Below are 57671 nucleotides of genomic sequence, written 5' to 3' on the forward strand. Positions count from 1 at the left end.
TGGGGCTAGGCTTCAATTCCGCCCTCGGCCAAAAGCGCTGGAACTTTGCTCTCTGCGAACAACGTTCGCAACAACCGTCCGAAACGGTTCTCTTTCTCGGTTCTGACGATGCGCCGGCATGCTTCCAAGAAATTCATCCCAGCCTGGCCGAAGTGTTTCTCGTACATTTCGTGCTGCTCGAGGATGTCCAAACTTTTGAGTACGAAAAGCTTGAAATCACGACCTTTCAACGTGCGCATCGCAGTCTCGAAATCGTCGATCGTAGCCGCCCTCATCGCCGCTTCTTCCCGATGGCCCCATCCGTCGTTCTCAAGAAGGTGCTTGATGGCATCGACGACGGTCGCACTGTGAATTCGAGCATCGCGCGCATCGTCGATTGCGGCCTTAAGTTTTGGGTGTAGCGGCTGACGGAACGGTGATTCCCCGAATTCGGCCTTGTCGGCGATGGTCGCGAAGCGAGCCAACCAACCATCAATCAAAGCTTCTTCAAGTTTGGCACCGCCCGGTAGATCGGCCATTTGTTTTCCGAGCGCCGTGACAGTGTAGGCGTCAAGGTCGCCGACTCTGGCGATGAGCTTGACCGCATCAGCTACGAGATCGTCGTCGCAGTCTGTGACGTCCCAATTGAAACGTTCAAAGAATGCGTGCGCGAGATTTCTAGATTCGGTGCGATTCTCATTGCGTTGGTAGCCTTGGACGATGGCCTCAATCGCCTTTGCGTCGTGCTTTCCGTCGCAAACGAAGGCAACAACCAGTTCTTCAAACTCGTCCGAAGAATTGATCCCTAGCTTTGACAGCAGAAGTTTCCATGCGGCCGGCGTTGAGTCCTCGGCTTTCTCCTTTGACGCATCGCCTTCCTGCCCGAGGTAGCGCCTCACAAAGTCGCTAGAACCTCGGTTGTAGCCTGCGACATACTCCAGAGTCGGCCCGTCCTTGATGGCTTTGTTTGCAAGAGCAGAAATGAGCACAATCGAGGGAACAGTTCGTGCCTGTATCGCGAGAGGCATGTCCCCAGTCGCACCGAGGAGCCGAACCACAAGACGGTAAGCCTGACGGATGACCCGGATATTGGTTATCCCGCACGCGTCCACCGCAGTCCTGGCCGTCGCGCGGTAAGGGCTATCCAAGTTCGGAACCGCGATGTCAAACGCCTCCCCAGGTGTCGGCGTGAAACGAAGTTCTTCTTCGACCACCTTCTCTCGGAACGCCGCCCAGAGCGCGCTGTCGGTAGGTGAGGAGAACTGGTCCGAGTTGAGAATCAAGAGGAATCGCGTACCAAAATTCTGAGAGTATTCGTCGACGAAGCCTAGGACCTCGTCAACTGACAACGAGGCGTGCTTGCGCTCGATGTCATCGACGACTACGAATCGGTTGCGCAAGGCGACAGGAACTGCTACCAGCGCAAGCTCGTCGAGCGCCGAAAATCCCTCGTGGACCTTCTTCAAGGCGTCGACGCTGACCTTCCAAGTCTTCATCAGACCTTCGGTCAACGAGCTGCTGTCACCGCCTACTGGAAGCGCGCTTTGGACCACCTTGAGCTTGAGCTGATTGATATCTTTCAAGCCAAAGAGGGACACGTAGCGCGCGCCTTCGACAATCGGGTCCTGCGACTCTTTGCGAATCTCGTTCCAGAGGTGGGTTTTGCCGGTGCCCCATGCGCCTGTCAGCGCGATGACTTTTAGGTCGGCGTTGTCGATGAGCGAGATCAACTGCGTTTTAGATTGTTCGATCGTCATTTGCTTTATTCGGTGCTGAATCCAGCAGGCGGTCCCGCTAGTACGACGTTTGGGTTGCATCACTGGCGCACTCGACCAGCCAGCTCCTGTGAAGATTGTTCGAGATTCGAGGAGAACGCGTCGAGCCGCTCCGAAGCTGCCGTTCTCGACTGGCAGCAAATGGCCGGCTACTGCCGGATGCGATCGGCCGGATTCCGATAGCATCGGTGGCCGAGACACGCTGGTACCGCCGACGCGGCGTGCGACGTTGCACCGCGCATCGCCGATACATTGCCCCAGCGGCGCTGGATGAAAACTAGCGCGCCTGTGGGCAGGGGCCACGCCCCTCGCCGATCGATCACCGCTTATTGCCTAGTTCCGACGCTCGTCGCGTGCTTGCAGATACCCCTGCAAAAGTCCCGAGATATTCCGTGCGCCGACCGGATTGGAGCTGTGAACGACGAAGTCGAAGTCGGGAGGAATGTATCGTCCGCCGGCATCGAGGTCGAACTCGACCAAAGCCTTCACGACGGTCATGGCTGTATCGTGTCCACCGAGGTCATGGTCGAAGGATATCTCGCGAGGACAACCCCTCTCGGCAATGATGCCCAACGCTTTGTCCGAGCTTCTGGCGACGACCCACGAGTCGTCCGGAGCTTGCCTGAGATCGTCGATGAAAAGTCGATAAGTCACGTCACGGACATTTCGTCATGGTGTTAGACCGGCGCAGCAAGCGAGGCGTGCGTCGGCGGAACGAGGAAATCGTTCAGCGCTGAAACCAGTGCATCGGCTTCGGACCGGGACAAGTACGGCACCTTGATCGTGCGCGCCCAGTAGAAGCTCTTGCCCGTGTATTCTGACACTTTCCTGAACGGCATCCCGCGCGGCGACCCACTTCGCTGCGGAACAGGCGTCAGAAATTCGACGTCACGGTAGAGGCCATCCTTGTCGTCGAGCAGCTTGACAGACGTGTTCCTGACTTTGCCGGCAGCGACGACGCCCGTCCACTTGTGCGACAAAAAAACGATATCGCCGGGATTCAGATAATGAACGAATCGCTTCGCGTCGCCGTAGGCAGCCACACGATTCATCTCGAGCATATCCCAGATCGCGTCTTCGTCGTAACTCCGGTTCGTATCGAACAGCACGCCCTTCAGATCGTGCGGATTCTTGTGCACGTCATAGGGCGGCGCGAAGAACTCAAAGTATCGTTCGTTCGCGATTTCGTAAATTCGATACGGAAGAAAGTCGATCGCGATGCCCTGACGCTTCCAGTAATCCACGGCACTAATCAGACGTTCATCGGCGGCGCTGCCGATGATCGAAACGCGTTGCTTGCGGTTAAACTCCTTCGGCTCAAGCACGTGTTCCAAATCGAACGCTTCCTTGTGGGCCGCCTGAAGATCGGCACCGGAACCCTTGTATTGCTGATACTTGCGCCGCAGATCAGCGAACGACCAGCCCGCCGCGTCTTGCACGTATCTTAGCGCCTGATGAACGGCGTCATTTCCCGCCGAGCCGCGCTTTAGTTCGAAGATTGTGAGATCGCCGCACTCATTGAGCGCGTAAATGTCGGCTTCGGCCTGATACTGCCGCTCCTGAAAGACCGGCATGAGCCGCGCGTCCTCGAACAGAACGCCGAAGAGACTGGCAGCGATCAATTCCTCCAATTCCTTCTCCCGCTGTCCGAATGAAGCGAAATCCTTATAGGCGACGGGTTCGAGCTCGTCGATTTTTGCGTTATTTGATTTCAGCTTGAAGAGCATGGTGAAACCCCGATGGTCTCCGCGGCATTTCATGGGTCACCCATGACCCGCGTCCGCGAAAAAGCTGAAGCTTAACAAATGACCCGCGCAATTGCGCGCGCTTTCCAGGCAGACCGCATAGCGAAATCGTGCCTCGTCGGCCCGCAGGAGGAAGAAAAGGACGAAGCATGGCGCGCGGAAGCCGTCGAAGGAGCTCGGCGAACTGAAAGTACTATGGCAGCCGCCAATTCGACGCGGAAGCCGCGCACGAAGCCGGCAACTGACTGATGACCGAAGACGACGCGCCCGCGCCATCGACGATCGAATGGCCGATTGATGAGGCGCCGCCTGAACGTCCGAGCGACGCGCCGGACGAACGTCCCTTCATGGCCGAGAGCGCCAGTTCAAGGAATGTGGTGTGGAACAGCAGTTGAAATCTTCGATGGCTGCTTTCGGGCGCCTTCTAAGAATGAGTGCAGTCGGCCAGCTGCGGTCACTGGCCTATCCGACAAAGCGGCCACTGAAAGGGCCGGTTCGCTCAAAAAGCAGCCCGTCGACCGGCGCCTGTGCGGGACGTTGCTAGCGTCGAAGAGTTCGAACTTGTTGCCGGCCAGTGCGCGGCAAGTGTTGCACGCCACTTCATAGTGCTTCGTGGTGACCTGGAAGCAGAGACAGGCCGCCGGAGTTGTAGCTGGGCATTGCTTTTATTTGCCGGTCACGTTTGGCATCGGACACCCCGATGCGGGCTTTTTTTGTTTAGGAGAACGAGTGCAGGTGGAAGGCATGATTCGAATCCCGCCATTCGAACAGTCGCATTGTGAACCCTCAACAACGATCTTCTCGGGTGAAGATGCGGAGGGAGTGAGATTGGGAATCCAATAGAACGGATACCGGATAACTGTCTCTTTAGATTGATCATCCTTGGACGCCGGCAAAGCAAAAACACCCACCAACATCATAAGAAAAACCCCAACGACAAATGCAATTGCTGAGAGAGCGCTAGGCCACTTTATCTCCGGCTCATATATATCCTCCTTTTTGGGATCATCCGGATGTCGCCCTAGACGACCTGCCATACTAAAAAGGCTCCCGACACCCATCAGAATCGCGAAGAAAAGAATGAACCATGATAACTTTACAACGGTGGCCCATCCGGCGCTTAGTTTGACCAGAAGGCTTGTTCCGAAGGTTACCTCGAAGCCCAGTATCGCAGTCGCGAGGGTAAGAATCGCCTTAATGCTCTCCAGGGCAGTTGTGTAGGCGGCCTTGGTTCTATCGTTGGCGTCCATTTTCGTTAGAAAAAAGGCCAAACATGAATGCGACGGCCTTTTATAATCAGTAATACGTTAACGTCTATTTCTCGTCGGTTCTGAAATATCGACTCTCGATGGGCATCTTCTAGAAACGATTGAAAATCTCGAAGGGCGCCTTGATACACACCGCCGCCAGGAACGACATTCCTCGCGTATAACTCCTGCAGTCCAGCATCTGCCAGTTGGTACACCTCGACCGAAGCGTCATGGCTAAAATGGAAACCACCGATAACGTGTTCATAGTCGGGAGTGGGCATGATTTTTTAGGTGCGCTTCATTTAAGTTCATCTTCCGCCGAGAACTGCGTCGGGGCTCAGACCGCTGTATCTGTGCTAACTAGGGTCGCCCCGACACAAATGAATATAGGCAATCTTCAGCAATACGCAATGACCATTCTGTGTCGCAGCTGCTCTGTCTCAGAGGCAAGATAACCTACCAACCCCGTGACTCGACGCATGACCGCTGCGCGTTTGAAAGCAGTCTTAGATCGTAAGCGCCACCGAGCGGCAGCTCCGGGGCGTCAAGACTCGTTCGCCGCTCCCGGAAGCCGACGTTCGACTGCGCCGCGTTGCGAACGACAGCGAAGCGGCGAGCTGCAGCCGCACGGAGGATGAGCGGCGAGCGTCTGCAATGGCCGAATTGCCGACCATCGTCATGCCCTCCTCCGAATGTTGGCGCGCGGCCTGCGTTTTGCCGCGATAAGGCGCGGGTTATCACCGCTACACCCCGGGCAACTCCGCGGCGTCTCCCCACGTGCTGACTCGTATGGTTCGGATGGGACGCAGGTTTAGAAAACATCCGCATCAATGCTAAGTATTCCTACATAAAACCGGTGGCAATTTCTTTTATGTCAAATTAAGTGTCTTGAGAAAAGTGCCTTGAACCACGTTCGTTGGTTTGCAAACTTTTGTTCCCGACTTTTGCATGAATTTGTTCCCAGCCCTCTGTACGAGTGAATAACGATTCATTGCTGACGACCACGCCACGCTCGAATAGCAACTCCCGGATACCGTGGCGGCGCAGCGACACGCCGCCCATTCTCTTCCCAATCAGAACCGGTGGATGATGCCTACGCCTGCCGCGAACTGGCTGCGCGACGAGGACGGCGCGCCGTTCTGGCCATCGCCAACATTAGCCGTCGCGTTGATGATGCTTGTGGACGTACCGGCCTTGTTCGGGGCCAAAGTCTGTCCGCCCGCACGTTGGTAGGCTTCCAGCGCATACAGTCCGGTACGTTTGGAGAGGCTATAGTACTGCGAGAGATTGAACTGCTGATAGTGCGCCGCGCTTGTGATGCCATTCGACTGCGTCGCGCGCGTATAGCTATAGCCGGCAGCCAGATCCAGCGCCGCCAGCGGCTTGAAGTGCAGCACTGCGCCAGCCGTGTTGAAGATCGCTTCGTTGCGGAACGCTGAATTGACGCCCGGAATGTATTGCACGTTCGAATACGAGAACGATACGTCCCATTGCGAGTTGAACGCGTAACCGCCCGTGACCGCAACGCGCTGCTGCGCCTGTGCCGTCTGGTAGCCGTTGTTGATGCCCGACACAGCGGTTTGGGCGCCCCCATTTGACATCGTTGAATCCGCGCCCCACGCACCGCCGCCAGGGGTCGAGTTATTGATGCGCTGAAAGCCCGCGGCAATGCCGAACGGACCGTTCAGGTACTGCAATGCCGCGCTCCAGGTGGAACCCGCATTGAAACTCCCCGGCACGCCACCCAGCGAATACGAACCGCTTGCCGTCAGACCGTGGAAATTCGGCGATGTATACACCAGCGAGTTGTTCACGCGGTACAGCGTATCGAGCGAATCGATGTCGCCAGGGTGCGCGCCATAGGCGCCCGTCAGCCACGTGGTCGGGCTATAGGGCGAGAGCAGCGTGTAGTACGCCGTGTACTGCCGGCCTGCCGTCAGCGTGCCGTAGGTAGGATTCGTCACGCCGACATACGCCTGACGGTTGAACGCGAGACCAGTGACGGACTGCGCGCCTGTTGCACCGTTAAAGCCCTCTTCCAACTGGAAGATCGCCTTCGTGCCGCCGCCCAGGTCCTCGCTGCCCTTCAACCCGAAGCGGCTGCCGCCCCAGATACCGTTCACCATCTTGACCGCCGAGCGCCCACCCGTGGTCGAACCAAGCGACGTCTGGCTGCTCTGATAGCCGATCCCCGCATCCACGATGCCGTATAGCGTCACGCTGCTCTGGGCGTGCGCGCTGACGGCAGCCAACCCAAGGGCCGAAGTTATTAGTGCCTTTTTCACTTGTACTCTTCTGTAGAAACTCTCTTTTCTTTACCTGCCTATTACGGGACCTCCGGGCCGAATCCCCGGCTCAATCCAGACTCATCAATCCGTTCACTCTGCGATTCAGAGCAAGCGGGTTCGACTCTTTGAGTGCATCCGGCCGCAGATCGTCAGGCATGTCCTGATAACTCACCGGACGGAGAAACCGGTCGATCGCCAGGCTGCCTACTGACGTGGAGCGGCCATCGGATGTCGAGGGGTAGGGGCCGCCATGGACCATCGCGTGGCCGACCTCCACGCCAGTCCCAAAACCATTCACCAGAATGCGGCCGCTGCGTCGTTCCAGCGCCGGCAGGAACATGCGCACGTTGGAATGATCGGCAGCGTCGATATGCACGGCGGCGGTCAATTGCCCTTGGAGCGATTCGACCAGCGCCAGCATTGCCGCCAGGTCCGGGCAGCGTACGACGAGCGCCGCCGCCCCGAATATCTCCTCATGCAGTTCAGCGTGGCGATTGAAAGCGTCGGCGGTCGTGACGAAGAGCGCTGCCCGCGCCTCTTGTGCTGTTTTCGGCTCATTGCCGCGCGCTGCCGTCTTTACTGCATCGTGCGCTGCAGTTCTGGCGACGGCCGTTTCGTACGCCTTCCGGATATCGGGCGTCAGCATCGCGGCCGCGGGCGCATCGGCCAGTCCGGCAGCAGCGCCTTCGATGAACCGATCCAGATCGGGCGAGTCCACCGCGAGAATCAGACCTGGATTCGTACAGAACTGACCGGCACCGAGCGTGACGGACGCGGCAAATGCCCGCCCTATTGCCTCGGCGCGATTCGCCAGCGCGGCGGGGAACAGCAGAACGGGATTGACACTGCTCATCTCGGCATAGACCGGAATCGGCTCAGGGCGCTGCGCTGCGAGCTTCATGAGCGCTGTTCCGCCACCCCGCGAACCCGTGAAGCCGACTGCCTTGATCCGGCGGTCGCCGACAAGACGTTGTGCAATGTCCCTCCCGCTGTCGAAGAGAAGTGAGAAGGTACCCTCAGGCATGCCGCAATCCCGAACCGCCTTCTGTACCGACAACGCGGCAAGTTCGGACGTTCCCGGATGCGCGGGATGTGCCTTGACGATGACCGGACAACCTGCCGCCAGCGCAGACGCCGTATCTCCGCCGGCCACTGAAAACGCCAGTGGAAAATTGCTCGCACCGAATACCGCCACAGGTCCGAGTGGAACATAGCGCAGGCGCAGATCCACGCGAGGAAGTGGCTTCCTTTCGCTATCGGCAGGGTCGATGCGAACCCCAAGAAAGTCTCCCTGACGCACGACAGCGGCAAACATCCGTAGCTGACCAACCGTGCGACCGCGCTCGCTCTCGACCCGCGCACGCGGCAGACCAGTTTCCGCGACACAGCGCTCGATCAGGTCATCCTCCAAATCAAGGATGTTCTGCGCAATCGCCTCAAGAAAATCAGCTCTAGCGGGGAGCGAACCTTCCCGGTAGATGTCGAATGCCGACCAGGCCAGCGCGCAGGCGCGTTCTAGGTCGGCATAGGTAGCGCCGCCGAATGCCGGTTCGATCGTCTCCCCGGTTGCCGCGTGGACCGCACGGATCGACCCGTTCGTGCCCAGAACAGCCTTGTGACCGATCAACATCTTTCCTTCTATTCGCATAACTAAATTCTCAAGTGAGACTGCGTGTTAACCTGAGCCATGTCCGCTGATATTCAATGAAAGATCAGCGGACCCACGGCCATGAAGTGGCTACGATTCCGCTTTCCCGACATGCCCACGAAGAATGCTCGCGAGCAGTGCGCCGACCCCGAACTCCCACGGCGCAATGCGATGAGAATAGTTGACGGTGTTGACGAGCGCACCGAAGCGCGGGCTCGATATTGTCACCGTATCGCCGATCTGATGCGTGAACCCTTGCCCTGGCACGTTACGATCCGCGGTCGGTGCAAACAGCGTCCCGAGATACAGCATCATGCCGTCCGGGTACTGATGGTGAGCGCCCATCGCCTGCGCGACGAGTTCCGAGGGGTCCCGGCTGATGCGTTTCATAGAACTCGCCCCTGTCAGAACGTATCCATCTGTTCCTTCCACGCGCAGCGAAAGCTCCGCAGCCCGAACATCATCGAGACCGAACGTACTGTCGAAGAGGCGAATGAACGGGCCAATCGAGGCCGACGCGTTGTTGTCCTTCGCCTTGCCGAGCAGCAGTGCACTCCGGCCTTCGAAATCCCGAAGGTTGACGTCGTTCCCGAGCGCGGCGCCGACGATTTCCGCCCGGCTGGTCACCGCCAGCACGATTTCAGGCTCCGGGTTATTCCACTGCGAATTTTCATAAATTCCGATTTCGCTGCAGGTGCCCACAGCGGACATGGGTTGCGCTTTCGTGAAGATCTCCGCATCTGGACCGATGCCGACTTCCAGATACTGCGACCACATTCCTTCCTGAATTAGCACCTGGCGCACCGCGTCGGCTTGCTCAGACCCCGGGCGAACACTTGCGAGCCGATCGCCCAGCGCCGACATGACGCGCGCGCGCACTTCATCGGCCCGGCTCGCGTCGCCTCCCGAGCGCTCCTCGATCACCCGCTCCAGAAGGCTTTCGACGAAGGTCACACCGCTCGCTTTGACCGCCTGCAGGTCACATGGCGCGATGAGCCAGGGAGTGGAAGGATCGCGTCGATCGAAGGCGGAATTGGCAAGAACCGAGTCTAATCCCGCAAGCCTCGGCAGGTTCGCGGCGGCCTTCTTCAGCCGAAGGCCGATTTCCGGTTGCTCAAGCAGCGTGCTGGTCGTCAGCGCGACCGACGACACATCCAGCAGTTCGCCACCGATAACGGCAACAGGACGCGGCGCGCCGAGATCGGGGCACCACGCGCGCCCGACGAGCACAGCCTGCTCCAGATCGTCAGGCAGCGCGGATCGATTGATTGATGGCATCTCTTTCTCCAACCTCGTAGGAATTATTGCCGGGCATCAGCTCCGTACATGCGGCACTGATGCTGCAAATCGGCGTCTCACATAATTGCGCTGATCTGCCAGGGGACGAATTCGTTTTGTCCGTAACCGTGCTGCTCGCTACGGGAACGTGTCCCGGAGGCCACGTCGAGCAGCAGTTTGAACAGCACCGCGCCAAGTTGCTCGATCGTTGTGCTCCTTTCCAGCACTTCTCCGCAGTTCAGGTCCATATCGTCGGACTGACGTTGCCAGAGCGCCGTGTTTGTCGCGAGCTTCACCGACGGCGAGGGCGCGCAGCCGTAAGCCGAACCGCGTCCCGTCGTGAAGCAGATCAGGTTCGCACCGCCGGCAACCTGGCCGGTCGCCGACACCGGGTCGTAGCCAGGGGTGTCCATGAACACCAGACCGCGCGCCCTAACCGGCTGGGCGTACTCGTACACCTCGACAAGGTTCGTCGACCCTGCCTTTGCGATGCCGCCCAATGATTTCTCGAGGACGGTCGTCAAGCCACCGGCCTTATTGCCCGCCGACGGATTGTTGTTGATCTGCGCCCCTTGCCGTTGCGCGTACGCTTCCCACCACCTGATGCGATCGACCAGCTTCTGTCCCACTTCGGGCGTTACCGCGCGGCGGGTCAACAGGTGCTCGGCGCCATATACCTCCGGCGTCTCCGAGAGAATCGCAGTACCGCCGTGCCGCACGAGCAAATCCACGGCTGCACCCAGCACGGGATTGGCCGTGACGCCCGAATATCCGTCCGACCCACCGCATTGAAGGCCGATGGTGAGATGGCTTGCGGAAACCGTTTCGCGCTTGACGTCGTTCGCGTAAGGCAACATCTGCCGGATCAGTTCGATACCCTTTGCAATTGTCAGCGTCGTGCCGCCAGTGTCCTGAATCGTGAAGATACGCAAGCGATCATGTTCTTTGAGTCCCTGGGTTTCGAGCAGTCGCGAAATCTGATTCGTTTCACAGCCCAGGCCGATAACCAGCACGCTCGCGAAGTTGGGATGGCACGCATAGCCGCCAAGCGTGCGCTGGAGCATCGCGAGACCGTCGCCCTCGGAGTCGATGGCGCAACCCGAACCATGGGTGAGCGCGACGACGCCGTCCACATTCGGAAACGCGGCCAGCGCTTCGGGACGAATGTCACGGCGAAAATAGTCGGAAATGGCTCGCGCGACCGTGGCCGAGCAATTCACCGAGGTGAGAATGCCGATGTAATTGCGCGTAGCCACACGGCCGTCTTCACGCACAATGCCTTGGAAGGTCGCGGGCTCGGTTGACGGGACGGTGGCACGCACGCCTTGACTGAATGCGTAGTCACGGGCGAATTCGCCCATCGCAAGATTATGCGTATGAACGTGCTGCCCGGCGCGGATTGGCTGGCTCGCAAAGCCGATGATCTGGCCATACCGGTGCACCGCCTGACCCTCGCCGATGTCTCGTGTCGCCACTTTGTGACCGGGTGGGATCAATCCCGAAACCGTCACCGCTTCCCCATCCAGCACCGTGCCGGACATAAGCTGATCGAGGGCGATGACGACATCGTCAGCGGGATTGAGTCGAATGACGCGAACCGGTCTGACCGCGGTCGATGCAACGGGCTTGCCCGCAACAGGGGACGACATGGAACTACTCCTTCGTTTCTCAATGCGTGACGACGGTTTCTTTCAGCACCGGCCGCCCGGCGTCGCGTGACGCGGGCTGCAGCGTGTTCAGACAATGTTTCAGCCGGCGCTCCACGGCGTCTTGCAACGCGTGTACTCCAGTTGATAGAGCGTGGACTCCGGAGCAACCGCACCGGCCGCCTGCAAAGCAGCGAGTCCGGCAATGAAAGCGTCTAGCGCTGAGCGGACATAGTCGACGCGGCATCCTTCGATCATCACGATCCATGTCGGCACCTGGGTGCCTTCCGAACGCGCCTTCTTCTCCGCAGTTTCCACCTTGCTGACTGCCTCATCGGCCAGACACAGGTGCACGCCCGTGATGCCGCGCCGGTCGGCGAGTGGCGGCAAGACCTGCTGACGCAATCCCTTCACGACATCGTCCCGTGCCGACGAAGGCACATCAAAGCGCACCGTCGCCAGATTGGCGCCCTGCCCGACACCGTCCGAATACGCCACATGGCAGATCGAGCGGGCCACGCTGCGAAACGAGGGAACGACCCGCTTCGTCCACGGCGTCGGCGAATTGAGCCGGAGCAGGTAGTCCTGCGCGCCGAGCACCTCTACGGTGTCGGCTTCATATAGATTGAAGTACTCGGGGCCCGCATCCAGCGCAATGTAGCGGCGGCCGCGCCTGAAGCCGGGAATTCCGGCGCGCTCCGGCATGTGTTCGCGGTTGTGCCACTCGTAGAATTCATCCTTCGCTTCCGGCAGCAGGTCATGCCAGATTGCGACCACGCCCGTTCCGGCAAGGCTCATATCTCCTCCTTCTATAGATCGAATCGTTTCATCGTGCCAACGGATATTCGCCGCGGCCCCATGCCGCGCCAAGCGAGTCCGCGTACGGCAAGACCTTCTGGCTCTGCTCGCCGAGTCCGCTGCCGCCGAGGGTCATGGTGTCGCCCGCTTTCAGAAATACGGGCGGCTTCTGACCGAGCCCGACGCCGGGGGGCGTCCCAGTGATAATGACGTCGCCAGGCATGAGCGGCATGAAGCGGCTGAGATATGCCACGATATGCGCGACGCTGAAAATCATCGTGCGTGTATTGCCCGTCTGACGACGTGTGCCGTTGACGTCGAGCCACAGGTCGAGCACCTGCGGGTCGGGCACTTCATCACCCGTCACAAGCCACGGGCCGAGCGGGGCAAAAGAGAAGCCGCTTTTGCCCTTGGTCCACTGGCCTTCGCGTTCGAGCTGATAAGCGCGTTCGGACACATCATTGGCAAGGCAGTAACCCGCCACGTGATCGAGCGCGGCGGCTTCGCCGATCTGCCAGGCGGGTTTGCCGATCACTACGCCCAGTTCAACCTCCCAATCCAGCTTTTGCGCGTCTGCCGGCAGGATGACCGGATCGTTCGGACCGCTGATCGAACCCGTATGCTTGTTGAACACGACAGGTTCCCGCGGGATCGGTGTATCAGTTTCAGCGGCATGGTCGGTGTAGTTCAGACCAATGCATACGAGGTTACGGACATTGCCGATACAGGCGCCAAGGCGCGTGCCCGTTTCCACGATGGGTAGGCGATTCAGATCGAGTTCGCTCAGCTTTGCAAGGGCTGCTGGGGAAACAGTCGTTCCATCGATATCGTCGACGATGCCGGTCAGGTCGCGGATCGCCCCGCTCGAATCGATGACACCAGGATGCTCCTGACCAGGCTGGCCGAAACGGACGAGACGCATTTGAAGACTCCTATCAAGACAAAAAATGTATGGGCAACGTGCCGAGATCACCAAAGCCGATCTGCAACTCGCTGCCGGTCGGCAATTCGAGCACGCCCGCGTAAGAGCCCGTGATCACTGCCTGGCCGGCATGCAATCCAAGGCCGCGGACGCGGAGAAAATTGACGAGCCACACTATCGGCGCGAGCACGCTGCGATCAGGATGGCGGCCAGCAAAACTGACCGTGTCGTGTCCGGCGCGAGTCAGACTGACGGTGAATTCGCCCGGGAGATCGGCCGGCGTCGCGCCCTCGCGCAATTGAACGCGCGGCCCAATGACAAGACCGGCGTTGAACAGACCGTCTGCCAGCAATTCAGGGAACGTCAGCGATTCCGGATGCGCATAGCGACTGCCCAGCAGTTCGAGCGCGAGGTGAACATTCCCGAGAGCGTCGAGCACCTCGGCTTCGCCATAGGCTGCGCTGCGTGGCGGCAGATCGCGAGCCAGCAAACAGGCGAGTTCCGGCTCTGCCCTTACACAGGACTGCCCGCGCACGGCGCGAATGCGGCATTGGGCGCCTCGATGGATAACGGCGTCATAGATTGGCGCAGCGATGAGTTTGCCCGCCGGCGGCAGCGCGCATTTCCACGCGCCGGCCTGCCAACCGAGCTGATCGCCCACTTTTCGCTGGATCGCGAAACCCTCGTCCAGATTCGCGGGCCGCAGCTCGATGGGAAGACGCTCCGCGAGCGAGCCTTGCCGGCGCGCCGCGACGAGAAGACGTGCTGCCTGGTCTTCCAGCACGGGGAGTCGCTCGAGAGCCGGAGCTGCGGCCGGCGTGTTCATGCCGCCTCGCTCGCATGCGAACCGACGCTCTGGCGCGGCCATACGGCACCCAGCTTCGCGGACGCTTGCTGCAGTAGCGCATAAAAGGCCTCGTAACGCTCCGGCTGAACCCGTGTGACCGGTCCGGCAATACTCATGGTGCCCACCACCACACCGTCAGGCAGCGAACGCACCGGCACCGCCAATGCGACGACACCCGGCTCGGCCTCTTCAACGACAAGACCATAGCCACGCTGCCTGGTCCGCTCCAGCTCCGCAATCAACTGCTCGACGCTGGTGATGGCCTTCGGCGTCCATGCGCCCGCGGCGGACGCTTTTCCAAGTCCGCCACGCAGGGCGTATTCGATAGCCTGGTCGTTCGGCATTCCAGCCAGCCACACCTTGCCAACCGATGTGGCATGCAAGACGATGGGACTATGCATGGACGGCGAATACATGAGGCCCGGCGCCGCGCCCTGGGACGAGGCCAGCCACGCGAGTGTTCCTTCGTTGACGACCGTCAACCGGACCAGCTCGCGGCACTGACCCGCGACCTCATCGAGGATCGGCTGCACCAGACCCGGCAGACCGAGCCCATGCAGGTACCGCTGACCGAGTAAGGACAGCTTCAAGGTCAAACGATACTGGGAGGTCTGTTCATCCTGTTCCGCCCACCCCTGCTCGCACAGTTGCGCGAGGACGCGATGCGCGGGGCCCTTCTCCAGCCCGAGTTCGGCGGCGATATCGGACATACGCATCCAGCGCGCCTCACGTGCGAGCAACTCGATCGCCTGCAGCGACCGGTCAACTGCTCCCTTGACAACTCTCATAATTGACGTAACATGATTCTTAATGGAACGGTGTTACAACAATAGACAAACAGCACCGGAAAGTCAATCACGATGGAGACAAGCATGAATCGGAACACCCGGGTTAAACCTTACGGCAAGCACCAGTCGAAGATCGCCGCGGCCAGCGGCTGGATCGGCTCGGCGCTGGAGTACTACGACTTCTTCATTTACGCGACTGCGGCGTCGCTGGTGTTCCCGCAGCTTTTCTTTCCGTCAGATAACCCAACGGTCGCCATCATCGCCTCACTGGCAACCTTCGGTGTCGGCTATATCGCCCGCCCGGTGGGCGCCGTCGTCCTCGGCCACTGGGGCGACCGCCACGGGCGCAAGACGGTTCTGCTCCTCTGCATGTTCCTCATGGGCTTTTCAACGATGGCCGTCGGGGTCCTGCCAACCTATAAGCAGGTCGGCATCTGGGCGCCAGTGCTGCTCGTGGTTCTTCGCCTCATCCAGGGCTTCGCGGTCGCCGGGGAGCTCTCCGGCGCCAGTTCAATGATTCTCGAGCACGCACCGTTCGGTCGGCGCGGCTACTTCGCGAGCTTTACCCTCCAGGGGGTGCAGGCCGGACAGCTCATGGCGGCAGCGATTTTCCTGCCTCTCGCGCATTTCATGCCCAGGGACCAGTTCACCTCCTGGGGCTGGCGGATTCCGTTCCTGCTCAGCATTGTCGTTCTCATCGCGGGCTACGTCATTCGCCGCAAAGTCGATGAGACCCCGGCGTTCGCCGAGGAGCGCGTGCACGGCGAAATTCCCGCCTCGCCAGTCGTCGAAGTGCTCCGGCAGAGCTGGGACGATGTCCTGCGCGTGGTCTGCATGGCGCTTACCGCCGTAATCGCCCTGGTCGCCGCGGTCTTCGGCACCGCCTACGCGGTTCAGCCGGCGTACGGCATCGGCTTCCCTCCCGGCATGTATCTGTGGATCCCTGTTCTCGGCAATATCTGCGCAGTGATCCTGATTCCCTTCATCGGCAACCTCTCGGACAGGATTGGTCGCAGGCCGCCGGTCCTTGTCGGCACCCTCAGCGCTGGACTGCTCTCGTTCGTGTATCTGTACGCTATCAGCATCCATAACGTGTGGCTGGCGATGGTTCTTTCGGTGCTCATGTGGGGCATCGCCTATCAGGGCTTCAACGGCGTATTCCCGAGCCTGTTCTCCGAACTGTTCCACACGCGCGTGCGCGTGTCAGGGATGGCCATCGGACAGAACGTCGGGACGACGCTTTCCGCCCTGCTCCCGGCATTCTTCGTCGCGGTCGCGCCGCCCGGCTCCTCCAATATCCCACTGAAGATCGGAGCCCTGACATTCGGCATATGTGTCGTGGCCGCGATCGCCGCCTTTACCACGCGCGAGACGTACCGGGTCCGGCTCCACGATCTCGGCGACCGTAACGCAGTCCCTGTACCCAAGGGCGAATACGATCGTCTGCGCGCCGAGATGTTGCGTGAGGCGACCGGAACAGCCGACTCACAGGATCTGACGAACCAGCTGCGCTCGTAGCCGAAAGCAAGGGCCATGTCGGCAGCGACCGCCCGGCGCAACTTACGCTGTTCGGATGAGCCGGGCAGGAACACGCGGCTGCGGCACTTGCGAATATCTGATGCCACACAGGAGAAAGACACATGCACAACCAAGGTACGCCCCGGTACGACGGCCCCCGCGAACTCGCGCAATCTCTGACTCCGTTCGCACGTGTGAGCGCGTCCGGAGCGGTCTGGAACAAGGAAGGGCTGCGCGCGGACTCCGAGTATCGCGACCTCGGGCTCGCCGCGGTGACCAACGGTCGCATCGGCGCCAAGCACATTCGCGCACTGACGCCGTTCACCGATGCCACGGGCTGGCATTGGCACGACATGACTGCGCACTATCTGTATGTGCTGCGCGGATCGGTGACGTTCCGTTTCGCCGGCGTGGAGGGCGATGTGACGCTCAACGCCGGAGACGACCTCTCGCAACCCGCCGGCGTTCCGCACAATGTGATCTGGCGCTCCGATGACCTTGAAGTCATCGAGATTAACGAGCCTGCGGTCTACGGAACATGGGATCTCGCCGAAGCCCCGGCACCCTGGAAGTGAGCAGTAAGCTATGACTGCACCTTCCGTCAACATCGGACATGAGGCCGCAATGCATCCACATATCACGGGAAAAACGCGACTTTACGGGTTAGTGGGCGATCCGCTGACGGCGGCGAAGTCGCCGCAACTGCTGAACCAGCTTTTTGTCGAACAGCGCATTGACGCAGTCTGCGTTCCGTTTTGGGTCAAGGCGGAGGACCTGTCCGCATTCGTCGCCGGCGCACGAGCGTTACGCAATCTTTCCGGCCTGCTGGTCACGATGCCTCATAAGCAACGGATGCTGGATTTTGTCGACGAACTCGACCCCACTGCTTCCCGGGTCGGCGCACTCAACGTGATACGTTGCAACGAAGATGGACGCTGGGTCGGCGCCATATTCGACGGCGTGGGCTGCGTGCTCGGCATGCAATGGGAAGGCAATCATCCGGCTGGTAAGTCCGTTCTTCTCGTCGGTGCCGGAGGCGCGGGCAGGGCTATCGCATTTGCAGTCGCGGCGGCGGGCACCCGGACGCTCACCATATCCGACGTCGACGAGCAGCGGGCTGGCGAGCTTGCGGAATCCGTTGCTGCCGAAACCGGTTGCATCACGCATTCCGGACCTCCCGACCCGCACGGTTTCGAAGTCGTGATCAATGCCACACCGCTCGGCATGAACGCGTATGACGCCATGCCGGTAAATCCCGAGCGGCTCGCACCCGGCACCATCGTCGTAGACATCATCAATGCGCCAGAGCCGACGCAGCTTCGCCGCGCCGCGCATGCGCGCGGCTGTCGTACCCAGGACGGGGGGCCAATGCATGAAGGGCAGGCAGTGCATGCCCTTCGCTTCCTTGGGTTCGATTACCGCCCCGCTGGAAAGTCAGCACCAGACGATGGCGTGCTGTTCGCCCCTGCCAGGAACGCAAGCCCTTGATGCCGAAACGCCTCGGGGAAAACGCCCGGAATCAACAGTCGTCACCAGTTTGAATGGAGGGAAGATGCGATGAGCTTCAACGTTTTCACATCAGTATGTACGGCCGGCTTTAATGTGCGCATCGCGCAGGCACGGAGTCGATTCGTCGACGGTGCGAAGGGAGAACACGCATGAAAGTCGCATTGCTGGAGGCCAGCCATTGGCATGTCCCACTCTATCTCGATGCGCTCGAGGCGCCCGGGATCCAGGTAGTAGCCGTTTCAGATGCGGAGCAAGTAAAAGGACAGGCAATTGCCGCGCGATTTGGGAGCACGCTGTACTCGTCGGCGTATGAGTTGCTCCAGCGCGAGGATGTCGATTTCGCGTTTGTGTTCGGGCGGCATTCCGAAATGCCGACGCTCGCGGAGGCCGTGATTGAACGAAAAATTCCGTTCGCGCTGGAGAAACCCTGCGGCGTCAACATGTCGCAGGTCACGCGGCTGCGCAAATTGACGGAGGAAGCCAATCTTTATTGCGCCGTACCGTTGATCTTCCGGATGAGCGAGTTGCTCGGCGCACTTAAAGATGCGGAGGATCGCATACCGTCCGACTTTAACTACATGTCTTTCCGCTTCATTGTAGGTCCACCTGGTCGTTACGAAGCTGCAGGCGCAGGCTGGGCGCTCGACCCCGTGTTTTCCGGAGGCGGATCCACGATCAATGTCGCCACCCACTTCATCGATCTCTTCAGATTGCTGACCGGCAAAGAAGTCGCGCGAGTATCCGCCACCATGAACTCCCGAACGCATCGAGGCGCCGTCGAGGACTACTCGTTGCTGACCATGCAAACCGAAGACGGCGTGATCGGGCTTGTGGAGACCGGATACAGCTTTCCTAGTACCCAAGACGAGCAGCGCGAATTCTCGTTCACCCTTTCATCCGATCGCATGTACGCGAAATCGGGACCCGACCGGATCGAGATTCGGGACCGGAATAATCTTGCCGCAGGTACTCGAAGTCGCCGTCTCCAGTTAGAGACTGACATTTACTACCCACTGTTCGTCAAGCGGGTGCTTGCTGAATGCCGCACAGGTACAAAGCCGATCGCGTCATTGCGCGACGCCGAGGCAATGATGCAGGTCATGGATGCGGCCTACGCTTCTGCTCGGCAAGCGGGTGCGCTTCAGACTCTTGTGTCAATTTCTGGATGACCCGAGCTGCGGGATCGCCTCGCACGCCTATGCCGCTAACGAGATATTGCAATTTGTCCGATTATCCTGCACCGAAGGAAGGCGACTGGATCGCGCGAGACTTCCGTTTCCACACCGGGGAGGTGATGCCGGAGTTGCGGCTACACTACCGAACTATTGGCGACCCGTCCGGCGAGCCGGTCCTTGTCCTGCACGGCACGACGGGCACAGGCGCCAGCATGCTGACGCACGCCTTCGCGGGAGAGTTGTTCGGGCCGGGACAGCCGCTTGATGCCAACAACTATTTCATCATTCTCCCGGACGGAATTGGAGCCGGCGGATCGTCCAAGCCGTCCGACGGGCTGCGCACGCGGTTCCCGGCCTACAACTACGACGACATGGTGCTTGCGCAGTACAGGCTCCTGACTGAGTGCCTGGGCATCCGGCACCTGCGGCTGTTGATCGGCAACTCGATGGGCGGCATGCACGCATGGATCTGGGCGGTGCGGTATCCGGACTTCATGGACGCACTGGCGCCAATGGCGTCGCAACCCACCGAGATGTCCGGCCGCAACTGGATGCTGCGCCGCATGCTCACCGAAATGGTCCGCAACGACCCGGAGTACCTGGATGGCAAGTACGCCAGTCCGCCCCGCTCCTTGCGCATTGCCCACGCCTTCTTTGCGCTGGCCACCAACGGCGGGACGCTCGCCTACCAGAAGGCGGCGCCGACGATGGAGTTGGCAGAGAACTACGTCGACACCCAGTTGGCCCAGCCCTTCACGTTGGATGCCAACGACTTCTTATATCAATGGGGTGCCTCGCGCGGCTATAACCCGGCACCTGGCCTGGAGCAGATCCAGGCTACGGTGCTCGCCATCAACGCGGCCGACGACGAACGCTATCCGCCCGAGACCGGCCTGATGGAGCGCGCGATGCAGCATGTGCGCCACGGTCGGCTGTTTTTGATCCCTGCCAGTGAGGATACTTGCGGCCACGGCACCAACGGCCTCGCTCGTTTCTACAAAGCTGAACTGCAGAAACTGCTGCAATCAGCCCCGCGCGGCACCTCCAGGTGATGCTGACCGGACCATACGGCGCCCCTTCGTCCGGCGCGTCGCTATTGAACTGGACCTACACAACATGTTTTTTGAGCAAGGACCATGGTTCCGTTCGGCGACGCGGCGTTGCTGTCGCCGTCGGCGGCCGAACTTGACGCTGACGCCGCTCTGACGTCGGCATTGAGCTTCCGCCCGATGGTGTTGTCGCTGCGGCGTTCGTTTCGAGCCGTTCAGTGTATGAAGCGAGCTGGCGCGAAGGCCCGTTGCGCTACAGAAGAGCAGCGGGACGACTGGAAGCGTCCGCTCAGCAGTCCGAAATGAATTTCGGTGCGGTCATTGAATGTCCGCGGCCTTGGGGCCCCTGGATTGTCGTTCCAGCCGATTCCCGCTCGTAAGTCTGCGAATACGGCTGAACCCTTTGGGGTTGTCGGTCACGGGTATCAGCCCCACTGCATAAGCTGAGCGGCGCTTGCCTCGCTGGCGCGCCGCGACGAGAAGGCGTGCTGCCTGCTCATCCCATGCGGCGATTCGCTCGATAGCCTGATCTGCGCCCAGCGTCTTCTGCCGCCTCACCCACATGCGCACCGACGCTCTGGCGCGGCCACACGGCACCCAGCTTCGCAGACGCTTGCTGCAGTAGGGCGTAAAAGGCTTCGTAACGCTCCGGCTGAACCCGCGTGACCGGCCCGGCAATACTCATGGTGCCCACCACCGCACCGTCAGGCACCGAACGCACCGGCACCGCCAATGCGACGACACCCGGCTCGGCCTCTTCAACGACAAGGCCATAGCCACGCTGCCTGGTCCGCTCCAGCTCCGGAATCAACTGCTCGACGCTGCTGATTGCCTTCGGGGTCCATGCGCCGGCGGCGGACGCTTTTCCGAGTCCGCCACGCAGGGCGTATTCGATCGCCTGGTCGTTCGGCATTCCAGCCAGCCACGCCTTGCCAACCGATGTGGCATGCAAGACGATGGGACTATGCATGGACGGCGAATACATCAGGCCCGGTGCCGCGCCCTGGGACGCTGCCAGCCACGCGAGTGTTCCTTCGTTGACCACCGTCAGCCGGACCAGCTCGCGGCACTGCGCGGCGACTTCGTCAAGGATCGGCTGCACCAGACCCGGCAGACCAAGCCCATGCAGGTACCGCTGACCGAGTAAGGACAGCTTCAGGGTCAAACGGTACTGGGACGTCTGTTCGTCCTGTTCCGCCCAGCCCTGCTCGCACAGTTGCGCGAGCACCCGATGCGCGGGGCCCTTCTCCAGCCCGAGTTCGGCGGCGATATCGGAGATGCGCATCCAGCGCGCCTCACGTGCGAGCAACTCGATCGCCTGAAGCGACCGGTCAACTGCTCCTTTGACCACTCTCATAATAAGACACGCATGAATCGGAAAACCCCGGTTAAGCCCCACGACGAGCGCCAGCTGAAGATCGCCGCTGCCAGCGGCTGGATTGGCTCGGCATTGGAGTATTACGACTTCTTCATCTATGCGGCGGCGGCGTCGCTGGCGTTCCCGCGGCTCTTCTTCCCGTCTGACAACCCAATGGTCGCCATTATCGCATCAAGCGACCGGCGCCAGGCGACCTAGAATGCCTGCGGAAGCACCAGCATTGGGCTCGGCAATTGTCCGCCCTACCAAATCAGCGATCTGCGATCGCTGACAGGTAATCTTCAGGACCGACTCTCGCGGTTACTGATGTTCGATGAACAAATCCTCGGTATTACGCATGGGTCAACCAGCGTGACTGGAACCGACGCCCGGGCCGGGCAGCACAACAATTTTCCCGCGCCTGCCACGGTCGAAGGTTGCCAGCACAGCGTCCATTGCGTTCACGAGAGGGAACGTGACGGTCGCAGGCGGTTGAAGATGGCCGCGGGCAACCATCGAGAACAGCGCGGTGCGTACACGCCGCGCCCGTTCCGGACGGTTGGCCAGGAAATGCCGTATGTCGACTCCGTGCAGTGTGGCGTTCTTGAGAAGCGCCAGGTTGACAGGGAGCGACGGCATGGCACCGCCCGCGAATCCAACCACGAGATAGCGGCCGCCTTTGGACAGCGAGCGGAATGCTGGCTCCAGCATGTTGGCGCCGACAGGATCGAGCACGACGTCAACGCCTTCTGGCGCCACCTTCCTGAGCGCATCACGCCAATCCGGAAGGCTGTAGTCGATCGCGGCCACTGCGCCTAGCTCGCATGCGGCTTTGCGCTTGAGCTCGCTCGAAGCCGCGGCAATCACACGAGCCCCGGCGTGCACTGCAAGCTGAATGGCGGCGGACGCCACCGCCCCGCCCGCTCCAAGCACCAGCAACGTATCGGCGGCCGTCAGTCGTCCCTGATCGAACAACGCATAGTGTGCCGTCTGGTAGTCGACCAGCATGGCTGCGGCAGTGGGCATTGGCAGCCCGCCCGGGACAATGTCGACGTCAGCGGCATCAACCACTACATATTCCGCCAGGCCTCCGCCAAGCTGCCATGTGACGACACGCTCACCGACAAGTAGGCCCCCCACGCCCGGACCCACGGCGTCAACCACACCCGCAATTTCTCCACCTGGAACGTAAGGCAGGCGCGGCTTGATCTGATAGCGGCCTTGCATCATCAGCCCGTCGACGAAACCAAGAGCCGTTGCTTCGATGCGAATTCGCAGTTGCCCGCAATCAGGCTCTGGCAACGGCTCATCAATCAACGCATAGGAGTCGAGGTCGAAATCTCTCCCTGAGAAGCTTTGCATGCTTTGCCTCCATTTCGGGCACCGCGATCAGCCCGCTCGCGAATACCCACGACTACATCACTTGACCGTATTCGCACTTCACAGCGCGTGGCGCGTTCGATGGGCCAACAGCCTCATCCCGCCAGTCGGGTGATTGCTGCCCGGCTGCCCGCTTGTTCCCGCAGGCGGAACTTCTGGATCTTCCCGGTAGCGGTTTTGGGCAATTCGCCGAAGATCACACGGCGCGGGCACTTGAAATGCGCCAGTCGCTCCCGACAGAACGAGATCACATCCTCCTCCGTGATGCCCGGGGCATCGGGCCTCAGCTCGATAAATGCGCAAGGCGTCTCGCCCCATTTGTCGTCAGGCTGCGCGACTACGGCAGCGTTCAGGATGCCTGACATGCGGTAGATGACCTCCTCCACCTCCACAGACGAAATATTTTCTCCGCCAGAGATGATCACGTCCTTCGAGCGGTCTGTGATCTGGATATAGCCGTCAGGATGGACGACGGCCAGATCTCCAGTATGGAACCAGCCGCCGGCGAAAGCTTTTGCCGTTGCGTCAGAATTCTTAAGATATCCCATCATCACCGTATTGCCCCGGACCAGGACCTCGCCGCAGGACTTGCTGTCGGCCGGCACCGTCTCGAGCGTCTCAGGATCGGCAACCGACATTTTTTCGAACGCTGCCGCACGCACACCCTGCCGCGCTTTCAACTTCCCTTGCTGCTCCGCCGGCAACGCGTCCCACTCGTCATGCCACGCACAGCTGATCGGGGTGCCGGAAATCTCAGTGATGCCAAAGACGTGGTCGACATCGAAACCCATCGCGCCAACGGCCTCGAGAACAGCGGCTGGCGCCGGCGAGCCGGCTGTCAGGACCCGCACCCGACGCGGCAGCGGCTGCCGTTCTGAATGAGGCATGCTTGCGAGGCCTGACAGGACGATCGGCGCCGCACAAAAGTGATCTACACCATGCCTGACGATGGCGGAAAGAACATTGGCAGCGTTCACCTTACGCAGGCATACATGTGTTCCGGCCGCGGCAGTAATCGCCCATGTGAAGCACCAGCCATTCGCATGGAACATGGGGAGCGTCCACAAATAAACCGGCGCGCGCGGGAGCGGCCAGTTCGTCATCTGCACCAGGCTCATCAGATAGGTGCCGCGGTGGCTGGGAACGACGCCCTTCGGATCCCCGGTTGTACCCGACGTGTAATTCAGGGCAATGGGCGTCCACTCATCGACCGGGTGGCGACCGGCAAATGCGGGATCGCCGCTCGACAGCAGCGACTCATAATCAGTTTCCCCGATGGCAGGGCCGTCAGGCGCTTCACGATCGTTGATGTCGATCAAACGCGGCGGATTGGGGACCGACTGCAACGCTTTCTCGACCAGCGGGGCAAATTCGCGATCTACAAGCAGGAGCTTGCATTCGCCGTGACGCAGAATGAATGCGACGCCGTCAGCGTCGAGGCGGCAATTGACGGCGTTGAGCACGGCACCGGACAGCGGCACGCCAAAGTGAGCCTCAAGCATGGCCGGGGTGTTCGGCGCGATGATCGACACGGTATCGCCCGGTTCGATCCCCACCTGAACGAGTGCCGACGCGAGGCGATAGCAACGCTCGCGGGTTTCGGCCCACGTCTGCCGGAAGTCGCCATGAATGATCGCGGTCCGATCCGGATAGACGTCGGCGGTTCGATCGAGGAAGGTCAATGGCGTCAATGGAACGTGGTTTGCCGCGTTCTTCTCAAGTCCTTGAGAGTAGGCCTTTGCACTCATGACTTTGTCTCCGTTCATTCTTCGTAGAAAGTAGTGAAATCGTTGACCGGGCTGCGCTCCGTTACCAGCGAATTCTCGATGCAGCCGGGATCTGCATAACCCAGGCTCATCCCGCAGACCAGCATCTGGTTGTCGGGAATGGACAGTTCGTTGGCGATGACACGATGGAACTTGTTGAAAGCCGCCTGCGGGCAGGTGTCGAGACCCCGCGCCCGGGCAGCAATCATGACGCTTTGCAGGAACATGCCGGTGTCCAGCAGACTTCCTTCGCGCATGACCCGGTCAACCGTGAAAAACAGGCCTACCGGCGCATCAAAGAAGCTGTAGTTGCGGCCGTGCTGGACGTGCATCCGCTCCTTGTCCCCCTTCTGGATACCCAGCAGGCCGTACAGATTCCAACCGACCTTGCGTCGGCGGTCCACGTACGGCGCGATCCATTCGCGTGGGTAGTAATCGTAGGGCTCTTCCAGGTCGGAACTTCGTGCAGGGTCATCATTGATCTCGTTGATGGCATCAGACAGGCGGGACTTCATCGTGCCTGTCACAACATGCACATGCCAGGGCTGGATGTTGACGCCGGTTGCGCTGAAGCGCGCAACGTTGAGGATGGACTCCACTTCCTCGCGGGGAACCGGTATGGGCAGGAAAGCACGGACGCTGCGCCGGGTGACGAGTGCCCAGTCGACGGCTCGACTCACGTCGGCAAACGAACTGAAAGGAGGAGGAGATTGACGATCCATTTTTTCTCGGCATGTTGAAAATTTGCTGCGGCCTGGACGTGGTGTTTTTTCGGGTGGAGAGTTCCGTAACAGCCGCGCTCTTCACACGAACGAACCCCGGCCATGAAACCGTGTATGGTAGAAACCTCAGCGCCCTGCGCTACCCTGAACTGCGGCGACAGGCGCGCCGGCTGAGCGGAATGAGTCAGCACGTGTCTGATTGATCAGCGTCACCGCCGCCGCACCGATGAGGCCAGCCAGACCGATTGCCATGAAGTTCTGTTCAAGCGGCAGCTTCAGGGAGACGAGCCAACCGATGAGCACCGGTGCCACGATGGCGCCGATCCGGCCCACGCCAGAAGCAAAGCCAACACCGGTAGACCGGATCGCATGGGGATAGAAGTCACCCGCATAAGCATAGGCAAGCAGTTGCGTACCAAGCGTCGATGCGCCGACAACGAATACGACGGCAAACAACGACACGGTCGACTTCGTGTAGCCCATCAGCGACAGCGCAACCGCCCCGACGACGTAAAACGCAATCAGCACTCTCTTGATGTTGACCTTGTCGCTGAGCCAACCACCAAAAATCGCACCGGCGATGGCGCCGACGTTGAAGACGATCACGAAGTTCAAAGCTGAACCCAGGCTGAATCCAGCCATTGCCATCAGCTTGGTCAACCAGGAGCTGAGAGCGTAGACCATGAAAAGGCCGGTCATGAACGCGACCCAGATCATCGTCGTACTGAAGCCCCGCCCATCCTGGAAGAGGCGTCGCACCGAAGCGTCCTTGTTTTTGTCCGCAGAAGATCCGGCAAAGTGCTCCTGACCGCTCACCGGATAGTCGGGCACCAACCGCTTCATCACGGCGCGCAGCTCTTCGTGCCGGCCGCTTTTAACCAGAAAGGACATTGAATGGGGCATCGTTTTGATGATGAACGGAATCAGCAGCACAGGCAGGCCTGCGGCAAAAAAGACGGATTGCCAGCCGTAGCTGCCGATAAGCTGCTTTGCAGTCAGCGCCACAAGAATTCCGCCAATGGAATATCCCGCGAACACCAGCGTCACCAAGCGCGTGCGCAGGGCGTTCGGCGAAAACTCCCCCATCTGCGCGGTGACAATTGGCAAGACTCCGCCAATGCCCAGACCAGCGATGAATCGCGTCACGCTGAAGGCGATGGGATCGCTCGTCAAGCCAGCCGCTGCGGTGAAAAGACTGAACAGCGCGACGCAAGCACAGATCATCATGGGTCGGCCGAAACGGTCCGCCAGCGTGCCAAGGAAAATGGCTCCGAGCATCACGCCAAATAGTGCCGATCCGGCCATGACGCCAGCCCTGGTCGCGTCGATGCCCATGTCCTTCATGATTGATGGCAGCGCTGCGCCCACGACGGCAAGATCGTAGCCGTCGAGTATCAGCATCAATAGACACCAGAACAGGACCAGGGTGTGAAAGCCATTGAATCTTGCCTCACCCGCGAGTGAGTGCACGTCTATCTGGTTCATCTTGTCTCCTTTGATTTAACGTCGTGGGCGAAGTCCACGCGGGCTCCAACGGCGCCCTCAGTGGGGCGTCCTTGTCGCGACCCGATCGGCCGTTGGTCTGTGCTGTAAGCAGTTTCAGCGGGACGACACCGGCCGTCCATGTCCATCAACTTCAACTTGGATGAGGTCGCCGAACACCCGCGTTCGCAGCATTGCGGCGGTGGCGACAGCACGCGTTCCTGTACGAAATCGAGAATGTGTTGTCGGACGGACCGGCATCAGGGTCGGTCGCGCCGGTGCGCGGCGAGCCTCAGCCGAAGAGCAGAATGTCGGGGCCCAAGTCTATGTCGCCCTGAACGGCCGGATGCTTTAATTGTGCTCTGCCACCCTTACCGCAGATGGGCGGGTGACCTCTACCAACGCCTGAAATTGCGTAGCGTCGCGTGGCGGTTGTCCGGTCAGTATGGCTGCGAGGGTACGCGCTGCGCTTCAGTGATCAGGGGGCGCTTTGCACCGGGTCGGAACGTATGCGCCCATTCGCGGTACCGCTGGCAGAACTGGCCGTAATACGGTAGCCACCAGGAACTGCAGATGGGCGCGCGCTGCCGACCGGACTAGTTCGTGCACACGAAGCTAGTCGCAAGATTCTGGTCGCCACCAACGTATTTTGGCCACTGTGGGTATTCGCAAAGTGGTCGCGTACGTCCGGTGGATGGCGGAGCAAGGTCAGTGATAGTCAGATTGCGAGGCTCGGTCCCTTTCGTGACCCAATTGTCGAGGGCCGTCAGACCATCGTATGAACCACCGAACTGTCCGCCCATACCATGCGCCGCGCCCGGCACCAGGTAAAACTTCAGAAACCGGCCCAGTGGCTCCTGCCCGAACCGGGATACCAGACGGTTATAGTAGTCAATCGACAGTTGAGCTGGAATGAACTGGTCAGCTTGTCCGTGTTGGAGAATGATCTTGCCGCCGCGACTCTGGAATTGAGTCAGGTCAGTGCTCGTGCTATCCATGAGCGCGCTCACCGCCTGGATGCGCGCGGCCAGTGGCCCGGGAGCGGCAGGGTCAAAATTGAGAATGCTCAAGCCAGGATCGCGAGCGATCGCAAACCGGAGCATGTCGTTTGAGAACGTGTAGAAGAACGCGCTTTTCCCGAGAATCCCTGGTTCGATGATGGCATCGGTCGCTGACGCGCCCCACGCCACCGGATTTGACCAAAATTCCGCACCGGCGAATACGTTGTATGCTGGAAAAGTTTGCACTCCGTTCGCAAGAGCAAAGTTGAAGTTAAGCGGTGTCCCTGCGGTGGTCATTGTATTGATCTGCGCGTCGGACAGACAGGTATCACCAGTGTCGACTCCGCCGGGGCAGCGAATCTGCTTTGGATCGAACACGCACGCTGAAGGGTTACTAACAATGCCGTCAGTCACGCCATCCAAAGCGTCACATTGCTTCATGACCGCAGCCAGAAGCGCCTTGCCTTTAGCCGGGGTGACGTATCCTCCGGGCGCCAGGAGAGATCGCGAGACCCTGCCCATCTGGAGCCATAGTCCTGTAATTCCCGACGCGGGATAGGTCGAAATGATACCGTCGTAGTCCTGTGGAAATCGCTGCGCCGCGATCAGGCCTTGTCGTCCGCCGCCCGATCCACCAATGAAATAGCTATGCGCAAACGCCGAGCCATAGCGCGTCTTTGCGATGTACGCCGCAAAATCATGCGTTTTCTTGATGTGGTCGCCTGCGTAATTGGCGAGTGCCTCATCATTCACTAAGAACGAACCATCGAAGCTGCTTCCCTCATGCCCACCGTCGCTCCCAAGAGTTATGTAACCTCTGCGCAACGGCGTAGTGACGCCCGCAGGTTCTGCGCCGGCCAGGAAACCATCGGCGGGTGAGCCCTCGGTATCGGGGATGGTGCCGTCGAAACCCCCGCCGCCAAAGTGAACAGATTTTCCGTTAAAGTTAGTCGGAAGGTCCACCTCCGCATGAATATCTGGCGCATTGAAATCGACCGGATGAATACTCCCTAACACCTTGCAATATTCACCATTAGTGTTACCGGGATCCGTATCTGCGACGAGCGTCGCTGATACGACAGTCGCACCGGTTGTCGGCAACCCGATCGAGGCGGCCGGAACGGGCATGCCAGCCAACGCGCTGCACATCGCGGCTGAAGTCTTCACGGCGGCACTTGCAGGTGCAGAGTCATGGCCGCCGCAGCCCGATATGACAATAGTTGATGCTGCTAACAAGGCACTCGCAATTGCCAAGCTGCGGCCGCTTCTTAACCGAGTTCTCATTCTCGTCTCCGTATAGTTATTACCGCCGTACTGACCTTCTGGTTCCGGGCGATTTGCTTTCTTCCGCTGCTATGCTCGCGAGGCGTTAGTCCGAAACGACGCGCCATATACCAGGCGCTCCGGTAACGCTTCAGTTCTCTCACGGCAGCGATTGAGTGCGTGGCCGTCCCGGGACCAATCCCAGGTACTTCCTGGAACCGGACGCGACGCTCATCTTTCTTTGCCGAACGCGACTACAGTGTCAGCCTGGTTGGAACCTCAATCCATGTCCGCCGACCTCAATCTGAATGAGGTCTGTAGGCAGACAGGCCGCTCTTCTGCGGGGTTTGCGCGCGATCGAACCATCGCCCTGAGGTCAGCTGCGTATCGGTGGAGTGGGTTTCGGAGCCGCACGCCTATGCGCAGTCCGTTCCGGCGGGCTGGTTGTGCTTGAGTGGCCTGAGACTGCAGCTTAGCTTTTGCGCGGCGCACAGTGTGCATACGGCGTTCAAAGCTGCCGACCGATCACGGCCTCGAGCACAGCTGTGCGCGCCAACTGCGCCGTGACTACCCTCCCAGTTCTAGACCGAAGAAGTCGCCTTGCCATGGCGGTACATTCCCGGGCTGGCCCCGGTCCACTTCCTGAAGGCCCTATGAAACGCGCTGGTCTCCTGAAATCCGGTCCGTGCGGCGACTTCAGCGACCGTGAGAGAACTGCTCGAAAACAGGTCGATGGCGATGTCCCGGCGCAATTCGTCTTTCAGTTGCCGGTAGTTGGTGCCCTCGGCCAGCAGGCGGCGCTGCAGCGTGGCCGAGGACTGATTGAGCAACTGCGATAGCGTCTCGAGGTCGGGCCAGTCGTCGGGAACCTGGTTGCGCAACCGGCGCCTGATCAGGGCAGTAGTGCTGGACTCGTTGCGGTACTTCACCAGGATGTTTGCTGGTGCACCTTGCAGGAATGCGCGCAGGCTCGTTTCCGTCTCCGTCAGTTTGAGGTCGAGGAAACTGCGATCGAACCGGATCAGGGTCTCCTCTGCGGCAAACGTGACATCCTCGCAAAAGCGCATACGGTAGTCGCTGTCATCGATTGGTGCGGAAGCGCGAAATCTCATCTCGATCAGCGGAATCCGTCTGCGTGCCAGCCAGCACGCAAGGCCGTGCACGAGGATGAACCACGTCCCGTAGGCAAACAGGCGACGCGCGCGCCCATCATCATGCAGGACGATCAGTGCATGCTCGCCTTCGCAGCGTAGCTCCCCGTGAACGTCATCGAGTACCGCATGCAGAAATTTCAACATGCGACGCAGCGCGTGTTCCAGGTTTTCAGCGTGCAGCACCGCGTGACACATTAGCGCGTAACTGCCCCGGCGCAGTGGGTGGCTGTCCAGACCAAAAAACTCGTCGTCCATCAGATCGGCCAGAGCCGCCCACAACCGCGAAAAGGCGAGCGCGGGCACGCGGGCTCTCGGGGCATTCAACAATTCTGCCGGGATACCGGCGTGCTGGAGTGCGACCGGCACATCCAGATTACGTTGCGTAGCGACAAGAATCGCTTCACGCACCAGGCCGATGGAGGTCGTGCCCTTGTCTTGAGCTTCATGCATGGTCAGGTTCCGCGTACCGAGGTGCCCTGATGTTAATCGCTGCGAGGCGCAATTGAAATGTGGGAAGGCGAGGCGCAGGCAGTCTTCAGCCGACCCGCATCGTTGACGAGATCGACGACCGCTTCGATATGTCCAAAAGGCTCATGCACGACGAGGTCTATGGGCATGGGCGAACTCTTGCCTGCCGCTTAGGATAACCAGCCAGTAGATCATCGCGAACGTAGCTTTGTCGGCGAAGGTTGTGCAGCAACGTGCCGGTCATCTCCCATATCGCTTCGGGCACACCCAAGAGCTCCGGACTCGTGCCGGCACGCGTATCGTCCGGGTGTGCTGTGCGTCGGGGCCATCACTCAGGAGACAGAAATGCAGGTTCAGGATAAGGGTTTTGTCGTCACGGGCGGCAGTTCCGGGCTCGGCGCCGCCACGGCACGCCGCCTTGTCGCGGGCGGCGCCAAAGTGCTGCTGGTAGATTTGGACCAGGACGCGGGTGCCGCGCTGGCAGCGGAACTAGGTTCCAATGCCCGCTTCACCAGGGCAGACGTGTGCGATGCCGTCAGCGCGGAGCACGCATTAGCCGCGTTCCGCGACACCTTTGGCATGCTGCACGGGCTGATCAATTGCGCTGGGGTTGCACCCGCCGAGAAGGTGCTTGGCCGCGAAGGCCCGCATCGGCTGGAAAGTTTCGCGCGCACCGTTCAGATTAACCTGATCGGCGCATTCAACATGGTGCGGCTGGCCGCAGCCTGCATGTCCGAGAACCTGCCCGACGCCGATGGCGAGCGCGGAGTCATTATCAACACCGCTTCAGTCGCGGCCTTCGATGGCCAGATCGGGCAAGCGGGCTACGCAGCCTCCAAGGGTGGCGTGGTGGCGATGACGCTGCCCATCGCACGCGAATTGGCGCGCCACGGCATTCGCGTGGTCGCCATCGCGCCTGGGATTATGGAGACGCCAATGCTCAAAGGCATGCCTACGGAAGTGCAGGACGCGCTGGGAAAGATGGTGCCTTTTCCCGCGCGCCTCGGACGACCCGACGAATTCGCGGAGCTCGCGCTGCATATCGTCGGAAACACCTACCTCAACGGCGAGGTGATTCGCCTTGATGGGGCCATCCGCATGGCGGCCAGATGACGCGGCGTCCTAAGCAGTCATCGTGATGCTTGTTGCCGCTCGTTGTCACTCGCAGCGGTTGACCTGAGTCGCCGGGCTCGAACGTGGTCAGCCCAGATTTGGCCACGCCGAGAATCTTTCTTCACCCTCTTGCAACGCCGCCTTTGAGTGGCGGATGGAGACTCGCATGCCTACCTCCAGTACTTCCAACGATCCCGTCGTCATCGTCGGTGCCGCCCGCACACCCCTGGGTGCCTTCCAGGGCGACTTCGCCTCGCTGACGGCACCGCAGCTGGGCGCCAACGCAATCCGTGCCGCTGTGCAGCGGGCCGGGCTGGAGCCCGAGGCCGTAGACGAAATAGTGATGGGCTGCGTGCTGCCCGCCGGCGTGGGCCAGGCGCCCGCACGTCAAGCGGCGCTGGGTGCCGGGTTGCCGCTGTCGGCGGACTGTACAACAGTCAACAAGGTCTGCGGCTCCGGCATGAAGGCCGCCATGCTGGCGCACGACCTGCTGCTCGCCGGCAGTCAACAGGTGATCGTGGCCGGTGGCATGGAATCCATGAGCAACGCGCCGTACCTGCTGCCCAAGGCTCGCTCGGGCCTGCGCCTCGGGCACGGTCAGGTGCTGGACCACATGTTCTTCGATGGACTGGAGGACCATTACGGCTCGGCCTCCGACGGCCGCCTGATGGGCACCTTCGCCGACGACTGCGCACGCCACTTCGGTTTCTCGCGTGAGGAGCAGGATGCCCACGCTTTAACCTCCACGCTGCGCGCGCAGCAGGCACAGCGCGACGGCCTGTTCCGGTGGGAGATTACGCCGGTGGCCGTGCCGGGCCGCAGCGGCGAAAAACTCGTCGCCGATGACGCGGCGCCGGCGAAGGCACAACTGGACAAAATCCCCACTCTCAAGGCCGCCTTCGGCAAGGACGGCACCGTCACGGCGGCCAACTCCAGTTCGATCTCCGATGGCGCAGCGGCGTTGTTGCTGATGCGCGAGTCCACCGCACACGAACGTGGCCTGGCACCGCTGGCTGTTATCCGTGGGCACGCCACGCACTCACAGGAACCGGCCTGGTTCACTACTGCCCCCGTGGGCGCGATCCAGAAGCTGCTCGCCAAGGTCGGATGGCGGGTCGACGATGTCGACCTGTGGGAGATCAATGAGGCATTCGCCGTGGTGGTCATGGCCGCGATGCGCGAACTGTCGCTGCCGCATGAGCGGGTGAATGTTCATGGTGGTGCTTGCGCGCTGGGTCATCCGATCGGCGCGACGGGCGCTCGCCTTATCGTGACGTTGCTGGGGGCGCTTCGCCAACGAGGTGTCCGGCGTGGCGTTGCCAGCCTTTGCATCGGGGGCGGCGAGGCCACAGCCCTGGCGATCGAGGTCGTCTGAACGACACCCTTGCTACCCGGGAGTGATTCAAACAGCAGCTACTCTACGTCCTGTCATTCGGATCACGACGCGTCATCAGGCCCACTGTTTCAAGGCAACGACAGCAAGTTGATCCAGGCGTCGACGCTTGAAGTCCACACGGCGCTCAAATGACTGAATGACGTCCTGGTTGCGTCGCCTTATCTCGCAGGCGACGCACTCTCCGGCCGATTTCACAGTCGTCCCCAATACATAGATACTGGCAGGAATCGGATAGCGCGAAGACGCCCGCGAGCTGGCGCTCGGGTTTCGCAGAGCGAAGTAAATCTATGGTCCGCCCCAGATCTGCGCTGACGCTGATCAGTATCCATCCTGGTCCACGCGAATGCTGGCCAGGTGGCAGGGTTTGCCATCACGCATCATGTAATAGGCCGCACGCGCCAGCTTGTGCGCAAGCGCCTTCATCGCGACTACCGGAATACGGCTGGCCTTCTTCCGCTCATAAAAGCTTCTCGTCTGAGGAGGTAACAAAGTGCCCCAGCTGCCGCTTCGATGAACGCCCGGCCGAGATATTTGTTGCCGTTCTTTGCATGAATCGCAAAGACGTCCGCCTCGGGTAGGCTGCGGCGGCTCGCGCGCGCCCTTGGAGAATGCAGTCGTACTGCTCGCACAACGCAACGTCTGCCGCGCCGTGCGCTGATGAGCTTTGCCCCGCGTTGGCATCCGCAGCTCAGTGTGGCCGCGCGGCGTGGTGGCCAGAACAGCTTCCCAAAGGTAGCCTTGCCATGACGCGCTACGCGGTTGTGTACCCAGAACTGGAAGCGCCTCCTCAGCGCCGAGGTCGTCGAGCAAAATTTCACCGATCGGGGTTCTGTTCCAGTCCCCGATTCCCACCACGAAAAAAACATGGCAACGTCCCGAGTTCGCCAGTTCGCCACACTGGACCGGTTTGTGAGAGCGACTGCTCTCTTTGCCGTCATTGCGTGGCACATCCTGTATGCAACACTGCTTGCGCGAACTGATACGGAGCTGTGCTGCGAAGTACTGCTGCAACCCGTTGAATGGAAGGCGCCGTATTGCCATACCCACCGAACGACGCAACTTCCAGCACAGTCCCAGCGCTGCGGCAAAGCATCGTTTGGATAGGCATGCTCGTCGGCCACCTGAATCGCAAGCATGACCGGCCGCCAGGACCGACCGTCATATGGCGTGGATTTCTCGTCCTGCGCGAAATTACGAAGATGTATCAGCTTTTTTCAGCCAAAACGGATAGCAAGCTCAGTAAAATGTGGGTAATCCCGAGGATTTAAGGGGGCGGCGCAGCGATGCGTTACTGGTCCCCCGACTAGCGACCGACGATTACCCAAGTCGATGCCGATAGTAGTTGGTCGCATTGTCGAGAGTTATGAACGATTTCGAGCGGAGGGCATCCTTTCGCGTTCAAAGTTCCGGTGACCACCCAGGTACCAACGGATTGAAGGCACCCGGGTGCAGGCGCTCGGAGAAATCATGGGGCCTTGGTAGCCGCAATGAATTCGTTCGTGTACGTTTTATTCAGGTCAATCTGCTTGCTCCTAATCGCCGGATTAATGGTCGACAGGACATTCAGTACGTTTTCGGGCCCGCCTGTGGGCATTTTCCCGTCGGGAGTGTACATCGACATCGTTGACTTTAGCGCCTGCACGTAAAGGGGCTTGTTTCCTCCGTAGTAGTCCTTCGGCATTCGGTCTGCAATTTCTTCGGCAGAGTGCGAGTGGATGTATGCCATCGTGCGAGAAATCGCCCTCGCCAGACCAGCCGCTTGTGGCTGATGCGACAATAGCCAGTGCGCATCGACATACAACCCCGTGAACGGATAAATCCCACCCAATGCCTTCATTGTTCCCTCAACCGTTCGCATATCGACCAGAACCGAAGCATCACCTTTCTCAAGAAGCCGCGAAACGGTAGGCTCAGTTGTCATGCCCGCGTCAATCCGGCGCTGTTGAATGGCAGCAATGAACGAGTTGTCGGCGCCAACAGGTAGCGTCGAATACTGCTGCGACGTGACACCGCTTTTGAGCGCAATGTATCGTGTCAGGAAGTCGGTCGACGATCCCAACCCCGTCACTCCCAACGTCTTGCCCTTCGCGTCCGCCATGTTCTTCATTGGAGACCACTTTGACACTACCTCGACCTCTCCGGGAACCTGGAGGAAGGTTGCTATGGACTTAGCTTCCTTGCCCTTGCTCTGCAGGTCGATCGTATGGTCGTAGGAGCCGGCCACGGCTTGCACTGCTCCCGCAAGGAGCTCGTTCTCAGCGTCGACGCCGGACGGCTGAGAAAGCAGTTCGACCTGGAGCTTCTCGTCCTTGAAATAGCCTAGTTGATCAGCCAGCTTGACGGGCAGATAGATGAACTTCGAAATACCGCCAACCATGATAGAAATAGTCTGCGCGTCATCCGCACTCGCCGGTGAAACGGTAACAGCGCTCGCGAACGCAATGGCGATGCTGAAAAGATTCAACCTGGGTAGTCTTATCATAGATGCCTCTCTATAAAGTGTTGCGGTTCCTGTTAAGAGGAAGCTGGATATCCCGCCTAATGCGGTCGCGCCTGGTTCCGGGTGTGCCCGAAAGTGTTGTCAGCCGTTACCCCGTGCGACAAGCGACTTTGGCGTCAGAACTTATGACGGATACCGACGCGCCACGAAACCTGCTTGTCCGTGGTGGAAGGTGTCAACCCAGTGATCTGCGCCACCGCGCCCTGGCCAAGCGAGTCCGTGCCACTCGCCTTTTCGTAGACCGCGACGGTGTAGACGTCCGTGCGCTTCGACAGGAAATAGTCGAGACCCGCACTGAACAGGTTGTAGTTAGCGCCGCCCTTGCCGCCGGCCCCGCCGTTGCGCGTGTAATCGAACGCGACACCCGCGAGGAGCGACGGCGTGATCTGATACTTCGCGTTGATTTCCGCGTTGTTGAATGCGGCTGCGCCCTTGTAGTGCAGTGTGTTCGGTCCCGACGACGAACCCAGGTTCTCGAAGCGCGTGTTCGAGTATGCGAGGTTCACATTCAGCGAGCCGAGCGTCACGCCTGCGCCTACACCCGCGATTTCCAGCCGATTCGCCGATGCATAGCCGGCGAACACCGGGTTGCTCTGCGGACTCGTCGCACTGCCGAAGCTGCCGAGGTTGTTGCTCGTGGCCGGCCCCGCATTCGGATTCGCCCCAAAGAACGACGTGTTCGGATTGCGGATGTTCAGGTAACCCGCGCCGATCGAAAAGAGACCGTTCGAGTAGCCCGCGCCAGCGCCCCAGATCCAGTTGTTCGAGAACGAACCTGCCGTGCCGCCGAGGTTCATCATGGCCTCGACGGTCAGGCCGTGATAATTGGCGCTGCGGAACTTGATGGAGTTGTTGATCCGGCGCGAGTTGAGCGCATTGTCGAGATCTCCGGGATGCGACGTCATGTAGCCACCCCATTGCGGCGCGGCGAGGAACGGGCCATACATGTCTACCACCGGATCGTATTGGCGGCCCAGCGTCACGGTACCGATCGCGTTGCTCAGGCCGACATAAGCCTGGCGGCCGAACATAGCGCCGCCCTGATTCAGCACACCATTGTTGCTGTAAAAGCCGCTTTCTAGCAGGAACAGCGCCTTGACGCCGCCGCCCAGGTCTTCCGTGCCCTTCAGGCCCCAACGACTGCCCTGCAGTCCGGCAGAGCCGCCTTCGATCATTGCGATCTGGCGTCCGCCTGTCAGCCCCGTCGCGGTTCTGGCGGTCTGCACGTTGTTCGTGTAGTTCAGACCACTGTCGATAATCCCATAGAGCGTGACATTGCTTTGCGCGTGCACGACCCCAGGCATTCCGATTAGCACGACTAACGACAGAAATGGCTTTTTCATCGAAAATGTCTCCTTTAGTAAATGCGTTTTATGGTTTTGCGACGTGCTGCAGGAACGGCTAGTGGGTAGTGGTGCCTAGTGGCTCTGATTGGCGATGGCCGTGGAGGTGTCCGCGGAGCGCCCTTCGTGGATGCGAATGAAAAACGTCATCAGGAACGAGGCGACGAGCAACGCCGAGAGAAACAGCAGGCCCGGCGTCGCGCTCTGCCCGGAGCCCTTGATGTAACCGATCGCGAACGGTCCGACAAAGCCGCCGAGATTGCCGACCGAATTGATGACCGCAATCGACACAGCCGCGGTCGAACGGGTGAGGAACAGCGTGGGCAGCGCCCAGAACGGCGACTTGAACGCATAGAGGCCGGCGAGACTCAGGCTGATCATCGTGATCGACACAAACGGATTCGTCGTGAGCCCGGCGCCAAGCAGTGCGAGCGCGGCGACCGCGAGAGGAATCGCCGAATGCAGACGCCGTTCGCTGCGTCGATCCGAACTGCGCGACCACAGCACCATCACGATCGTCGCGAAGATGTACGGCACCATCGCGATCAGTCCGACCTGCGTGTGGGTCAGCGTCTTCGAAAAGCCCCTGATGATTTGCGGCATCCAGTAACCGACGCCAAGACTGCCGCACTGATACACGAAGTAGATGAACGAGAGGTACAGTACCTTCGGATTCGTCATTACCTTGAGCGCGCCCAGATGCTTCGCGTCGGGGCGTGCCTTGCGGTCGTTCGCGAGTTCGTTCAGCAGCCAGTCGCGCTCGTCGGGCTTGAGCCATTTGGCATCGGCCGGGCGGTCGGTCAGATACAGGAAACACATGATGCCGCCGATCAGAGCCGGCGCGCCTTCCAGCACCAGCATCCATCGCCAGCCGCTCCAGTTCATCCAGTGCACGTTGTCCATGATCCACGTGCTCAACGGCGCGCCGATGATGTACGAAACTGGGATCGCCGCCGTGAAGAGCGCGACCGTCGTTGCGAGTTCTTTTGCGCGGAACCAGTAAGTCAGATAGACGATGATGCCCGGGAAGAAGCCCGCCTCGGCGACGCCGAGCAGAAAACGCAGCACGTAGAGCTGCGTCGCGCTATGCACGAACGCCGAGATGACCGAGACCATGCCCCAGGTCACGAGAATGCGCGCGATCCACACACGCGCCCCGTACTTGTTCAGCATCACATTGCTCGGCACCTCGAACAGAAAGTAGCCGATGAAGAAAATGCCCGACGCGAAACCGAACGCCTCGCTCGTCAGCGCGAGTTCGCGGTTCATCTGCAACGCCGCGTAGCCGATGTTCGCCCGGTCCAGATACGAAATGATGTACAGGATGAAAACGAACGGAATGATGCGCCAGGCGATCTTGCGCACGAGCGCGCGCTCGTCGATGGGCCTTGCGGCTTGTGTAGCTTGCATGTGTCTCTCCGCTGGCGGCTCGCCGCCAGGTTCCTTTGAAAACGACAAGGCGAATTGCGCCCGGTATTACGCGCGGTGTTCCGAAAACACCATGCACACCGGACTGCCCGACTCGACGGAAAAGCCCGTCGGCTTGAGTTGCCCCGTGGCCGGATGGATGAAGAACGCGACGATGCTGTCGCTGTCCTCGTTCAGCGCGTACATGAAGCGGCCATCGGGCGTGGCCGTCATGAAGCGCGGCGTGCGTCCGAGTGTCGGCTCTGCGTCGACGAAGCTCAGATGGCCCGTTGTCTGGTCGATGCGGAACGCGGTGATGCTGTCGTAACCGCGATTGGATGCGTACAGGAAGTGGCCCGTGCGGTCGACTTCGATCTCCGAGGCGCGGCCGTTGCCCGTGAATGTGTCGGGCAGCGACGACACTATCTGCAGCGGCGTCAATGCGCCGTTGGCCGGCGCATAACGATAGGTCGTCACCGTCGAATCCAGTTCGTTGACGACATAGGCGTAAGCGCCCTTCGGATGAAACGCGAGGTGCCGCGGACCGGCCGTTTCGCGCGACACGACGAACGCCGGATCGGCGGGCGTGAGCTGCCCGTCCTTGAAACGGAATGTGAATACACGGTCGAGCCCTTTGTCCGGCACGACCACGAACTGCCCCGTCGGATCGAACGGATTGAAGTGCGGCTTGGCCTGCTTCTGCTCGACGCGATGCGGGCCGATCGGACCTTCGAGACGCACCAGTTGCGTCAGTTCCTGCAGCGAGCCATCCGCCGCGATCGGCAGCACGGCCAGACTCGCGCCGATGTGATTCGACACGACGACATAGCGGCCCGACGGATCGAGCGCAAGGTGCACCGGGTTTTTGCCTTGTGTGCTCTGCTTGTTCAGGAACGTGAGCTTGCCCGATGCCTTATCGACCTTGAACGCGCTGATATCGCTCAGATCGCCGTGCACGCTGTAGAGGTGCTCGCCGTCGCGCGCGAGCGCCAGGAACGACGGATTGACGAGATCCTTGACGAGCTGCACGAGTTCGAGCCCGCCCGTTCCCGTATCGACGCGATAGACGCTGATGCCATCGCCGCGGGCGTTTCGTTCGCGGGTGGTCCGCGATCCGACATAAGCAAACATAGATTGTCTTCCTGTGAAATCTGTAGGGTGCACCGCCTGCCCTTGGGCCAAGGCCGGCCGCGCTACGGTCCCGACCGCAGCCAGCGCCACAAGCGATGCCGCCCCTTGAACGATCTGCCGCCGGGACAGGTTCGGGCCGTCCACATGCCCGTTACGGCCGGTTTTCTTCACGCCATGTCTCCAGATTATTTTTGGCTTTGGGGTTTGCACTAGATTGCATTTTGAACCGCAGAAGTGCAAAAATACACTCATGGAAAACACTTACTCCCCTACCGATGCTCGGCTGACGGTTGACGGCGTGCCCTATCGCTATGTCGATCTCCCTGGTCTCTTCGGCGACACGTTGCGGGAATTGCCCGTCGTGTTGCGTCTTTTGCTGGAAAACGTCGTCCGCAATACGGAGGGCGACGAGCGGCGGCGAGCCGTGCAAGGCATCCTCGCGTGGACAGCGCGCGGCACCAGCGAAGCCGAGATTGCATTCCAGCCCAACCGCGTGCTGATGCACGACACGACGAGCACGCCCGCGCTCGTCGATATCGCCGGCATGCGCGACGCGCTGGCCGAAGCCGGCGCCGATCCCGCGTCGCTCAATCCGGTCCTGCCGGTCGATTCGTCGGTCGATCATTCACTGGCCGTCGAATACTTCGCGAGAAGCGACGCGGCGCCCTTGAACCTGCAACTCGAACTGCGCCGCAACGCCGAGCGCTACCGGTTTTTGCGGTGGGCGTCGAAGGCGCTCAAGGGCGTGCGGATTCATCCGCCGGGCACGGGAATCATGCATACGATCAACCTCGAGCAGCTCGCGACCGTCGTGACGACGGTCGAGCGCGACGGCGAGCCGTGGGCGGTGCCGGACACGCTGATCGGCACGGATAGTCACACGCCGATGATCAACGGCATCGGCGTGCTCGCCTGGGGCGTGGGCGGCCTCGAAGCGCAGACCGTGATGTTTGGCATGCCGGTGATGCAGCGCATCCCCGATGTGATCGGCGTGCGGCTAACGGGCGCGTTGCGCGCAGGCGTGCTCGCGACCGATCTCGCGCTGACCATCACGCAGCGGCTGCGTGCCATTGGCGTATCGGGAGAGTTCGTCGAGTATTTCGGTCCCGGCGTGGCGACGCTCACTGCGGGCGAGCGCGCCGTTGTTGCGAACATGGCACCGGAGTACGGCGCGTCGACCGGCTTCTTTCCCGTCGATCAGCACACGCTCGACTATCTGCGCGCGACCCATCGTTCGGAACAGTCGATACGGCTCGTCGAAGCGTTCTCGCGACAGGCCGGCGTATGGTTCGATCCGCACGCTGAGCCGCGCTATACGCGCAGCATCGACGTGGATCTGGCCAGCGTCGGAATGCACGTCGCCGGGCCGCGCCGTCCACAGGATCTGCTCGATTATTCGCAGACGTCGGCCGCGCTCGCGAAGCTCGACTTCCATCCGCCGCCGCAAGCTGATCCAGCAAGCCAGGACAATCCGCCGATGCCAAAGCACCCCGTCGCGATTGCCGCGATCACGAGTTGCACGAACACGTCCGATCCGGCGCTGCTGATCGCCGCTGGCCTGCTCGCGCGCAAGGCGCGTGCGCTCGGGTTGAAGGTGCCGTCATGGATCAAGACATCGCTCGGGCCGGGCTCGCCCGCGGCTGCCGCGTATCTCGAACGGGCCAACCTGATCGGCGATCTGTCGGCGGTCGGCTTCGACATCGTCGGATATGGATGCACGACGTGCATCGGCAATTCGGGGCCGTTGACGGAGCCAGTCCGCGAGGCTATCGCCAATCACAGCGCGTATCCGGTCGCGATGCTGTCGGGCAACCGCAATTTCCCGGGCCGTATTCATCCGGACCTCGACCTGGGTTTCATCATGTCGCCGCCGCTGGTGATCGCCTTTGCGCTCGCGGGCAATGCCGAGATCGACCTGAGCCGCGAGCCGCTCCAGCATGCCGCCGACGGCACGCCGGTCTATCTGCGCGACCTGTGGCCGAGCCGCGAGGAAGTAATCGAACTCGTGCACAGAGCGGCCGATTCGCGCGACTATCCGCGCGCCTTCGCGCTCGCCAGCAAAAACCCGGCATGGCACGATCTCGATGCGCCCGACAGCCCGCAGTTTCCCTGGAACCCGGCATCGACGGCTTTGCGTCGGCCGCCGTTCGCCTCCGCGAAGTCCGCAACGCAAGGCAGCCAGCTCGGCAGGTACAGCGCATATCCGCTGCTGGTGCTCGGCGACGATGTGACCACCGACCACATCTCGCCCGCGAGCGCGATTCCGAAGGACAGCTTCGTCGCCGACTTCCTCGTTTCGCGCGGCGACGATCGCGACGACCTGAACGTGTTCGCGTCGCGGCGCGGCAACTGGGAAGTGATGGTGCGCGCGGCGTTCTTCAACCGCACGCTCGTGAACCGCCTGCGTGCCGGCATGCCCGTCGCGCATACGTTGCATGTGCCGAGCGGCGACGTGCTGCCGATTTTTGAAGCCGCTCGCCGCTACGAAGAGGACGGCGATCCGGTCGTGCTGGTCGCGGGCGAGCGCTACGGCACGGGGTCATCGCGCGATTGGGCGGCCAAGGGCCAGCGGCTCCTCGGCATTCGCGCCGTGCTGGCGGTGAGCTTCGAACGCATTCATCGCTCGAACCTGATCGGCATGGGCATTTTGCCGATCCGGTTCGCGGCGGGCGCGAATCCGGACACGCTCGATCTGCGCCCGGGTGATAAGCTCGAAGTCGACGCGCCGTCTGATACGCTGTCGCCCCGCTGCAAGGTGCCGGTGCGTATCATCCGGGCGGACGGCAGCATGCAGCCCATCGAGGCGACGGCGGCCGTCGAAACCCAGCTCGAATGCGCGTTGTTGCGCTCCGGCGGCGTCATCCCGCTGATATTGCAGAAAAATCTCGCGACGCGGGCGGCTTGAGACAGGGGCTCTGCCGCTACGCAAAAAAAGTAGAAGGCAGAGACAAACTCACATGATCGACAGATCCATTGCGACGCAGATCGTTGAACTGATCAAAACCGAAGGACTGGACGCGGGCGCTCATCTGCCTGCGCAGATGCTCGCGGACCGCCTGCGCGTGTCGCGCTCGCCTGTCAACGAGGCGCTCGCGCTGCTGCATGAGAAAGGCATTCTGACGCGCGAGAAGAACCGCGGATTCTTTGTTGCGAAGCCTGTCGTCGAACCGCTTGCGGACGTGGTCGGAGAACTGGGCCTCGGCGAAACGGATCTTGTCACGAGCGTCTATTTCCAGATCGCCGAAGACCGCCTGAAAGGCGAGTTGCCTGACGAGTTCTCCGAATTGCTGATCCGCAACCGCTACGGCTTGACTGGCGCGCAGCTCACCGCCGTGCTCGGGCGTATCGCGCAGGAAGGCTGGGCCGAGCGCAAACCGGGCTACGGCTGGCAATTTTCGTCGATGCTGACTACTCCCGACAGTCTGCTCAAGTCCTACCGTCTGCGTCTTGCACTGGAACCAGCCGCGTTGCTCGAACCCGGCTATCGGCTGGACGGGAAAGTGCTCGAACGGTGCCGCGAAGTGGAAAAGCATCTGCTCGCTGGCGGCATCGAAACGGATACGGCGGACCAGTTGCACGAGCGCGGCGTGCGCTTCCACGAGTCGCTGGTCGAGGCTTCGGGCAACAGCTTTTTCATCGACACGATCAAGCGCGTCAACCGCGTACGCCGCCTGCTGTCGTATCGCTCGATGCAGCACCGCGAGCGTTATATCGAACACGCGAAGCAGCATTTGCATCTGCTCGAACTGCTGGAGCGCGAACGCAACGAAGAAGCGTCGGAAGCGATGCGCGAGCACCTGCTGCACACGCTAGACGCGCTGTCGCGCATCAGCCGGATTCTCGAACCCTGAACCGATACCCACTGATACCGTCCGCGCAAAACGCGGCCGCAACGGGAATACCATGACCATCGATCAAACAGTTATCTCCGCATTCACGCCGACGGGCAAGCTGCGCGCGTCGATCAATCTTGGCAACCCGATTCTCGCCAACCAGGACCCGAAAACCGGTGAGCCGTTCGGCGTGTCCGTCGATCTTGCGTGCGCCTTTGCGAAGAAGCTCGGCGTCGAGCTGGAACTGGTGGTCTTCGACACAGCTGGCAAATCCGCGCAGGCGGTGAGCGAGGAACGCGCGGACTTCGGCTTCTTCGCGGTCGATCCCTTGCGCGGCGAGACGATTGCCTTTACCGCGCCGTATGTGCTGATCGAAGGCTTCTATCTCGTACGCGACGACTCGCCGGTCAGGACCAACCAGGACGTCGATCAGGCGCATAACCGCGTCGCCGTCGGTAAAGGCAGCGCATATGACCTCTTTCTCACGCGCGAGCTGAACGCCGCACAGATCGTTCGCGCGCCCTCGTCGCCGACGGTCGTTCAGACGTTCCTCGAACAGGGTCTCGAAGTGGCGGCCGGCGTCAAGCAGCAGCTCGAAGCCGATGCGCGCGCAACGACCGGCCTGCGGCTCCTCGACGAGCGCTTCATGGTGATCCAACAGGCAATGGGCACGCCGAAGAGCCGCGGCGAAGCGGCGGCGGCCTTGCTGCGCAGCTTCGTCGAAGAGGTGAAGGCGTCGGGCTTCGTGGCCGACGGGCTGGCGCGGCATGGGATCGTCGGCGCGTCTGTCGCGCCGGCGGCGTAGCGGCTGTCAAATTCGGTACAACCCGACTGGCATGGTACGACGTGGGGCTACTTTGACGCGAGATGGAATGGACACCGCCCGACGGGCGGCTCAACCGGTTACGGTTCCCTCCACGAGTTAGCAGCCTCGTACCGAACCGGTCGCGTCGCCCGACTCAATGAGGTCCGGAGCACGCGCCAGCTGCAGTGCGCATCTCCATGGCCGTATTGAAAACAAGCAGCAAGCCTTCTTCGGTATGGACTTTATCCATACCGAGCTTTCCTCCGACCGCGGCTGGGAGGGCCCGGGTTTCGCCGCCTTCGTCTCTTCCGTAATCGAAAGCGGAACCCCGCCGTCTGCAATGGCCGAGATCCGTGACACGCTGCGCGGCAAGGGACTGGGGCCCTACGACTGCCTCTGCCTTACGCTGATGAACATCCTCGCCATGCGAGGCAGCGAAGGCAAAAGGCACCTATTGCGCGGCCTGACACATGGAACGAATTGACCGGCACGTCAGCTACGCCGGTACTCAGGAGGTGTGGAAACGCATCAGCTTCGTCGAGCAAAGTCGCGTGACTATTAGTGCATACCAGTGAATTAACGGTGCCGACCGTCTGAGCGCAAGCGGAACCAACTTTAGTTGCGTGAGCGTCACGTTTTCGCAAAAAGACGTCGCGAAACGAACTATAAAGATAAGTTTTCTTCTCATAACAGCAGGGTTTCGAGGCATTACTGGTCCAATTACTGTCTGCACCACCGCTCACCGTGTCCGCGCCGGCAGTGACCGGTCAGCCAGGCGCGCGATCATATTGCTTTTAAGCATAACTAACGATAGTTGTTGCAGCTGACTCAACCTTCAGCAAGCTCCGATCCTTGAACCGATCGCCGCATCCTGGTCCGGCGTGTGACGTACCGGCAGAAAACGGCATGGTCGACTATCAACCGGACATGCGGTCACCCCGAAAGCATGGTGCCTCGACAGTCAGCCGCACGACAGCGGCAGACGTACGCCCGGGTGATTCCAGCCGTCCGGCGGCCTTCGATCTGTAACTGATAGTCGATGTAAAGCTCAGAGCCTTTTCCGATGGGTCGGATCGTGCGGATGAAGACTCGCTCCCCCGCCTGTTCGGCCTCGCAGTTAGGAAAGCAACTGTGATTGAGCCACCTGGCAGAGTTTCCTCTCTGCCCACCGTCAATTACCCGACCATCGTCGAGCCCGAAGAAGAAAGTGTGACCCCACTCGGCGGCGGAGCGTTCATAGGCCCGTTGGGCGCGCCTCCACGAGACGAGCGTGCCCTTGTATTCGAGAATCAATGTTCCGGTTTTGATATTGGCGAGTGCGAAGACGCCACGACCATGCACGGGGGAACTGCGAACGACGATACGGCGCATACGGGTATATTTGACGATATGGACAATAAGCGGACGGATTCGCGGACGGACGCCGCTTCGCCATAATGGGGCAGTCATAAACCGCTGTCACGCCCATGGCCGGTTCACCTGTCCGCGCAGCCAGAAAAGGCAGGCCTGTGCGCGATACCCCTCTGCTATCGGAACCGCCTGGTCGACGCGCCCGGCGAAGCGAGGGGGCAGCGTGTGATGCGCTGCCCGAGCCACACCGACGATGCCGGACGCCGCGCGGATGTGAAGTGGATCAATCTGCCGCTGCGCGACCGCCAGCGGTCCGGGTGCCCTGCGCGGTGTCCGGTCCGGGCAAAGGTCCAGCCCGGCAATTACCGGTTGACCGCCGCCTTGAACGCCTTGCCGGCGGTGAACTTCACCGTCTTCGCTGGGGAACCTGGATCTTTGCACCTGTCGCCGGGTTGCAGCCCACGCGCGCGGCGCGCGCGCCCGTCGAAGACGAGCCGACACCGACCAGCAGGACGGACTCGCCCTGCGTGACGGCATCCGTGACCGCTGCGATGAACGCGGGGATCGCGTCAACCGTTGCGGAGTAGCTTTCACCTGTCGCGGCGGTGACCTCGACCGGTTCCTGTCTATTCAGTGATGCTCCCCCGTTGAATGAAGCCGTCACCCTGCCGGTCGCCGCGCGCCCGCGCCACGGCTCAAGCAACGGGCGTGAAAAGTATTGCCCGCGGGCGGGCGCATTGCCTATCATGTAGAGGTGGCTCGTGCTAACAGCACGTGGCCGCAAAACGGAGCACAGGCGGGGCTGGCGGGATACTGGCCGCCCGTCTGTGCTCCGCCACGACGGGTCCGCGAAGGGTGCGGGCCGTTTTTTTGTCGGCTTCAATGGCGTCAGGTCGTATCACCGTTGCGTTTAATGGCTGACGTGCGGTGTGGCAGACGTGCGTGTGCGTTCGACGACAGGCGTTATGTCATGGGGCATTCATTCCTTCGCGTCGCTCGCCGGGTGATTGTTACACGGCCTCCGGCCTTTTCCGTCGAAGGATTCGTTGCCCGAGACTCGACTGGCCCAAGAGGACGTAGAAGACGAGCTCACGCACTACTTCCTGGACGAAGGATCGGAAGACGCCGCGCTCAGGTTCATCGCGGAGATCGACCGGGCATACGCGCATCTCGCCAGGCACCCCAGCACCGGGTCTCCCCGTTACGCCTACGAGCTGGATATACCAGGCCTGCGGTCATGGCCGCTTGATCGGTACCCGCATCTGATCTTCTACATCGAGCGCAAGCATCAGGTCGAGGTCTGGCGTGTCCTCAACGGCAAGCGCGATATCCCGGCGTGGCTGTCGAGCGACGACGGCGAGACTTACTGACACCGTCGGTACGGCAAAAGGCCCGCGAGCAGCCTATCAGCGTCGCTGAACTTCTTCAATTCTGCGCTTTGCGCGCTTGTGCACAAAGATCCGCGTGCCGGACATCGGGCAGGCGCTCATGGGCGCGAGCAGCTGGAGGGTTGCTACCATCGGCCCGATCGCAGCAAAGAATATTCGACGACGCGATCGTCCATCCAGGCTTGCCTGCTACGGTCGACAATGTCCGCCAGGCTGTCGATGCAAGCGAGCCTTGATATTACCTTCAGGACGGTGAATCGTGCGAATGTGTTAAGCCGATACGCACAGCCTGTCCGGAGCGGCGTTGCTTCGCGCATGCGGGCTCTGCCGCGGTTTCAGGTACCGACGACGTGCGCAGCGTCAGCCTGGTTCGTTGCATGCCGGAGGGTGCCGCGGTCGCTGCACCGGTTTTTCCCCGCGCGGCACCGGTTCCCGGGCACAGCCGTCCTGAGGCGTGACAGAAGGCAAGTCATCGCCGCAGCATGCATGGACCGGGAAGCCGTATGCGTTCGTGCCCACTATGGTCGTTGGGCTGCGGGGGGCACACCGCCTTTCTGGTATCTCCAGGAACATATTCGTCAACTCAAGGCGGACCGGGAGACCGGATGCAGCGGGTCTCAGGCGCCGTTCACTGCCTCCTTGAACGCCTTGCCCGCCGTGAACTTGACCGTCTTCGCGGCCGCGATCTGGATCTCGGCACCGGTCGCCGGGTTACGGCCGACCCGCGCCGCACGTGCCCCGGTCGAAAACGACCCGAACCCGACCAGTTGGACCGTGTCGCCCTTTGTGACCGCCGCCGTGATGGTGCCGATCAGCGCATCGAGAGTTTCGGCGGCCAACGCCTTGCTCGTACCGGCCTTCGCGGCGACCGCGTCGACGAGTTCCTGCTTGTTCATGGGGGTGTCCTGTTGACGTGATGAGAATCTGCCACCCTACCCGATTAACCGGCCTGAGCGCCATCCGCCCCGGGGCCCGTCGCTTTTCCGGCAGTCGGGCACCCGTCGGCGGAGACCGCGTCGTCCGGTGTCCGGCCGGACGGGTCCTGCGGACCCAAAGCCGGAGACGCTGGGGGCAAGGTGTACGGCTAGGGTTCTGCGCCTCAGGGCTCGATTGACGCCGCAAGGCAACGACCTGCGTCGATCACGGCTGGTGAGTTCTTCTGCCCTGCTTCCCGGCGCCGCAGTCATCCGCCGCCCCTTCAGACAAGGTCTGTTCACGCCCGCACGTTCGCCTACGGGCTGCTGCGGACGGCTCCGGGCTTTCAACCCGTTGAATTCAGTCACCGGAAAAGAACAAAATATCCTGAAACGAAGGGTCGGATAACTACTATCCGGGCCTTCATACCGACCGTGTCCGATCGGTCAGCCGTGGTAACTGCCCCGTTATCGCGGCAATTACGTTCACGATGGCGGGTCATCGGACCGGTGTCGACCCACTGCCGCCAGTCGACACGCAAGCGATTAGGTGACAGGTAACGGGTACGAGCAGTCGCTCGGGATGGCATCTCACAGGCAACCGACCTGCATCCTTTGCAATTCAGTTGCAGCATCGATCCGGGTTACACGTGACGCAGGTGATGCGCGAAATCGCTCGTTTGCTGGGCTGGCGTGCCGCGATGGGATTGAACGAGCCAAATAAAAATAACCTTGCGAAAGAGGGTACCGCTGACCGTGGCTCGACGCGGCTCACGCTTCGGGATCGGCTTGAATGTCTGCAAGGCTGATGCGAAACTGCATCCGACGATTGGCTATTGCGTCGACATGCGCGGAGATCGTATGGCAAAAAACAATTCGAAAGCTACAAGCCCGAGGCCGGATGAGCCAAAGTACGGACGGACCGCATGGGATATAGTCGCTGCCCTGCTACGGAGTCCTATCGCGTTGTCCCTACTGGGCATTGTCGCCATCGCTGCAATTGTGCTCGCGCTGCGCGGAAATTTGCGAGTCGGTTACGGAAAAGAAGGCTGGACTTTCTGTTTTCCATGCGACAAGCCGGCAGCAACTAGCGCGCCCGCAATTGCTTCGGGTCCTAGCCTCGCATCGACGGCTTCCATCAACCCAAGTGATAAGTTCGAAGCAGCGTCGGCGTCTTCAGCCGTTGTTCCTGCATCAGCGCCATCGGAACGCTCCAAGTTAAAGCTTGCGGATAAGCACCTCTCCCCGGTCTTGTCATGGGTATTAAAGGTCCCCATTTATACGAGTCTTGCTGAAGCGAAAAAATTGGTGCCGAATCTTAGTCTGGATATTTGGGCGGGGAGCACGCCAAATATTATTTACACCAAGAGGTTTTTGCCGTCGACGGATTTCAGGTCCGCGAGCCATTATCTAGTGACGATGTAACTTTCCAAGCAGCGCTTGTTAAAATGTTCATAAACGAGAATAACTTCGGCAAGGACTCAGGCGACCTCAGCAAGAACTCGGTTACCGCCGATGAAGTCCCATACTACAATACTACACTAGCCCAAATTAATTCTTATTGTTATGGCGACGAATTCAAAAAACTGCTCGGTGCAATCGTAGATGTATTTGGGACACCGAGTGAAAGTCAAAGTTATCCGGAGAAAGATACAACTAGCCAAACGTCGCCAGTCTTCTCAATCGGGAAAAAGACATATTGCAAGGATAATAATAAGACTGGTTGCAAAGTTCGGCAGGCGACCGGTTCGGGACAGGTATACACGTTCAACGGTCTGGGGAATGTGAAATTGACTTTGTCCGCATCAAAGTCGTCTGCGATACGACAGATTCAGCGGGATGGAATTTCAGTTGAAAACCATGAAACTCGTTGCCTGTGGTTGCTAAATTTCATTCCAAAATAGTTGCTGGCGGACTACGAAGGGTGGTGAATCGTTGGGAATTAGAAATGAAACTCCTGCAAAATTTGGCTATTTTTAGCGCCTTGTTCTCGTTACAAGGGTGTCGGATCGGGCTAGGCCCGTGCACGGGCGCCCATATCCGTCCGTTAGCTAAGGAAGAGCCGTCGTTCGAACGTCTGCCTGAAAGGTTCGGTGAATGTCTGTGGCTGGCCGGGTGCCGACTCATGCATTTTGCATACGCAGCTTCAACCTCCCCGGGGTTGCGATCGGCAGCACGCAACCCATTCCGGTCCTGCGCCGCCGCGCTATGTCAGGGGCGGCTTTTGAATGTCGAACGGTAATCGGCCATGGAGACTCAGCGGAATGACGTCGGGCAATCTGTGACTGCCAGCGACAATCTTGCACGAACGTCCGGCCTTGATGTTCGGTTTTTCCTATCGGCGCGGCCCTTTGCAGCAATTTGATCAAGCACGGTCTCGCAGTCGTGTGTGTGGCTGGCCCGTTCTCAGCGTCTGGTATGGGAACGAGGTTGTGTGCTTGGTGCTGCACTGCGATAGCGTCAATTACGAGTTGTACACAGTGTCGGCAAAGAGGGTTCGCAAACAGTTTCTAGGCGCGATTTCCGACAATCTTTGATCGATACACAAGTCCGCGGAACTGATGTCATAACCTCGCGGCTTTTCGCGTCAGTGTGCGACAGCCCACACAATCCGCCAAGTCACCACTGCACGGGCATGCGTACCGCGTAAATTCTATTGTGCGAACATGTATTGAATACCCCAGGCGGTATATTGCCATGCCGGCTTCGATCGATTGGGCGAGGCACAACGGATTAAATGGTGGTGGGAGCACGGCATGGGGGAACGCGGTCGGAACTGCGGCGTTCAAGTGTGGCCGCTGGCATGCGAACTATTGAAACGAGTGATCAATGACTCTGCGACTCAGCTCAACCATACAGAGCCCCAAGGCGCAAGAAGAGTTAAGCGAAGATTGCACCGTTTTTAGAGGTGAGTCGCAATGGCGTTTCTCGGGCGTGATCCGTTCTCCGGTAGCCAAAAGGCCGTATTTCGTCGCCGCCGTCGGCGATCGTCTTCGGCGCTTACCGTTCCGGAAATCGTTAAGCAAAAAATATTGCCGTGGGTGACTCTTGTGCTAGGGGGGCTTGTGGTAATCGCGGGCACCACGGCTATGTTCAAGAGCATTTATCGACCCAACGGACTCACAATTAATACGATACTCGTGCCAAAGACGCTTTCGGACAGAGGGCTCTCGTCGACTGCTGTCTCTGAACGATTGCGGGATAGTATTGAGAAGATCGCCGAAGACGCTTCATATAAACTTCAACAACCGCCTGGTGAACTACCTGACATAACTGTTCCAGGCACCAGCATATCGATCCAAAAATTCGTAGAGTTGGCGAGCACTTGGTTTCCTGATGAATGGCATCGTTCCATTAGCGGCGAAATTGTTACTAACGACCAAGCGAGCACTTCGTTCACCGTGACGCTCAGGCTGAACGGAAAATCCCTATCGCGTGCGACTATAAATGAAAGTAATTTAAATGGCGAACTCGACCGCGTGATGCGCGAGTTTTCCATAAAAGTAATGGAAGAAATCAATTTATATCTTGCGGCAACGGCGCTTATTATGGATAACAAATTCGACCAAGCCGAAGATCGAGTGGATGAGATACTCTCTGTATATCCACCAAATAGTCCAAAGGTTCGTGCTGCGTGGAATTTAAAGGGATATATTGCAGAGCATCGAGGTGAACTTAGTTCGGCAATAAAATACTATCGTACAGCGAATACATCGACGTCACTGACCAACCTCGCCGGAATTCTTGAGAAAGAGTGCCAGAGTGATATTTCTCGCTGCGACGAACTACAATTAAGAAATATTTATAGCGAGGCTATTGCTCTTAATAAAAATTCTGCCCATGCACATTACGTATTTGGAATTTATCTCTATAATCTCGGCTTAAAAATGTCTGTGCCAGACGATACTCATAACATCGTCCTCGTTCATGTGATGCACGGTCTGTACAACCTCGTACAGAAATCGATTGAAGAAACCTACTCAACATTCGAGAAAAGAGACGCAGACTTGTCGCATCTGATGGAACAGCATCGGCATATCTACGACGCTATTGAGCGTCACGACCCAATTGCCGCACGCAACGCGCTAGTCACCCATCTTGGCTTTATCCGGGAAAATGCTTCCCGCTAGGAAGAGCGTTTTCCGACTCACTGGCCCGAGGACCGCCGAAAAGCATCCGCTGAAGTATGCGCAAGGATGCTAAAGCTTAAGTACCGGCGCCAAATTCGGCGAGTGTACCAATGCTGTCCAGTCGAGATCCTCCCAACCACATGCGACTGCAGCAGTTCCCCTATCACACACGACGCTGGCGACGGGCATGGAAGCCGCAACGTGTTCTGCCTCCCCAAGCGCCATGTCACAAAACCCACGCCGCCATGTTTGATGGCCTAATGACCTGCATGCACTTCTACAGTCGGGCCGTCGAGGTGGGCCCTTTCCCGCAAATCTGATTTCCCGGCAGAGAGCTTCTTGTGACGTGAGTCACATCGGTATCCTTTGCGTGTCCGCTGTCATGCTTGATGCGCATGAACACAAACCAAGGCGGAAAACACCTGGTCTCGTTCGAGCATCGCGGTTCGATGCGTCACCACGCCAGAAACAGGGATCTCCAGCAAATGCCTCTAGACCAGACCGTCCTGTCGTCACGTCACGAACTGCGTTTGGCCTGGTCGCTCGCGGCGGTCGCCGGCTTTCTCAATGCGACGGGCTTTTGCGTCGCGGGTATTTTCTCAGGCAACATGACTGGCAATGTGACGTCATTGGCAGACAGGATCGCCACAGGGGACCCGCGTTCGGGGCTCTCACTCCTCGTGATCATCGTGCTCTTCATTGTGGGAGCGATGCTTTCTGCGCTTCTTCTCGAGTTTCGCGGTGCAGGTAACCGGGCGCACGCGTGCGCGATCATCTTCATGGCGGAAGCCGTCTCGCTTGTGGTTCTCGCAGTTATAGACGTGAAGGTTCACACCGCAAGCGGCCTGGTGCTCGTTTTCGGATTGAGTTTTCTCATGGGTTGCCAGAACGCGACCGCCGCCGTGGTTTCCAATTTCCGGGTGCGCACCACTCATTTTTCGGGCACATCGACCGATATCGGAGTGAAACTCGGCCTTATCTTCGCTCATGCACTTCAGAGGAATAAGCTGCCTGATCGGGCTGAGCACTTCCACGAACTGAAAGCCAAAGTGCTGACGATGGCAGCGTTTTGCGTGGGTGGCGTCGCAGGTGTGACCTCCTATAGCGTGGCCGGGAAAATGAACCTACTTATATCCGCGCTCGGGATCGTTTTTCTCTCGATCCCGCCGCTCATCGTTTCGCGCAGCCCGCAGGTATCAGCGTAGTTTCGCACTGCCTGTGGCAGCGCTAACCACATGCCCAATTCGAGCAACGTATTGTCGCGTCCAACCCCGTAGGTTCCGGACTTTCTATTCTTCTGACTCCTCACACCCGCTCGCTTCTTTGCCGAACCCGTCTTTCGACAGCACAAGCAAAGAAATTCCCGATGTGTCGGCGGATCGTCGATCGTTTCGGAAATCACACTCACTAGTTATTAGATGCCGCGAAACGTCACTTTCAATCAAACACCACTCGTAAAGGCAAACGTTTCCCGCGGACGGTCGACGCTAGTGATGATATTCATGTCGATTGCGTTTGCGTCCTGCGCGGCCCGTGCCTTCTGGATTCAGGTCATCGACCGCAAGTTCTATGAAAAGGAAGGCGCCTCGCGAGTTGAACACATCATCGACGTTCCTGCTGAGCGCGGAAAGATAATAGACACGAACGGGATGGTGCTGGCTACAAATGTTCTCGTGAAGTCCATCTGGGTCGACCCTAAGGAAATTCCCGAAGACCTTGAACCCGGCAAACTTGCGATGCTGTCGCGGCTACTCGACATGCCGGCGCAGCAGATCACCGAACAATTCGACAGGGACAAAACATTCGTCTACCTGAAGCATCAGGTGCCGCTTGGCGAGGCTGACAAAATCAAGTCTCTGGGGATCCCGGGAATCTACCAGACTACGGAGTACAAGCGTCTATACCCTGAAGAGGAAGTCACCGCACAACTGGTCGGCTTTAACGGCATCACGGGTGCAGGTGAAGACGGCGTAGAGCTTGCCCAGGACGCGAAGCTTGGGGCCGTGGACGGCACCAAGCTGGTCATTCGCGATCGAGTGGGACACGTCGTCGAAGATCTGGGGAACGTGAATGCTGCACGTCCCGGCGTCGACGTCCAGCTTGCCCTGAACGGCAGTATCCAGTACAGCGCCTTCAACGCGCTGCGCTCAGCCGTCATCAATAGCAACGCGCAGGCCGGCTCCGCAGTTGTCGTCGATGGCCATACCGGCGAGATTCTGGCTCTCGCAAATTATCCGAGCTACGACCCGAACGATCGTTCCTTGCTACGAGGGCCTGCGTTGCGTAACCGTGTGGTGACCGATGTATTCGAACCTGGTTCGATAATGAAACCGTTTACGGTCTCACTCGCTCTCGACCTGCGCCGGGTTTCGCCTGATTCGCTCGTGGAGACGAACCGAACGTTTTCCTTGGACGGAGCCACCATCACGGACGATGCAAATTTCGGCACTTTAACTGTTGCTGGGGTTATACAGAAGTCAAGCAATATCGGCGCAACAAAGATAGCCCTAACGATGAAGCCCGAGGAAATGTGGAAGATGTACACTGCCCTCGGATTCGGGCACGCCCCAGACCTCAGTTTCCCCGGCGCTGGTGTCGGCATCGTGAGACCGTGGCGAAAGTGGCATCGCATCGAGCAGGCGACGATGTCCTACGGATACGGCGTGTCCGTATCGCTAATCCAGCTCGCACACGCCTACACGGTCTTCGCAAACAACGGCAGGCTCGTGCCGCTCTCGCTGTACAAAACGGACGAAGCGTCCGTCAAAGGTACGCGGATTTTCACCGAGCACACAACGGATGAAGTCAGGGTAATACTGGAGAGTGTGGTGGCGAAAGGCGGTACTGCTCCTCAGGCCGAAGTCCCTGGATACAGTGTCGGGGGAAAGACAGGAACGGCCTATACCGCCACCCGCCACGGATATCAGAGGAACGCCTACCGCGCATCGTTCGTGGGGGTTATTCCGATCAGAAACCCGAGGGTCGTGATTGCTGTTTCGGTCGACAAGCCAAAAGGCGCGAAGCACTACGGCGGTGACGTCTCAGGACCTGTATTCGCCGAGATTGCGCAGGCAGCGATGCGCGTGCTCAACGTACAACCGGACGAGCCCGTAACCGAAGCGGCGCATCCAGAGCCGTTGTCGAATTAGCACGGCGTGAGAAACAGCTCGGGTGCGACAATGGTGTCTAGCTGGCGGTTGCCGGAGAGTCTTACGGTCAGACCATATGGCGCAGTTCATCTCTGGAATCTTGAATTACGAGGGGTTGGCTTCACAGCATAGGCACGGCCTTGCGATTGTTCGACGACACGCGGGTACCGCAGAAAGGCGGAGACTTTTGGTCTCCGCCAAACTTTGGGCTGGTTAGCCCCCTCTTGCCGTCGGTTGTTGCGGATGCCTTGCGGTGACCAAGTGCTGCGAACGGCACATTGCGTGCCGTGACACCTCGAATCCAGAGACCGCGTGCGCTGCGTCAGTTGCAACGAAACTCTGACCGCCATGTTCCGTCAAGACGCAGACACGCAACGCGGAGCAAAGCACCCGGCGCGCAATCAGTGTGCGAACTGGATATCCAGCGAACGCAGATACGTCTGAAGACCCGCGTCCTGGATTGGGATCACGTAGCCGTTTGCCCCCGACTCATTGAAGTGTGCGTGCCAGTAGCCCGGCGGCGTGACGAAAGCCATGCCTGGTTCCCATTCGACGCGCTCCGGGTTGACGATGTTGCCCTGCTCATCCAGTTCGGTTCCGACAAGCGTATAGCAACCGGGCTTGCACTCCGAAATGAAGTCGAGCGCGATCGACTGGTGGCGGTGTGGCTTTTGCGTCGTGTTCGGCGCAATAACGCCAAACATTGCCCACATGGTGTGGGTCACCGTGCGAGTCTGCGGAAATTTCGCGTTGCCAAGCAGAATGCTGACGCGACTGCGCTGACCAGCGCCCGGTGCTCCAGCGACCTTCAGCAGTTCCTCTTCCGCGCGGAGTGCGGGGTAAAGCGTCGGCGAAAAGCGCGCTTGCCCGACGTCCACGCCCAGATAGGCGAGCAACGGCGCATCGTTGACGTAGTAGAGCCGCGCGGTCGAGTCGGCCGTCAGCACCGCTTCCGCGCCACCGGGAAGCGCAAAAAAATCACCCTTGGCGAACTGGAATGAAGTCTGTGGATGCGCTACGGCGCCCGAGCCTTCCAGAACGTAAAAAACCTGCGAAGTCGCGTTCGGGTTCAATGAAACCTTCTCGCCTGCGAGGATACGCACGAAGCTGGCGATCAGCCCAGGACCGGTAGCGGGGCCGTCGCAACGCAGTTCAGCAGACAGGTCAAGCGGCACTACACGCGTCGGACCACTGTCGTAAAGCGAAGTCAGGAAAGAACGATACGGAACTCGCGAAATCAGCTTCGCGCCGATCGGATTGGCCGACGAAGTGTATTCGAAGTATTGAGCGTCTTGCGTCACTTCGTCATTGAGGTCAAGAAATGAAGCCAGGGTTTTGTCCAGCATGGAATACCTCCAGAAAGTGGACTAGTGAAGAACGGCACACTTATGCGCGTGAGATAGGGCGTTGCGCAACAAGTTGATGTCACTATAGGAGCAAATTTTCGTGGCTAGAATCGCGCGCACCAAGAATCACCTTTGCAAAAAGGGGATAACTTCGGCCCTGCTATTCCCGCAAAATTGAAACCTCGCGATAAACGCGCATCGGTTGGCCGAGAACACATAGCCGTTGTCATCCGTTAGGCCTGACACCCGCGGCATCTGGAACGCTCGCCTTGTATTTGCCACGACGTATGCGCGTCGCCATCAGTTGAAGAGGAGCGTCGCGTGATCTTTTCCATCTTTCGTCGCCTGCCGCATCGAAAGCAGGCCTTCTTTCGCAACCTCGCGCGTCAGCGCCCCGCGTGGATGGTTTCTTTCGCCATCGAGGAAGCGAGCCTGTCCGAGGGCCTCCGGGCAGCTAGCGCGTCGACCGCGATGCTGCTCGTCGGACAGATTTTGCATAACCCTCTGTTCTCCTGGGCCGCGATCGGCGCGTTCTGGACGTGCCTCGCCGATGCGGCTGGTTCGTCGCGCCGCCGCTTCGCGTCGATGATGGGATTCGCCGTGCTCTCCACCGTGTGTGGCGGCCTGACAGCGCTTGCCTCAGGCGCGGGCGCATTCGCGGCCTGCGCCGCGGTGCTAGCCGTCTCGTTCTGCGCCGGGCTTGCCTCCATCTGGTCGCCCGCCGCCTACCAGCTCGCGCTCGTGACGGCGACCACCTGCATCGTCATGGTGGATAGTCCGATGCACAGCATCGGCGGCGGTGCACCGCTACTCGGCATCTACCTGAGCGGTTGCCTCGTGGCGACCGTCCTCAGCTTTAGCATCTGGCGCATTCACCCGTTCGGACCAAGCCGTTATGCCGTCCGGCTCGTGTATCAGCGTCTGTCCGATTCGGCACGCGATATTGCCTCGCTGGCCACTGATCCCGCCGCCACGCGCGCCGATTGGACGCGGCACGCGACCGAATTTCGTGCAATGGTCCGGCAGTCGCTGGAAGCCGCACGCAAAGCGCTGATCAG

The 57671-nt window shown here is 60.0% G+C and carries 45 protein-coding genes and 2 pseudogenes (1 of these 47 running past the window's edge); 19 read left to right on the forward strand and 28 right to left on the reverse strand.

Annotated features, from left to right (window positions below):
• Positions 1-5: 5 nt before the first annotated feature.
• From B0G81_RS18405 to B0G81_RS18415, 3 genes are all read right to left on the reverse strand, one after another.
• Positions 6-1736, reverse strand: coding sequence for a P-loop NTPase fold protein (locus B0G81_RS18405; protein ID WP_166679016.1), 1731 nt, complete (start codon positions 1734-1736; stop codon positions 6-8).
• Between the two features lie 351 nt (positions 1737-2087).
• A complete protein-coding gene (locus B0G81_RS45600; protein WP_134137895.1) occupies positions 2088-2408 on the reverse strand; it encodes a cyclic-phosphate processing receiver domain-containing protein in 321 nt (106 codons plus the stop codon).
• A 23-nt stretch (positions 2409-2431) separates the two neighbouring features.
• A complete protein-coding gene (locus B0G81_RS18415) occupies positions 2432-3481 on the reverse strand; it encodes a hypothetical protein (RefSeq protein WP_134137896.1) in 1050 nt (349 codons plus the stop codon).
• Positions 3482-3747: 266 nt separating this feature from the next.
• On the opposite strand from B0G81_RS18415, the gene B0G81_RS43690 reads away from it, so the two are divergent.
• On the forward strand, positions 3748-3894 hold the full coding sequence (locus tag B0G81_RS43690; protein WP_166679017.1) for a hypothetical protein: 147 nt from the start codon (positions 3748-3750) through the stop codon (positions 3892-3894).
• A gap of 270 nt (positions 3895-4164) precedes the next feature.
• On the opposite strand, the gene B0G81_RS18420 is transcribed toward B0G81_RS43690, so the two are convergent.
• From B0G81_RS18420 to B0G81_RS18465, 9 genes are all read right to left on the reverse strand, one after another.
• Positions 4165-4749, reverse strand: a complete 585-nt coding sequence (locus tag B0G81_RS18420; protein ID WP_134137897.1) for a hypothetical protein — start codon at positions 4747-4749, stop codon at positions 4165-4167.
• Between the two features lie 1073 nt (positions 4750-5822).
• Complete coding sequence (locus tag B0G81_RS18430) at positions 5823-7034, reverse strand: porin (RefSeq protein WP_134137898.1); 1212 nt, start codon at positions 7032-7034, stop codon at positions 5823-5825.
• A 70-nt stretch (positions 7035-7104) separates the two neighbouring features.
• Positions 7105-8685 carry an aldehyde dehydrogenase (NADP(+)) gene (locus B0G81_RS18435; RefSeq protein ID WP_134137899.1) on the reverse strand — a complete coding sequence of 527 codons (1581 nt, stop codon included), beginning with the start codon at positions 8683-8685 and terminating at the stop codon, positions 7105-7107.
• A 90-nt stretch (positions 8686-8775) separates the two neighbouring features.
• Positions 8776-9963, reverse strand: coding sequence for a fumarylacetoacetate hydrolase family protein (locus B0G81_RS18440; protein WP_134137900.1), 1188 nt, complete (start codon positions 9961-9963; stop codon positions 8776-8778).
• 77 nt (positions 9964-10040) lie between these two features.
• Positions 10041-11612, reverse strand: coding sequence for an altronate dehydratase family protein (locus B0G81_RS18445; protein ID WP_134137901.1), 1572 nt, complete (start codon positions 11610-11612; stop codon positions 10041-10043).
• A gap of 99 nt (positions 11613-11711) precedes the next feature.
• The gene (locus B0G81_RS18450; protein WP_134137902.1) at positions 11712-12407 is read right to left on the reverse strand and encodes a hypothetical protein; all 696 of its coding nucleotides are present in this window, start codon (positions 12405-12407) and stop codon (positions 11712-11714) included.
• Between the two features lie 28 nt (positions 12408-12435).
• Entirely contained in the window at positions 12436-13329 is an 894-nt protein-coding gene (locus B0G81_RS18455; RefSeq protein ID WP_134137903.1) for a fumarylacetoacetate hydrolase family protein, read from the reverse strand.
• A gap of 13 nt (positions 13330-13342) precedes the next feature.
• Positions 13343-14155: a 2-keto-4-pentenoate hydratase gene (locus B0G81_RS18460; RefSeq protein WP_134137904.1), complete on the reverse strand. Its 813-nt coding sequence runs from the start codon at positions 14153-14155 to the stop codon at positions 13343-13345.
• The gene (locus B0G81_RS18465) at positions 14152-14964 is read right to left on the reverse strand and encodes an IclR family transcriptional regulator (RefSeq protein WP_134137905.1); all 813 of its coding nucleotides are present in this window, start codon (positions 14962-14964) and stop codon (positions 14152-14154) included. The genes B0G81_RS18460 and B0G81_RS18465 overlap by 4 nt, the downstream gene beginning before the upstream one ends.
• 84 nt (positions 14965-15048) lie before the next feature.
• Here B0G81_RS18465 and B0G81_RS18470 point away from each other — a divergent pair, with 84 nt between their 5' ends.
• From B0G81_RS18470 to B0G81_RS18490, 5 genes are all read left to right on the forward strand, one after another.
• Positions 15049-16482, forward strand: coding sequence for an MFS transporter (locus B0G81_RS18470; protein WP_134137906.1), 1434 nt, complete (start codon positions 15049-15051; stop codon positions 16480-16482).
• Positions 16483-16604: 122 nt separating this feature from the next.
• A complete protein-coding gene (locus tag B0G81_RS18475) occupies positions 16605-17057 on the forward strand; it encodes a cupin domain-containing protein (RefSeq protein WP_134137907.1) in 453 nt (150 codons plus the stop codon).
• A gap of 10 nt (positions 17058-17067) precedes the next feature.
• On the forward strand, positions 17068-17970 hold the full coding sequence (locus B0G81_RS18480; RefSeq protein ID WP_243856520.1) for a shikimate dehydrogenase: 903 nt from the start codon (positions 17068-17070) through the stop codon (positions 17968-17970).
• Positions 17971-18140: 170 nt separating this feature from the next.
• On the forward strand, positions 18141-19160 hold the full coding sequence (locus B0G81_RS18485; protein ID WP_134137908.1) for a Gfo/Idh/MocA family oxidoreductase: 1020 nt from the start codon (positions 18141-18143) through the stop codon (positions 19158-19160).
• A 29-nt stretch (positions 19161-19189) separates the two neighbouring features.
• Entirely contained in the window at positions 19190-20218 is a 1029-nt protein-coding gene (locus tag B0G81_RS18490; RefSeq protein ID WP_134137909.1) for an alpha/beta fold hydrolase, read from the forward strand.
• 493 nt (positions 20219-20711) lie between these two features.
• Here the strand turns inward: B0G81_RS18490 and B0G81_RS18495 are convergent, their stop codons facing one another.
• Positions 20712-21572: an IclR family transcriptional regulator gene (locus B0G81_RS18495; protein ID WP_134137910.1), complete on the reverse strand. Its 861-nt coding sequence runs from the start codon at positions 21570-21572 to the stop codon at positions 20712-20714.
• A gap of 12 nt (positions 21573-21584) precedes the next feature.
• Between B0G81_RS18495 and B0G81_RS18500 the strand changes: the two are divergent.
• Positions 21585-21767 (forward strand): annotated as a pseudogene (locus B0G81_RS18500) (MFS transporter); the annotation flags it as partial.
• A 168-nt stretch (positions 21768-21935) separates the two neighbouring features.
• On the opposite strand, the gene B0G81_RS18505 reads toward B0G81_RS18500, so the two are convergent.
• The 6 genes from B0G81_RS18505 to B0G81_RS18535 form a co-directional block, all read right to left on the reverse strand.
• Positions 21936-22934, reverse strand: coding sequence for an NADPH:quinone oxidoreductase family protein (locus tag B0G81_RS18505; RefSeq protein ID WP_134137911.1), 999 nt, complete (start codon positions 22932-22934; stop codon positions 21936-21938).
• A 113-nt stretch (positions 22935-23047) separates the two neighbouring features.
• The gene (locus B0G81_RS18510) at positions 23048-24700 is read right to left on the reverse strand and encodes an acyl-CoA synthetase (RefSeq protein WP_134137912.1); all 1653 of its coding nucleotides are present in this window, start codon (positions 24698-24700) and stop codon (positions 23048-23050) included.
• A gap of 14 nt (positions 24701-24714) precedes the next feature.
• Positions 24715-25440 (reverse strand): nitroreductase, encoded by a 726-nt coding sequence (locus B0G81_RS18515; protein WP_134137913.1) that lies wholly within the window; start codon positions 25438-25440, stop codon positions 24715-24717.
• A gap of 126 nt (positions 25441-25566) precedes the next feature.
• Positions 25567-26925, reverse strand: coding sequence for an MFS transporter (locus tag B0G81_RS18520; protein ID WP_134137914.1), 1359 nt, complete (start codon positions 26923-26925; stop codon positions 25567-25569).
• A gap of 593 nt (positions 26926-27518) precedes the next feature.
• Complete coding sequence (locus tag B0G81_RS18525; protein WP_134137915.1) at positions 27519-29207, reverse strand: tannase/feruloyl esterase family alpha/beta hydrolase; 1689 nt, start codon at positions 29205-29207, stop codon at positions 27519-27521.
• 560 nt (positions 29208-29767) lie between these two features.
• A complete protein-coding gene (locus B0G81_RS18535) occupies positions 29768-30790 on the reverse strand; it encodes an AraC family transcriptional regulator (RefSeq protein WP_134137916.1) in 1023 nt (340 codons plus the stop codon).
• A gap of 363 nt (positions 30791-31153) precedes the next feature.
• Here B0G81_RS18535 and B0G81_RS18540 point away from each other — a divergent pair, with 363 nt between their 5' ends.
• Entirely contained in the window at positions 31154-31921 is a 768-nt protein-coding gene (locus B0G81_RS18540) for a 3-hydroxyacyl-CoA dehydrogenase (protein WP_134137917.1), read from the forward strand.
• A gap of 166 nt (positions 31922-32087) precedes the next feature.
• A complete protein-coding gene (locus B0G81_RS18545; protein WP_134137918.1) occupies positions 32088-33296 on the forward strand; it encodes an acetyl-CoA C-acetyltransferase in 1209 nt (402 codons plus the stop codon).
• A 339-nt stretch (positions 33297-33635) separates the two neighbouring features.
• Here B0G81_RS18545 and B0G81_RS44700 read toward each other — a convergent pair whose 3' ends face one another.
• From B0G81_RS44700 to B0G81_RS18575, 5 genes are all read right to left on the reverse strand, one after another.
• Positions 33636-34358, reverse strand: a complete 723-nt coding sequence (locus tag B0G81_RS44700) for a hypothetical protein (RefSeq protein ID WP_243856521.1) — start codon at positions 34356-34358, stop codon at positions 33636-33638.
• A 424-nt stretch (positions 34359-34782) separates the two neighbouring features.
• The gene (locus tag B0G81_RS18560) at positions 34783-35799 is read right to left on the reverse strand and encodes an ABC transporter substrate-binding protein (RefSeq protein ID WP_134137919.1); all 1017 of its coding nucleotides are present in this window, start codon (positions 35797-35799) and stop codon (positions 34783-34785) included.
• A 134-nt stretch (positions 35800-35933) separates the two neighbouring features.
• On the reverse strand, positions 35934-37160 hold the full coding sequence (locus B0G81_RS18565) for a porin (RefSeq protein WP_134137920.1): 1227 nt from the start codon (positions 37158-37160) through the stop codon (positions 35934-35936).
• A 75-nt stretch (positions 37161-37235) separates the two neighbouring features.
• Positions 37236-38570 (reverse strand): MFS transporter, encoded by a 1335-nt coding sequence (locus B0G81_RS18570; protein WP_134137921.1) that lies wholly within the window; start codon positions 38568-38570, stop codon positions 37236-37238.
• Between the two features lie 66 nt (positions 38571-38636).
• Positions 38637-39698: a lactonase family protein gene (locus tag B0G81_RS18575; RefSeq protein WP_134137922.1), complete on the reverse strand. Its 1062-nt coding sequence runs from the start codon at positions 39696-39698 to the stop codon at positions 38637-38639.
• A gap of 250 nt (positions 39699-39948) precedes the next feature.
• Here B0G81_RS18575 and acnA point away from each other — a divergent pair, with 250 nt between their 5' ends.
• The 4 genes from acnA (at position 39949) to B0G81_RS18595 (ending at position 44820) form a co-directional block, all read left to right on the forward strand.
• Positions 39949-42603, forward strand: coding sequence for an aconitate hydratase AcnA (gene acnA, locus B0G81_RS18580; protein WP_134137923.1), 2655 nt, complete (start codon positions 39949-39951; stop codon positions 42601-42603).
• Between the two features lie 52 nt (positions 42604-42655).
• A complete protein-coding gene (locus B0G81_RS18585; RefSeq protein ID WP_134137924.1) occupies positions 42656-43549 on the forward strand; it encodes a GntR family transcriptional regulator in 894 nt (297 codons plus the stop codon).
• A gap of 52 nt (positions 43550-43601) precedes the next feature.
• Complete coding sequence (locus B0G81_RS18590; RefSeq protein WP_134137925.1) at positions 43602-44336, forward strand: ABC transporter substrate-binding protein; 735 nt, start codon at positions 43602-43604, stop codon at positions 44334-44336.
• Between the two features lie 235 nt (positions 44337-44571).
• Entirely contained in the window at positions 44572-44820 is a 249-nt protein-coding gene (locus B0G81_RS18595) for a hypothetical protein (RefSeq protein ID WP_134137926.1), read from the forward strand.
• A gap of 449 nt (positions 44821-45269) precedes the next feature.
• Here B0G81_RS18595 and B0G81_RS18600 read toward each other — a convergent pair whose 3' ends face one another.
• Entirely contained in the window at positions 45270-45707 is a 438-nt protein-coding gene (locus tag B0G81_RS18600) for an SET domain-containing protein (protein ID WP_134137927.1), read from the reverse strand.
• A gap of 341 nt (positions 45708-46048) precedes the next feature.
• A pseudogene (locus B0G81_RS18605) lies at positions 46049-46320 on the reverse strand (HU family DNA-binding protein).
• Between the two features lie 412 nt (positions 46321-46732).
• On the opposite strand from B0G81_RS18605, the gene B0G81_RS18610 reads away from it, so the two are divergent.
• The gene (locus B0G81_RS18610) at positions 46733-47056 is read left to right on the forward strand and encodes a type II toxin-antitoxin system RelE/ParE family toxin (RefSeq protein WP_166679019.1); all 324 of its coding nucleotides are present in this window, start codon (positions 46733-46735) and stop codon (positions 47054-47056) included.
• Positions 47057-47691: 635 nt separating this feature from the next.
• Here the strand turns inward: B0G81_RS18610 and B0G81_RS18620 are convergent.
• Positions 47692-47970, reverse strand: coding sequence for an HU family DNA-binding protein (locus tag B0G81_RS18620; protein ID WP_134137930.1), 279 nt, complete (start codon positions 47968-47970; stop codon positions 47692-47694).
• A gap of 984 nt (positions 47971-48954) precedes the next feature.
• On the opposite strand from B0G81_RS18620, the gene B0G81_RS18625 reads away from it, so the two are divergent.
• The 4 genes from B0G81_RS18625 to B0G81_RS18640 all read left to right on the forward strand — a co-directional run bounded on the left by B0G81_RS18625 (position 48955) and on the right by B0G81_RS18640 (position 55267).
• Complete coding sequence (locus B0G81_RS18625; RefSeq protein ID WP_134137931.1) at positions 48955-49413, forward strand: hypothetical protein; 459 nt, start codon at positions 48955-48957, stop codon at positions 49411-49413.
• A gap of 1493 nt (positions 49414-50906) precedes the next feature.
• Complete coding sequence (locus tag B0G81_RS18630) at positions 50907-52118, forward strand: FCD domain-containing protein (protein WP_134137932.1); 1212 nt, start codon at positions 50907-50909, stop codon at positions 52116-52118.
• Between the two features lie 395 nt (positions 52119-52513).
• On the forward strand, positions 52514-53323 hold the full coding sequence (locus tag B0G81_RS18635; protein ID WP_166679020.1) for a YoaK family protein: 810 nt from the start codon (positions 52514-52516) through the stop codon (positions 53321-53323).
• A gap of 297 nt (positions 53324-53620) precedes the next feature.
• Positions 53621-55267 (forward strand): penicillin-binding protein 2, encoded by a 1647-nt coding sequence (locus tag B0G81_RS18640; protein WP_243856523.1) that lies wholly within the window; start codon positions 53621-53623, stop codon positions 55265-55267.
• A gap of 401 nt (positions 55268-55668) precedes the next feature.
• On the opposite strand, the gene B0G81_RS18645 is transcribed toward B0G81_RS18640, so the two are convergent.
• Positions 55669-56613, reverse strand: a complete 945-nt coding sequence (locus tag B0G81_RS18645; RefSeq protein WP_116120406.1) for a cupin — start codon at positions 56611-56613, stop codon at positions 55669-55671.
• A 321-nt stretch (positions 56614-56934) separates the two neighbouring features.
• On the opposite strand from B0G81_RS18645, the gene B0G81_RS18650 reads away from it, so the two are divergent.
• On the forward strand, positions 56935-57671 hold the 5' portion of the coding sequence (locus B0G81_RS18650) for an FUSC family protein (RefSeq protein ID WP_116120404.1). The gene runs 1372 nt beyond the window's last position; 737 of the gene's 2109 nt are visible here — the first part of the coding sequence; the start codon lies at positions 56935-56937; the stop codon falls past the right edge of the window.

Source organism: Paraburkholderia sp. BL6665CI2N2, assembly GCF_004366535.1.
In the GTDB taxonomy this organism is placed as follows: domain Bacteria; phylum Pseudomonadota; class Gammaproteobacteria; order Burkholderiales; family Burkholderiaceae; genus Paraburkholderia.

What these genes read in the sequence shown, in the direction of transcription:
- B0G81_RS18600 (WP_134137927.1), bottom strand. Translation starts at nt 45,707, where the DNA reads ATGCGCCGTATCGTCGTTCGCAGTTCCCCCGTGCATGGTCGTGGCGTC.
- B0G81_RS44700 (WP_243856521.1), bottom strand. Translation starts at nt 34,358, where the DNA reads ATGGCAATACGGCGCCTTCCATTCAACGGGTTGCAGCAGTACTTCGCA.
- B0G81_RS18645 (WP_116120406.1), bottom strand. Translation starts at nt 56,613, where the DNA reads ATGCTGGACAAAACCCTGGCTTCATTTCTTGACCTCAATGACGAAGTG.
- B0G81_RS18575 (WP_134137922.1), bottom strand. Translation starts at nt 39,698, where the DNA reads ATGTTTGCTTATGTCGGATCGCGGACCACCCGCGAACGAAACGCCCGC.
- B0G81_RS18585 (WP_134137924.1), top strand. Translation starts at nt 42,656, where the DNA reads ATGATCGACAGATCCATTGCGACGCAGATCGTTGAACTGATCAAAACC.
- B0G81_RS18485 (WP_134137908.1), top strand. Translation starts at nt 18,141, where the DNA reads ATGAAAGTCGCATTGCTGGAGGCCAGCCATTGGCATGTCCCACTCTAT.
- B0G81_RS18470 (WP_134137906.1), top strand. Translation starts at nt 15,049, where the DNA reads ATGAATCGGAACACCCGGGTTAAACCTTACGGCAAGCACCAGTCGAAG.
- B0G81_RS18475 (WP_134137907.1), top strand. Translation starts at nt 16,605, where the DNA reads ATGCACAACCAAGGTACGCCCCGGTACGACGGCCCCCGCGAACTCGCG.
- B0G81_RS18445 (WP_134137901.1), bottom strand. Translation starts at nt 11,612, where the DNA reads ATGTCGTCCCCTGTTGCGGGCAAGCCCGTTGCATCGACCGCGGTCAGA.
- B0G81_RS18415 (WP_134137896.1), bottom strand. Translation starts at nt 3,481, where the DNA reads ATGCTCTTCAAGCTGAAATCAAATAACGCAAAAATCGACGAGCTCGAA.
- B0G81_RS18435 (WP_134137899.1), bottom strand. Translation starts at nt 8,685, where the DNA reads ATGCGAATAGAAGGAAAGATGTTGATCGGTCACAAGGCTGTTCTGGGC.
- B0G81_RS18505 (WP_134137911.1), bottom strand. Translation starts at nt 22,934, where the DNA reads ATGCAAAGCTTCTCAGGGAGAGATTTCGACCTCGACTCCTATGCGTTG.
- B0G81_RS18490 (WP_134137909.1), top strand. Translation starts at nt 19,190, where the DNA reads ATGCCGCTAACGAGATATTGCAATTTGTCCGATTATCCTGCACCGAAG.
- B0G81_RS18480 (WP_243856520.1), top strand. Translation starts at nt 17,068, where the DNA reads ATGACTGCACCTTCCGTCAACATCGGACATGAGGCCGCAATGCATCCA.
- B0G81_RS18510 (WP_134137912.1), bottom strand. Translation starts at nt 24,700, where the DNA reads ATGAGTGCAAAGGCCTACTCTCAAGGACTTGAGAAGAACGCGGCAAAC.
- B0G81_RS18570 (WP_134137921.1), bottom strand. Translation starts at nt 38,570, where the DNA reads ATGCAAGCTACACAAGCCGCAAGGCCCATCGACGAGCGCGCGCTCGTG.
- B0G81_RS18630 (WP_134137932.1), top strand. Translation starts at nt 50,907, where the DNA reads ATGGCGTTTCTCGGGCGTGATCCGTTCTCCGGTAGCCAAAAGGCCGTA.
- B0G81_RS18640 (WP_243856523.1), top strand. Translation starts at nt 53,621, where the DNA reads ATGTCGATTGCGTTTGCGTCCTGCGCGGCCCGTGCCTTCTGGATTCAG.
- B0G81_RS18590 (WP_134137925.1), top strand. Translation starts at nt 43,602, where the DNA reads ATGACCATCGATCAAACAGTTATCTCCGCATTCACGCCGACGGGCAAG.
- B0G81_RS18535 (WP_134137916.1), bottom strand. Translation starts at nt 30,790, where the DNA reads ATGCATGAAGCTCAAGACAAGGGCACGACCTCCATCGGCCTGGTGCGT.
- B0G81_RS18525 (WP_134137915.1), bottom strand. Translation starts at nt 29,207, where the DNA reads ATGAGAACTCGGTTAAGAAGCGGCCGCAGCTTGGCAATTGCGAGTGCC.
- B0G81_RS18440 (WP_134137900.1), bottom strand. Translation starts at nt 9,963, where the DNA reads ATGCCATCAATCAATCGATCCGCGCTGCCTGACGATCTGGAGCAGGCT.
- B0G81_RS18520 (WP_134137914.1), bottom strand. Translation starts at nt 26,925, where the DNA reads ATGAACCAGATAGACGTGCACTCACTCGCGGGTGAGGCAAGATTCAAT.
- B0G81_RS18495 (WP_134137910.1), bottom strand. Translation starts at nt 21,572, where the DNA reads ATGAGAGTGGTCAAAGGAGCAGTTGACCGGTCGCTTCAGGCGATCGAG.
- B0G81_RS18560 (WP_134137919.1), bottom strand. Translation starts at nt 35,799, where the DNA reads ATGATAAGACTACCCAGGTTGAATCTTTTCAGCATCGCCATTGCGTTC.
- B0G81_RS43690 (WP_166679017.1), top strand. Translation starts at nt 3,748, where the DNA reads ATGACCGAAGACGACGCGCCCGCGCCATCGACGATCGAATGGCCGATT.
- B0G81_RS18405 (WP_166679016.1), bottom strand. Translation starts at nt 1,736, where the DNA reads ATGACGATCGAACAATCTAAAACGCAGTTGATCTCGCTCATCGACAAC.
- B0G81_RS18515 (WP_134137913.1), bottom strand. Translation starts at nt 25,440, where the DNA reads ATGGATCGTCAATCTCCTCCTCCTTTCAGTTCGTTTGCCGACGTGAGT.
- B0G81_RS18545 (WP_134137918.1), top strand. Translation starts at nt 32,088, where the DNA reads ATGCCTACCTCCAGTACTTCCAACGATCCCGTCGTCATCGTCGGTGCC.
- B0G81_RS18565 (WP_134137920.1), bottom strand. Translation starts at nt 37,160, where the DNA reads ATGAAAAAGCCATTTCTGTCGTTAGTCGTGCTAATCGGAATGCCTGGG.
- B0G81_RS18465 (WP_134137905.1), bottom strand. Translation starts at nt 14,964, where the DNA reads ATGAGAGTTGTCAAGGGAGCAGTTGACCGGTCGCTGCAGGCGATCGAG.
- B0G81_RS18540 (WP_134137917.1), top strand. Translation starts at nt 31,154, where the DNA reads ATGCAGGTTCAGGATAAGGGTTTTGTCGTCACGGGCGGCAGTTCCGGG.
- B0G81_RS18455 (WP_134137903.1), bottom strand. Translation starts at nt 13,329, where the DNA reads ATGCGTCTCGTCCGTTTCGGCCAGCCTGGTCAGGAGCATCCTGGTGTC.
- B0G81_RS18620 (WP_134137930.1), bottom strand. Translation starts at nt 47,970, where the DNA reads ATGAACAAGCAGGAACTCGTCGACGCGGTCGCCGCGAAGGCCGGTACG.
- B0G81_RS18595 (WP_134137926.1), top strand. Translation starts at nt 44,572, where the DNA reads ATGGACTTTATCCATACCGAGCTTTCCTCCGACCGCGGCTGGGAGGGC.
- B0G81_RS18635 (WP_166679020.1), top strand. Translation starts at nt 52,514, where the DNA reads ATGAACACAAACCAAGGCGGAAAACACCTGGTCTCGTTCGAGCATCGC.
- B0G81_RS18450 (WP_134137902.1), bottom strand. Translation starts at nt 12,407, where the DNA reads ATGAGCCTTGCCGGAACGGGCGTGGTCGCAATCTGGCATGACCTGCTG.
- B0G81_RS18420 (WP_134137897.1), bottom strand. Translation starts at nt 4,749, where the DNA reads ATGGACGCCAACGATAGAACCAAGGCCGCCTACACAACTGCCCTGGAG.
- B0G81_RS18460 (WP_134137904.1), bottom strand. Translation starts at nt 14,155, where the DNA reads ATGAACACGCCGGCCGCAGCTCCGGCTCTCGAGCGACTCCCCGTGCTG.
- acnA (WP_134137923.1), top strand. Translation starts at nt 39,949, where the DNA reads ATGGAAAACACTTACTCCCCTACCGATGCTCGGCTGACGGTTGACGGC.